The 56,049-nt window shown below is 54.8% G+C and carries 56 protein-coding genes and 2 tRNA genes (2 of these 58 cut by a window edge); 34 read left to right on the top strand and 24 right to left on the bottom strand.

All coding sequences use genetic code 11. The features are described 5' to 3' along the window. A protein-coding gene (locus RY075_RS20690; protein WP_096888951.1) for a TIGR01212 family radical SAM protein crosses the window boundary here: on the top strand, positions 1 to 59 show its final stretch. The gene continues 883 nt to the left of window position 1, outside the view; the window shows 59 of its 942 coding nt (coding positions 884-942); its start codon lies beyond the left edge, outside the window; its stop codon occupies positions 57 to 59. On the opposite strand, the gene RY075_RS20685 is transcribed toward RY075_RS20690, so the two are convergent. Then, complete coding sequence (locus RY075_RS20685; protein WP_022651918.1) at positions 39 to 1,541, bottom strand: helicase HerA-like C-terminal domain-containing protein; 1,503 nt, start codon at positions 1,539 to 1,541, stop codon at positions 39 to 41. The genes RY075_RS20690 and RY075_RS20685 overlap by 21 nt on opposite strands. A 137-nt stretch (positions 1,542 to 1,678) precedes the next feature. Between RY075_RS20685 and RY075_RS20680 the strand changes: the two genes are divergently transcribed. Then, positions 1,679 to 3,325: a dihydroxyacetone kinase subunit DhaK gene (locus tag RY075_RS20680; RefSeq protein ID WP_022651917.1), complete on the top strand. Its 1,647-nt coding sequence runs from the start codon at positions 1,679 to 1,681 to the stop codon at positions 3,323 to 3,325. A 147-nt stretch (positions 3,326 to 3,472) separates the two neighbouring features. Here the strand turns inward: RY075_RS20680 and RY075_RS20675 are convergent, their stop codons facing one another. The 5 genes from RY075_RS20675 to pepA form a co-directional block, all read right to left on the bottom strand. Then, entirely contained in the window at positions 3,473 to 4,492 is a 1,020-nt protein-coding gene (locus tag RY075_RS20675; RefSeq protein ID WP_003861889.1) for an NAD(P)-dependent alcohol dehydrogenase, read from the bottom strand. An 83-nt stretch (positions 4,493 to 4,575) separates the two neighbouring features. Continuing rightward, entirely contained in the window at positions 4,576 to 5,079 is a 504-nt protein-coding gene (locus tag RY075_RS20670) for a GNAT family N-acetyltransferase (RefSeq protein WP_058659852.1), read from the bottom strand. 123 nt (positions 5,080 to 5,202) lie between these two features. Continuing rightward, on the bottom strand, positions 5,203 to 8,058 hold the full coding sequence (locus RY075_RS20665) for a valine--tRNA ligase (RefSeq protein WP_017382726.1): 2,856 nt from the start codon (positions 8,056 to 8,058) through the stop codon (positions 5,203 to 5,205). Continuing rightward, the gene (gene holC / locus RY075_RS20660; protein WP_003861884.1) at positions 8,058 to 8,501 is read right to left on the bottom strand and encodes a DNA polymerase III subunit chi; all 444 of its coding nucleotides are present in this window, start codon (positions 8,499 to 8,501) and stop codon (positions 8,058 to 8,060) included. The genes RY075_RS20665 and holC overlap by 1 nt, the downstream gene beginning before the upstream one ends. Positions 8,502 to 8,569: 68 nt before the next feature. Next, entirely contained in the window at positions 8,570 to 10,081 is a 1,512-nt protein-coding gene (gene pepA, locus RY075_RS20655) for a leucyl aminopeptidase (RefSeq protein ID WP_003861882.1), read from the bottom strand. A 265-nt stretch (positions 10,082 to 10,346) separates the two neighbouring features. Here pepA and lptF point away from each other — a divergent pair, with 265 nt between their 5' ends. The 5 genes from lptF to mtgA all read left to right on the top strand — a co-directional run bounded on the left by lptF (position 10,347) and on the right by mtgA (position 16,608). Further along, positions 10,347 to 11,447 carry an LPS export ABC transporter permease LptF gene (lptF, locus tag RY075_RS20650; protein ID WP_003861881.1) on the top strand — a complete coding sequence of 367 codons (1,101 nt, stop codon included), beginning with the start codon at positions 10,347 to 10,349 and terminating at the stop codon, positions 11,445 to 11,447. Then, positions 11,447 to 12,529, top strand: a complete 1,083-nt coding sequence (gene lptG / locus RY075_RS20645; protein ID WP_001147540.1) for an LPS export ABC transporter permease LptG — start codon at positions 11,447 to 11,449, stop codon at positions 12,527 to 12,529. The genes lptF and lptG overlap by 1 nt, the downstream gene beginning before the upstream one ends. 137 nt (positions 12,530 to 12,666) lie before the next feature. Beyond that, positions 12,667 to 15,000: an aerobic respiration two-component sensor histidine kinase ArcB gene (gene arcB / locus RY075_RS20640; RefSeq protein WP_000809803.1), complete on the top strand. Its 2,334-nt coding sequence runs from the start codon at positions 12,667 to 12,669 to the stop codon at positions 14,998 to 15,000. Positions 15,001 to 15,232: 232 nt separating this feature from the next. Then, positions 15,233 to 15,886, top strand: coding sequence for an isoprenoid biosynthesis glyoxalase ElbB (gene elbB / locus RY075_RS20635; RefSeq protein WP_003861876.1), 654 nt, complete (start codon positions 15,233 to 15,235; stop codon positions 15,884 to 15,886). Continuing rightward, on the top strand, positions 15,883 to 16,608 hold the full coding sequence (gene mtgA / locus RY075_RS20630) for a monofunctional biosynthetic peptidoglycan transglycosylase (protein ID WP_003861874.1): 726 nt from the start codon (positions 15,883 to 15,885) through the stop codon (positions 16,606 to 16,608). The genes elbB and mtgA overlap by 4 nt, the downstream gene beginning before the upstream one ends. A 39-nt stretch (positions 16,609 to 16,647) precedes the next feature. Here the strand turns inward: mtgA and npr are convergent, their stop codons facing one another. From npr to RY075_RS20575, 11 genes are all read right to left on the bottom strand, one after another. Beyond that, positions 16,648 to 16,920 carry a PTS phosphocarrier protein NPr gene (gene npr / locus RY075_RS20625; RefSeq protein WP_003861872.1) on the bottom strand — a complete coding sequence of 91 codons (273 nt, stop codon included), beginning with the start codon at positions 16,918 to 16,920 and terminating at the stop codon, positions 16,648 to 16,650. Continuing rightward, positions 16,917 to 17,771 (bottom strand): RNase adapter RapZ, encoded by an 855-nt coding sequence (rapZ, locus tag RY075_RS20620; protein WP_003861870.1) that lies wholly within the window; start codon positions 17,769 to 17,771, stop codon positions 16,917 to 16,919. The genes npr and rapZ overlap by 4 nt, the downstream gene beginning before the upstream one ends. A 45-nt stretch (positions 17,772 to 17,816) precedes the next feature. Continuing rightward, positions 17,817 to 18,308, bottom strand: coding sequence for a PTS IIA-like nitrogen regulatory protein PtsN (gene ptsN / locus RY075_RS20615; protein WP_003861869.1), 492 nt, complete (start codon positions 18,306 to 18,308; stop codon positions 17,817 to 17,819). An 82-nt stretch (positions 18,309 to 18,390) separates the two neighbouring features. Further along, positions 18,391 to 18,678 carry a ribosome hibernation promoting factor gene (gene hpf / locus RY075_RS20610; RefSeq protein WP_003861866.1) on the bottom strand — a complete coding sequence of 96 codons (288 nt, stop codon included), beginning with the start codon at positions 18,676 to 18,678 and terminating at the stop codon, positions 18,391 to 18,393. A 22-nt stretch (positions 18,679 to 18,700) separates the two neighbouring features. Beyond that, complete coding sequence (rpoN, locus tag RY075_RS20605; protein WP_232967669.1) at positions 18,701 to 20,134, bottom strand: RNA polymerase factor sigma-54; 1,434 nt, start codon at positions 20,132 to 20,134, stop codon at positions 18,701 to 18,703. A 47-nt stretch (positions 20,135 to 20,181) separates the two neighbouring features. Beyond that, a complete protein-coding gene (gene lptB, locus RY075_RS20600; RefSeq protein WP_003861862.1) occupies positions 20,182 to 20,907 on the bottom strand; it encodes an LPS export ABC transporter ATP-binding protein in 726 nt (241 codons plus the stop codon). A gap of 6 nt (positions 20,908 to 20,913) precedes the next feature. After that, the gene (gene lptA / locus RY075_RS20595; RefSeq protein WP_003861860.1) at positions 20,914 to 21,468 is read right to left on the bottom strand and encodes a lipopolysaccharide ABC transporter substrate-binding protein LptA; all 555 of its coding nucleotides are present in this window, start codon (positions 21,466 to 21,468) and stop codon (positions 20,914 to 20,916) included. Continuing rightward, positions 21,437 to 22,012 carry an LPS export ABC transporter periplasmic protein LptC gene (lptC, locus tag RY075_RS20590; RefSeq protein ID WP_003861858.1) on the bottom strand — a complete coding sequence of 192 codons (576 nt, stop codon included), beginning with the start codon at positions 22,010 to 22,012 and terminating at the stop codon, positions 21,437 to 21,439. The genes lptA and lptC overlap by 32 nt, the downstream gene beginning before the upstream one ends. Continuing rightward, a complete protein-coding gene (gene kdsC, locus RY075_RS20585) occupies positions 22,009 to 22,575 on the bottom strand; it encodes a 3-deoxy-manno-octulosonate-8-phosphatase KdsC (RefSeq protein WP_003861856.1) in 567 nt (188 codons plus the stop codon). The genes lptC and kdsC overlap by 4 nt, the downstream gene beginning before the upstream one ends. Before the next feature lie 14 nt (positions 22,576 to 22,589). Next, positions 22,590 to 23,576, bottom strand: a complete 987-nt coding sequence (kdsD, locus tag RY075_RS20580) for an arabinose-5-phosphate isomerase KdsD (RefSeq protein WP_003861853.1) — start codon at positions 23,574 to 23,576, stop codon at positions 22,590 to 22,592. Positions 23,577 to 23,589: 13 nt separating this feature from the next. Further along, positions 23,590 to 24,567 (bottom strand): calcium/sodium antiporter, encoded by a 978-nt coding sequence (locus RY075_RS20575; protein ID WP_003861852.1) that lies wholly within the window; start codon positions 24,565 to 24,567, stop codon positions 23,590 to 23,592. Between the two features lie 227 nt (positions 24,568 to 24,794). On the opposite strand from RY075_RS20575, the gene mlaF reads away from it, so the two are divergent. The 7 genes from mlaF (at position 24,795) to murA (ending at position 29,588) form a co-directional block, all read left to right on the top strand. Beyond that, positions 24,795 to 25,607 carry a phospholipid ABC transporter ATP-binding protein MlaF gene (mlaF, locus tag RY075_RS20570; RefSeq protein ID WP_003861850.1) on the top strand — a complete coding sequence of 271 codons (813 nt, stop codon included), beginning with the start codon at positions 24,795 to 24,797 and terminating at the stop codon, positions 25,605 to 25,607. Between the two features lie 7 nt (positions 25,608 to 25,614). Further along, the gene (mlaE, locus tag RY075_RS20565; RefSeq protein ID WP_003861848.1) at positions 25,615 to 26,397 is read left to right on the top strand and encodes a lipid asymmetry maintenance ABC transporter permease subunit MlaE; all 783 of its coding nucleotides are present in this window, start codon (positions 25,615 to 25,617) and stop codon (positions 26,395 to 26,397) included. Positions 26,398 to 26,401: 4 nt separating this feature from the next. Continuing rightward, positions 26,402 to 26,950 (top strand): outer membrane lipid asymmetry maintenance protein MlaD, encoded by a 549-nt coding sequence (mlaD, locus tag RY075_RS20560; RefSeq protein ID WP_003861847.1) that lies wholly within the window; start codon positions 26,402 to 26,404, stop codon positions 26,948 to 26,950. 18 nt (positions 26,951 to 26,968) lie between these two features. Then, complete coding sequence (gene mlaC, locus RY075_RS20555) at positions 26,969 to 27,604, top strand: phospholipid-binding protein MlaC (RefSeq protein WP_003861845.1); 636 nt, start codon at positions 26,969 to 26,971, stop codon at positions 27,602 to 27,604. Next, on the top strand, positions 27,604 to 27,897 hold the full coding sequence (mlaB, locus tag RY075_RS20550) for a lipid asymmetry maintenance protein MlaB (RefSeq protein ID WP_003861843.1): 294 nt from the start codon (positions 27,604 to 27,606) through the stop codon (positions 27,895 to 27,897). Before mlaC ends, mlaB begins: the two co-directional genes overlap by 1 nt. A 126-nt stretch (positions 27,898 to 28,023) precedes the next feature. Further along, a complete protein-coding gene (gene ibaG, locus RY075_RS20545) occupies positions 28,024 to 28,278 on the top strand; it encodes a BolA family iron metabolism protein IbaG (protein WP_003861840.1) in 255 nt (84 codons plus the stop codon). 50 nt (positions 28,279 to 28,328) lie between these two features. Beyond that, positions 28,329 to 29,588 (top strand): UDP-N-acetylglucosamine 1-carboxyvinyltransferase, encoded by a 1,260-nt coding sequence (gene murA / locus RY075_RS20540; RefSeq protein ID WP_006812128.1) that lies wholly within the window; start codon positions 28,329 to 28,331, stop codon positions 29,586 to 29,588. 63 nt (positions 29,589 to 29,651) lie between these two features. Here the strand turns inward: murA and sfsB are convergent, their stop codons facing one another. Continuing rightward, positions 29,652 to 29,939 carry a DNA-binding transcriptional regulator SfsB gene (gene sfsB / locus RY075_RS20535; RefSeq protein ID WP_017382732.1) on the bottom strand — a complete coding sequence of 96 codons (288 nt, stop codon included), beginning with the start codon at positions 29,937 to 29,939 and terminating at the stop codon, positions 29,652 to 29,654. A 228-nt stretch (positions 29,940 to 30,167) separates the two neighbouring features. After that, complete coding sequence (ispB, locus tag RY075_RS20530) at positions 30,168 to 31,139, bottom strand: octaprenyl diphosphate synthase (protein WP_003861833.1); 972 nt, start codon at positions 31,137 to 31,139, stop codon at positions 30,168 to 30,170. Positions 31,140 to 31,396: 257 nt separating this feature from the next. On the opposite strand from ispB, the gene rplU reads away from it, so the two are divergent. From rplU to cgtA, 4 genes are all read left to right on the top strand, one after another. Further along, positions 31,397 to 31,708 (top strand): 50S ribosomal protein L21, encoded by a 312-nt coding sequence (rplU, locus tag RY075_RS20525; protein ID WP_003025032.1) that lies wholly within the window; start codon positions 31,397 to 31,399, stop codon positions 31,706 to 31,708. Positions 31,709 to 31,727: 19 nt separating this feature from the next. Next, the gene (gene rpmA, locus RY075_RS20520) at positions 31,728 to 31,985 is read left to right on the top strand and encodes a 50S ribosomal protein L27 (protein ID WP_003861831.1); all 258 of its coding nucleotides are present in this window, start codon (positions 31,728 to 31,730) and stop codon (positions 31,983 to 31,985) included. A gap of 95 nt (positions 31,986 to 32,080) precedes the next feature. Further along, complete coding sequence (locus RY075_RS20515) at positions 32,081 to 33,046, top strand: DMT family transporter (RefSeq protein WP_003861826.1); 966 nt, start codon at positions 32,081 to 32,083, stop codon at positions 33,044 to 33,046. Positions 33,047 to 33,061: 15 nt separating this feature from the next. Next, positions 33,062 to 34,237, top strand: coding sequence for an Obg family GTPase CgtA (gene cgtA / locus RY075_RS20510; RefSeq protein WP_003861823.1), 1,176 nt, complete (start codon positions 33,062 to 33,064; stop codon positions 34,235 to 34,237). Between the two features lie 33 nt (positions 34,238 to 34,270). Here the strand turns inward: cgtA and pmrB are convergent, their stop codons facing one another. The 3 genes from pmrB to dacB are packed head-to-tail and all read right to left on the bottom strand — an operon-like array spanning position 34,271 to position 37,409. Continuing rightward, entirely contained in the window at positions 34,271 to 35,314 is a 1,044-nt protein-coding gene (pmrB, locus tag RY075_RS20505) for a two-component system sensor histidine kinase PmrB (RefSeq protein ID WP_003861821.1), read from the bottom strand. Next, positions 35,311 to 35,973: a two-component system response regulator PmrA gene (gene pmrA, locus RY075_RS20500; protein ID WP_003861819.1), complete on the bottom strand. Its 663-nt coding sequence runs from the start codon at positions 35,971 to 35,973 to the stop codon at positions 35,311 to 35,313. Before pmrA ends, pmrB begins: the two co-directional genes overlap by 4 nt. A 2-nt stretch (positions 35,974 to 35,975) precedes the next feature. Then, entirely contained in the window at positions 35,976 to 37,409 is a 1,434-nt protein-coding gene (gene dacB / locus RY075_RS20495) for a serine-type D-Ala-D-Ala carboxypeptidase (protein WP_003861817.1), read from the bottom strand. A gap of 228 nt (positions 37,410 to 37,637) precedes the next feature. Between dacB and greA the strand changes: the two genes are divergently transcribed. Then, positions 37,638 to 38,114, top strand: coding sequence for a transcription elongation factor GreA (greA, locus tag RY075_RS20490; protein ID WP_003861815.1), 477 nt, complete (start codon positions 37,638 to 37,640; stop codon positions 38,112 to 38,114). 151 nt (positions 38,115 to 38,265) lie between these two features. Here greA and yhbY read toward each other — a convergent pair whose 3' ends face one another. Then, positions 38,266 to 38,559, bottom strand: coding sequence for a ribosome assembly RNA-binding protein YhbY (yhbY, locus tag RY075_RS20485; protein WP_003861814.1), 294 nt, complete (start codon positions 38,557 to 38,559; stop codon positions 38,266 to 38,268). Between the two features lie 127 nt (positions 38,560 to 38,686). Between yhbY and rlmE the strand changes: the two genes are divergently transcribed. The 6 genes from rlmE to RY075_RS20455 all read left to right on the top strand — a co-directional run bounded on the left by rlmE (position 38,687) and on the right by RY075_RS20455 (position 44,278). Next, positions 38,687 to 39,313, top strand: coding sequence for a 23S rRNA (uridine(2552)-2'-O)-methyltransferase RlmE (rlmE, locus tag RY075_RS20480; RefSeq protein WP_003861812.1), 627 nt, complete (start codon positions 38,687 to 38,689; stop codon positions 39,311 to 39,313). A gap of 102 nt (positions 39,314 to 39,415) precedes the next feature. After that, positions 39,416 to 41,350 (top strand): ATP-dependent zinc metalloprotease FtsH, encoded by a 1,935-nt coding sequence (gene ftsH, locus RY075_RS20475; RefSeq protein WP_003861810.1) that lies wholly within the window; start codon positions 39,416 to 39,418, stop codon positions 41,348 to 41,350. Positions 41,351 to 41,448: 98 nt separating this feature from the next. Continuing rightward, a complete protein-coding gene (gene folP / locus RY075_RS20470; protein ID WP_003861807.1) occupies positions 41,449 to 42,297 on the top strand; it encodes a dihydropteroate synthase in 849 nt (282 codons plus the stop codon). Then, on the top strand, positions 42,290 to 43,627 hold the full coding sequence (gene glmM, locus RY075_RS20465; protein ID WP_003861804.1) for a phosphoglucosamine mutase: 1,338 nt from the start codon (positions 42,290 to 42,292) through the stop codon (positions 43,625 to 43,627). The genes folP and glmM overlap by 8 nt, the downstream gene beginning before the upstream one ends. A gap of 222 nt (positions 43,628 to 43,849) precedes the next feature. Next, positions 43,850 to 44,182, top strand: a complete 333-nt coding sequence (gene secG / locus RY075_RS20460; protein ID WP_003861803.1) for a preprotein translocase subunit SecG — start codon at positions 43,850 to 43,852, stop codon at positions 44,180 to 44,182. A 9-nt stretch (positions 44,183 to 44,191) separates the two neighbouring features. Beyond that, positions 44,192 to 44,278: transfer RNA gene (locus tag RY075_RS20455), tRNA-Leu, on the top strand. 187 nt (positions 44,279 to 44,465) lie between these two features. Here the strand turns inward: RY075_RS20455 and argG are convergent. Further along, entirely contained in the window at positions 44,466 to 45,812 is a 1,347-nt protein-coding gene (argG, locus tag RY075_RS20450) for an argininosuccinate synthase (RefSeq protein ID WP_022649518.1), read from the bottom strand. 286 nt (positions 45,813 to 46,098) lie between these two features. Between argG and RY075_RS20445 the strand changes: the two genes are divergently transcribed. From RY075_RS20445 to nlpI, 9 genes are all read left to right on the top strand, one after another. After that, a tRNA-Met gene (locus RY075_RS20445) sits at positions 46,099 to 46,175 on the top strand. Between the two features lie 207 nt (positions 46,176 to 46,382). Continuing rightward, complete coding sequence (gene rimP, locus RY075_RS20440; RefSeq protein ID WP_014833432.1) at positions 46,383 to 46,835, top strand: ribosome maturation factor RimP; 453 nt, start codon at positions 46,383 to 46,385, stop codon at positions 46,833 to 46,835. Positions 46,836 to 46,863: 28 nt separating this feature from the next. Next, positions 46,864 to 48,366, top strand: a complete 1,503-nt coding sequence (nusA, locus tag RY075_RS20435) for a transcription termination factor NusA (protein WP_109948897.1) — start codon at positions 46,864 to 46,866, stop codon at positions 48,364 to 48,366. A gap of 24 nt (positions 48,367 to 48,390) precedes the next feature. After that, a complete protein-coding gene (infB, locus tag RY075_RS20430; protein WP_003861796.1) occupies positions 48,391 to 51,078 on the top strand; it encodes a translation initiation factor IF-2 in 2,688 nt (895 codons plus the stop codon). Between the two features lie 106 nt (positions 51,079 to 51,184). Then, complete coding sequence (gene rbfA, locus RY075_RS20425; protein WP_003861793.1) at positions 51,185 to 51,589, top strand: 30S ribosome-binding factor RbfA; 405 nt, start codon at positions 51,185 to 51,187, stop codon at positions 51,587 to 51,589. Next, the gene (gene truB, locus RY075_RS20420; protein WP_003861791.1) at positions 51,589 to 52,539 is read left to right on the top strand and encodes a tRNA pseudouridine(55) synthase TruB; all 951 of its coding nucleotides are present in this window, start codon (positions 51,589 to 51,591) and stop codon (positions 52,537 to 52,539) included. Before rbfA ends, truB begins: the two co-directional genes overlap by 1 nt. 154 nt (positions 52,540 to 52,693) lie before the next feature. Beyond that, positions 52,694 to 52,963: a 30S ribosomal protein S15 gene (rpsO, locus tag RY075_RS20415; protein ID WP_003861789.1), complete on the top strand. Its 270-nt coding sequence runs from the start codon at positions 52,694 to 52,696 to the stop codon at positions 52,961 to 52,963. Between the two features lie 242 nt (positions 52,964 to 53,205). Further along, positions 53,206 to 55,344: a polyribonucleotide nucleotidyltransferase gene (pnp, locus tag RY075_RS20410; protein WP_232967666.1), complete on the top strand. Its 2,139-nt coding sequence runs from the start codon at positions 53,206 to 53,208 to the stop codon at positions 55,342 to 55,344. A gap of 110 nt (positions 55,345 to 55,454) precedes the next feature. Next, on the top strand, positions 55,455 to 56,049 hold the 5' portion of the coding sequence (nlpI, locus tag RY075_RS20405) for a lipoprotein NlpI (protein WP_003861782.1). Its footprint extends 290 nt past the window's final position; the window shows 595 of its 885 coding nt (coding positions 1-595); the start codon lies at positions 55,455 to 55,457; the stop codon falls past the right edge of the window.

Below are 56,049 nucleotides of genomic sequence, written 5' to 3'. Positions count from 1 at the left end.
TACAGGGGTCGGCGCTTGGCCGCCCGTGGGTTCCCCCGCTACCGGCGACGGCCGCCTAGCAGACTTCCCAGCATGCCGCGTACTATCTGGTTGGTAATCTGACGCGTCGCGCTTTTTGCCATGGTCTGAACCACGCCATCGCGTTTGCCACCGCGTGGCCCGGTGCTGCCGAACAGAATATCTTTCAGCCCGCCGAGAATGCCGTCGTCCACGGCAACAGATTGCCCTTTTGCGGCAGGCGCATCCTGCGATTCGGCAGTCGCCTGCACCCCTTTTTGCAGCATCTCGAACGCCGATTCGCGATCCACCTCGTCTTCATACTTTCCGTACACCGGGGAGTGGTTAATCAGGCCGTTGCGTTCATCGTCCGTTACCGGACCCATGCGCGAGCAGGGCGCAATCACCATCGCGCGCTCGACAACTGTCGGGCTGCCTTTTGCATCGAGGAACGAAATCAGCGCTTCACCGGTGCCCAGCGCCTGAATGGCGGTTTCGGTATCAAAGGCCGGATTGACACGCATGGTTTGCGCCGCGGCTTTCACCGCTTTCTGATCTTTCGGCGTAAAGGCGCGCAGGGCGTGCTGCACGCGGTTACCCAACTGCCCCAGTACGTTGTCCGGAATATCCGACGGGTTTTGCGACACAAACCAGACCCCGACGCCTTTGGAGCGGATCAGGCGGATAACCTGTTCAATTTTATCCAGCAGCACCTGCGGCGCGTCGTTAAACAACAGGTGCGCTTCGTCAAAGAAGAACACCAGTTTGGGTTTTTCCAGATCGCCTGCTTCCGGCAGTTGTTCGTACAGTTCAGAGAGCATCCACAGCAGGCTGGCGGCGTAAAGCTTCGGCATCTGGTAGAGCTTCTCTGCGCTCAGAATGTTGATGATGCCTTTGCCGCTGCTGTCGGTACGCATCCAGTCTTTGATATCCAGCATTGGCTCGCCGAAGAAGTGTTCGGCGCCCTGTTGCTCCAGCGTCAGGAGCCCGCGCTGAATGGCGCCCACTGAGGCGCTGCTAATATTGCCGTACTGGTTCTGGAAGGATTTGGCGTTATCGCCAATGTACTGGGTGATGGCGCGCAGATCTTTGAAGTCGAGCAGCAGTAGCCCCTGATCGTCGGCGATACGGAAGATAATGTTCAGTACCCCGGACTGCACGTCGTTGAGGTTAAGCAGACGAGCCAGCAGCAGCGGGCCGAGGTCGGAGACGGTGGCACGCACCGGATGCCCTTTTTCGCCGAAGATATCCCAGACCACCACCGGATTACCGTGCGGCGTCCAGTCCGTGATACCGATATTTTTCAGGCGCTCAAGCAGTTTTTCTGACGCTGCACCTTCCTGAGCCACCCCAGTTAAATCGCCCTTCACGTCAGCCATAAAAACCGGCACGCCAGTCTCTGACAACGACTCAGCCAGCTTTTGCAGGGTAACGGTTTTTCCCGTCCCGGTCGCGCCGGTGATCAGGCCATGACGGTTCGCCATCGCGGGCAGTAAAAACAGCTCTTTTTCCAGCGTCCTGGCGATTAGCAATGGTGTACTCATGATGCACGTCCTCTCGTAGTCCTGGGTGGAGTATAGGCAACCTGACGGCAAAATGTCTGCGTAAATTCCTCACTTTGCGGCGCATTATCCAGTGCGGACTATGCTTTTGCATACGGTAAACAAAATTTTGGGAAACTATGTCCAGATTCTTTTTTAACGACCGCAAACAGCTTGTCAACGATGCCATTGAAGGCATACTTCTCTCCGCGCCGCACGGTAATCTCGTCAAACTGGATATCGATCCGGCCATCCGCGTGGTGGCTCGCGGCGACTGGGATAAAAGTCGCGTGGCGGTGATCTCCGGTGGCGGCTCCGGCCATGAACCGGCACATGCCGGGTTCGTCGGCAAAGGCATGCTTACCGCAGCGGTGTGTGGCGATCTGTTCGCCTCCCCAAGCGTGGATGCGGTCCTCAATGCCATTGTGGCGGTGACGGGCGACCGTGGCTGCCTGCTGATTGTGAAAAACTACACCGGCGACCGGCTTAACTTTGGCCTGGCGGCGGAAAAAGCCAAACGCTACGGCCTTAAGGTCGAGATGGTTATCGTGGCGGATGATATCGCCCTGCCGGATAACAAGCAGCCGCGTGGTATCGCGGGAACGGCGCTGGTGCATAAAATTGCGGGATATGCGGCAGAGCAGGGGAAATCGCTAAACGACGTGCGGGATATTGCGCAACAGGCCTGCGATAACCTCTGGAGCCTGGGCGTGGCGATGCAAACGTGCAACCTGCCGGGCAGCGATGATGAAGGGGGGCGCATTAAACAAGGCCATGTCGAGCTGGGTTTGGGCATTCACGGCGAGCCGGGAGCTTCCGTCGTGGATACGCAAAACAGCAAAGCCATTATCGACACGCTGGTGACGCCGTTACGCGCGCAGGCGGGGGAAGGGCGTTTTGCGGTGCTGATTAACAATCTTGGTGGCGTATCGGCGTTGGAGATGGCGCTGCTGACCAAAGAGCTGGCGCACTCGGCGCTGAAAGAGAACATTGCGTATCTGATTGGCCCGGCGCCGCTGGTGAGTGCGCTGGATATGAAAGGCTTTTCGTTAACGCTGCTAAAGCTCAACGATTTCTTCGAGAAGGCGATTCACGCCGAGGTCGAGACGCTGGGCTGGCAGAAGCCCGTGGCGTTCGCGCCCCTGCGTACCGTCCCACATAGCGCCCTTCATGATCGCGTGGAATATGCCCCGTCGGACAATACGGAGGTGAGCGAGGCCGTCGCCTCGGTAACGAAAACATTGATTCAGCTGGAAAACCGCCTTAACGCGCTGGATGCCAAAGTAGGCGATGGCGACACGGGCTCCACTTTTGCGCAAGGGGCGCGGGATATTGCGCAGCGACTTGAGGAGAACAACCTGCCCCTTAACGACGTGCCGACATTACTCCTGCTGGTAGGCGAGCGGCTGGCAACGGTGATGGGCGGATCGAGTGGGGTGTTGATGTCGATCTTCTTCACGGCGGCAGGACAAAAGCTTCACGATGGACAGCCGCTACCTGAAGCCTTGCTGAGCGGACTTGCGCAGATGAAGCAGTATGGCGGCGCGGATCTCGGCGATCGTACGCTGATCGATGCGCTGCAACCGGCGCTGGAGGCGTTACAGAAAGGCAATATTCAGGCGGCAGCGCAGGCCGCGCAGCAGGGCGCCGAAGCAACGGCAAAAATGGCGAAAGCCGGCGCGGGACGCTCGTCGTATGTGAATAAAGAGAATCTGGACGGGGTGATGGATCCGGGGGCAGTCGCGGTGGCGGAAGTTTTTAAGACCATGGTAGATGCAAAACGGTAACAACCGTTACCGTTTTTAGTGTTTGCGCCCTCTCCCTGTGAGCTGAGGGATCCCCACAAAATAATGCCTGCACAGACGGCCCCCTCTCCCTTGAGGGAGAGGGTTGGGGTGAGGGCATCAGGCCGCACATTCCCCGGCAATGTCACATCAAAAATCCGCTTTCAACACCACGCGGTAGCGGGCTTTGCCGTCGCGCACGTGCTGGATCGCTTCGTTGATTTTTGACATCGGGTACAGCTCGGTGGTGGGTGCCACTTTTGTGCGTCCGGCAAACTTCATCAGCTTGCGCAGCTCGTACGGTGTACCGGTCGCGGAGCCTGACACGCTGCGATCCCCGCCGATCAGGGTAAACGCCGGAACCGGCAGCGGCTTCATCACCGCACCCACGGTGTGGAAGTTACCGCCGTAGGCCAGCGCTTCAAAGTACGGCTGCCAGTCGAGATCGACGTTTACCGTGTTGATGATCAGGTCAAACTGGCCTGCCAGGGCGGTGAGCGCCTGCGGGTCGCGACTGTTCACCACTTTATCCGCACCCATGGCCAGCACTTCCTGCTCTTTCGCCGGGTTAGAGCTGAACGCCGTGACTTCACAGCCCATCGCGTGCAGCAGCTTGATGGCAATATGCCCCAGCCCGCCAATACCGATCACGCCCACGCGGCTGGTGGCGGTGATGTGATGCATCAGCAGGGGCTTAAAGACGGTGATGCCGCCACACAGCAGCGGACCGGCGGATTCGATATCAATGCTGTCCGGCAGCGGGATAACCCATTGCCAGTCGGCGCGCAGCTTATCGGCGAAACCGCCCTTGTTAAGGATGGTCGGCGTTGCGCCCTCAAGGCAGTTGATCTGGTTGCCGCTGATACAGGCATCGCAGTGACCGCAGCTGCGTGCCGTCCAGCCGATACCCACGCGCTGGCCCACTTTCAGCCCTTTGTCCTGCGCGGCGCTGCCGAGCGCCACGACGCGGCCAATGACTTCGTGCCCGGCAACCAGCGGATAGCTGGAAAAGCCCCATTCATTGTCGATCATCGAGAGATCCGAGTGGCAGATCCCGCAGTAATCAACCTGTACTTCGACGTCTTCCGCTTTTAGTTCGCCCGCATCGTACTCGTACAGCTCAAGTTCTGCACCCGCCTGCGGTGCGGCGTAGCTTTTTATCTTCGACATCGCGTTTCCCCTGTTTTGGTGTGAACTGTGAGTGTAGAGCATTCAGTTTACAGACGCTTAACAGAAGACGGCAGGAAAGAAACTTACAGACTTTTCAGCATCCTGACTTCGCAGTCCACGTGGCCCGTGCAGCCCAGTGGCGCATCGATATGCTCAAAGCCCAGATGCTCATACAGGCCAATGGCCTCTTTAAGGAAAGCGGTGGTTTCGAGGTAGCAACGTTTAAAGCCCTGTGAGTGTGCATGTTCCAGGGCGACCAGCGCCAGCTTTTTCGCCAGGCCTTGTCCGCGTATCGTTGGCAGGAAATACATTTTCTGAAGTTCACAGATATCCGGCTCGCTGCAAAGCAGTGGGGCAATGCCGCCGCCGCCCACGACCTGGCCGTCCTGTTCAATGACCCAGTAGGCATGACCCGGCTGGCTGTACAGCTGAAAAAGTTCGTCCAGATTGGGGTCGGCCACGGTGTAGCCTTTGTCGGCGGTCAGGCCATATTCGGCAGAAACCGTGCGGATAACTGCGGCGATAGCCGGGTTGTCCTGCTTAGTGATCCGACGCATTGTCGTCGCGACGGGGGTAATCACGCTCATAGCTTTACTCATGACAAAAATTGACACACAACTGCTGTTAATAGCACCGCAGAAAGGGGAGTGCAAGCGAGGAGTTTTCAGGAAGGATACCCCTTACGCCCTGAAGCGTAAGGGGTAAAAGCATTACAGGGCTGCGATAACCGCCTGCTGCTCGATCAGTTTGGTCTTCGCATCGGCGAAGGCAACCAGACGCTCACGCTCTTTGGCGATGACCGCTTCCGGCGCGCGGGCCACAAAGCCCTCGTTCGCCAGTTTGCTTTCGATTTTGCCAATTTCCACGTCGACTTTCGCCACTTCTTTCGCCAGACGCGCCAGCTCCGCGTCTTTGTCGATCAGGCCCGCCATCGGGATCAGCAGCTCCGCGCCGTCGATGATTTTGGTCACGGAAACCGGACCTTTGTCATCGGCAGGCAGCACGGTGATGCTTTCCAGACGCGCCATGGTTTTCAGGAATGTGTTGTTCTCGGTGACGCGACGAACGGCAGCTTCGCTGCAACCGCGCAGCAGCAGTTCCAGTGGTTTACCCGGAGCGATGTTCATTTCCGCGCGGATGTTACGTACCGCAACGATCGCCTGTTTCAGCCACTCGGTATCCGCAGACGCGGCTTCATCCACTTTCGCGGCGTCGAATGCCGGGAACGGCTGGAGCATGATGGTATCGGCATTAATACCGGCAATCACCTTCACGCGCTGCCAGATGGTTTCGGTAATGAATGGAATGATCGGGTGCGCAAGGCGCAGCAGACCTTCCAGAACGGTAATCAACGTATTACGCGTGCCGCGCAGTTCCGCTTCAGAACCACCGTTCATGACCGGCTTCGCCAGCTCCAGGTACCAGTCGCAGAACTGGTTCCAGGTGAATTCGTACAGGATGCCTGCCGCGATGTCGAAGCGGTAGCTGTCCAGCGCGTCGCGGAACGCTTTCACCGTCTGGTTAAATTCCGCCAGGATCCAGCGGTCTGCCAGGGAGAGGGTCATCTCGCCGCCATTGAAGCCGCAATCCTGATCTTCGGTGTTCATCAGCACGAAGCGGCTGGCGTTCCACAGCTTGTTACAGAAGTTACGGTAACCTTCCAGACGCTTCATATCCCAGTTGATGTCACGGCCGGTGGAGGCCAGCGCCGCCAGGGTGAAGCGCAGGGCGTCGGTACCGTGAGATTCGATCCCGTTCGGGAACTGCTTCTCGGTACGCTTGCGGATTTTCTCCGCCAGCTGCGGCTGCATCATATTGCCGGTACGTTTTTCCAGCAGCTCTTCCAGAGAGATACCGTCCACCATATCCAGCGGGTCGATAACGTTACCCTTGGATTTGGACATCTTCTGGCCTTCGTCGTCGCGGATCAGGCCGGTCATGTAAACGGTATGGAACGGAACCTGCGGCTTGCCGTCTTCGTCTTTGATGAAGTGCATGGTCATCATGATCATGCGGGCGATCCAGAAGAAGATGATGTCGAAGCCGGAGACCATCACGCTGGTTGGGTGGAACTGACGCAGCGCGTCGGTGTTTTCCGGCCAGCCGAGGGTAGAGAAGGTCCACAGCGCGGAGGAGAACCAGGTATCCAGCACGTCTTCATCCTGGCGCAGGGCAACGTCAGCGCCCAGGTTGTTTTCCTGACGCACTTCCTCTTCGGTGCGGCCAACGTAGACATTGCCTTCGTTGTCGTACCACGCCGGGATACGGTGACCCCACCACAGCTGACGGGAAATACACCAGTCCTGAATATCGCGCATCCAGGAGAAGTACATGTTTTCGTACTGCTTCGGCACGAACTGAATGCTGCCGTTCTCAACCGCTTCCACAGCCGGTTTCGCCAGCACGTCGGCACGCACGTACCACTGGTCGGTCAGCATTGGCTCGATAACTACGCCGCCACGGTCGCCGTACGGCACGGTCAGATCGTGAGGCTTAATCTCTTCCAGCAGGCCGAGCGCGTCAACGGCGGCTACGATGGCTTTACGCGCGGCAAAGCGCTCTAGCTTCTGGAACTCAGCCGGGATGTCGCTGGAATAAACGTCGGACTCGTTGCCTTTGGTGTCATACACTTCTGCGCTTTCGCGGATATCGCCGTCGAAGGTCAGAATGTTGATCATCGGAAGTTGATGACGACGACCGACTTCATAGTCGTTGAAGTCATGCGCTGGGGTGATTTTCACGCAGCCGGTGCCTTTTTCCATGTCGGCGTGTTCGTCGCCCACAATCGGAATACGGCGGTTCACCAGCGGCAGCACCACGAATTTGCCGATCAAATCTTTATAACGCGGATCTTCCGGGTTAACGGCCACGCCGGTATCGCCCAGCAGGGTTTCCGGACGGGTGGTCGCCACCACCAGATAATCTTTGCCGTCTGCGGTTTTTGCACCGTCTGCCAGCGGATAGCGGATGTGCCACATGGAGCCTTTAGACTCGCGGTTTTCCACTTCCAGGTCAGAGATGGCGGTACGCAATTTCGGGTCCCAGTTGACCAGGCGTTTGCCGCGGTAAATCAGGTCTTCTTTGTACAGACGGACGAAGACTTCTTTCACGGCGTTGGACAGGCCTTCGTCCATGGTGAAGCGCTCGCGCTCCCAGTCCACGGAGTTGCCGAGGCGGCGCATCTGACGGGTAATGGTGCCGCCGGATTCTGCCTTCCACTGCCAGATTTTGTCGATGAACGCGTCGCGACCGTAGTCGTGGCGGGTTTTACCCTCTTCAGCGGCAATTTTACGCTCAACCACCATCTGGGTCGCGATACCCGCGTGGTCAGTCCCCGCCTGCCACAGGGTGTTTTTACCCTGCATGCGCTGGTAGCGGATCATGGTGTCCATGATGGTCTGCTGGAAAGCATGCCCCATATGCAAACTGCCGGTGACGTTCGGCGGCGGGATCATGATGCAGAAGGACTCTTTGCTTTCGTCGCCGTTAGGCTTGAAATAGCCCTGCTGTTCCCAGTGCTCGTAAAGCGGCTGTTCGATATCGCGTGGGTTATATGTCTTTTCCATTATTTCCAGGTTGCCGTATTCAGGTTAAAACCGGCCAGGCGGTACGCTTTGTAGCGTTCGCGCGCCAGTTGTTTCAAAGATTCTTCGTAAGGGACAAAGTCTACCACTTCTGTGAAAGCGGTGGCAAAATCTGCAAAGTCTGTCCGCAGGCTAATGAGAATATCGCGCGCGCTACTGTTGCGTTTTTGCGGCCAGGCAATCTCCACCGGTGCCCCGCCGCGTGGACCTTCGCCCGACAGGTTATGCGGAACAAAACTCTCCGGCGGGCGCGCCCATAGCGCTTCATCCAGGCGAATTGCTTGCTGCTCATCTTCACAGGCAATCAGGACGCGTTTACCTGCGCGCCAACGTTCTGCGGCAATTTCACACACCAGTTGTTCAACGGCGCTGAGGCCATCCTGATGGGTGTCATTGTCCAGAAGGTAGAACGTTGCATTCTTCATATATGGGGTTTCTTGTCGTGGATTTAAATGCAAAGCCGGGTAAGCGTAGCGCCACCCGGCGTTTATCATTACTCGTCGCCGTTAAAACCCGCACGATTGAGCAGGAACTGCGACAGCAGCGCCACCGGACGTCCGGTCGCGCCTTTGGCTTTTCCGGAGCGCCATGCGGTCCCCGCGATGTCCAGGTGCGCCCAGTTGTACTTGCGGGTAAAGCGCGCCAGGAAGCAGCCCGCGGTAATCGCCCCGCCAGGACGACCGCCGATGTTTGCCATGTCTGCGAAGTTAGACTCCAGTTGTTCCTGGAACTCGTCCCCCAGCGGCAGACGCCACGCGCGGTCGCCGGCCTGTTCGGACGCGCCGATCAGTTCATGCGCCAGCGGGTTGTGGTTCGACATCAGGCCGGTGATGTGATGCCCCAGCGCAATCACGCAGGCGCCGGTCAGTGTAGCCACGTCAATCACCGCTTCAGGTTCGAAACGCTCAACGTAGGTCAGCACGTCGCACAGTACCAGACGACCTTCGGCGTCGGTGTTCAGCACCTCAACGGTCTGGCCGGACATGGTGGTCAGCACATCACCAGGACGATAAGCGCGGCCGCCAGGCATGTTTTCGCAGCCCGCCAGCACGCCGATCACGTTGATGGGCAACTGAAGTTCCGCGACCATGCGCATAACGCCGTAAACCGCCGCCGCGCCGCACATGTCGTACTTCATCTCATCCATGCCTTCTGAAGGCTTGATGGAGATACCGCCTGAGTCGAAGGTCAGCCCTTTACCGACGAGCACGATCGGACGCGCATCTTCAGACGGATTGCCCTTGTACTCAATGACTGACATCAGGGATTCGTTCTGGGAGCCGTTACCGACCGCCAGATAAGAGTGCATCCCCAGCTCTTTCATCTGCTGTTCGCCGATAACGCGGGTGATAACGTTCTTGCTGTAGGCGTCAGCCAGCTGGCGCGCCTGAGACGCCAGGTACGCGGCGTTACAGATGTTTGGCGGCATATTGCCAAGATCTTTTGCCGCTTTGATACCGGCGGCAATGGCCAGACCGTGCTGAATGGCGCGCTCGCCGCTGGTCAGCTCGCGACGGGTTGGCACGTTAAAGACCATTTTACGCAGCGGGCGACGCGGCTCGCTTTTGGTGGTCTTCAGCTGATCAAAGCTGTAGAGGCTCTCTTTTGCGGTTTCGACGGCCTGGCGCACCTTCCAGTACGTGTTGCGGCCCTTAACGTGCAGCTCCGTCAGGAAGCAGACGGCTTCCATCGAACCAGTATCATTCAGTGTATTAATGGTTTTCTGAATAACCTGCTTGTACTGGCGCTCATCAAGCTCACGTTCTTTACCACAGCCAATCAGCAGAATACGCTCGGACAGGACGTTCGGAACATGGTGCAGCAACAAGGTCTGCCCTGGTTTGCCTTCCAGTTCGCCACGGCGCAGCAGGGCGCTGATATAGCCGTCGCTGATTTTATCGAGTTGCTCGGCGATCGGGGAGAGTCGGCGTGGTTCAAAGACGCCCACAACGATGCAGGCACTCCGCTGTTTCTCCGGGCTACCGCTTTTTACACTGAACTCCATGCACTACGCTCCTGAATCTTAAAGACAACGGCGGCGGCTACGGATAGAATTGAAACCTTTCGTAACTCATGTCCGCCGTTGTGGTGACTTCGTGTTAATCTTACGTTACTACGGTTTCGACACGTCAATAAATGTCATGAAGCGCGAATCCGCCGGGTTTTTTAATCTTAGCGATGATTTCGACGACTCAAGAGAATAAATGACGTTTAAGCCATGAAACAAGCTAAATTCCTGCATAAGACGAGTTTTAACGGGCGTATTTAAAGTGATAATCATAAGATATCTGGTTCGGGAAACGCTGAAGAGCCAACTGGCGATCCTCTTTATCCTCCTTCTGATCTTTTTCTGTCAGAAGCTGGTCAGGATCCTCGGCGCGGCGGTTGATGGCGAAATCCCAACGAATCTGGTGCTTTCCCTGCTCGGGCTTGGCGTGCCGGAAATGGCGCAGCTTATCCTGCCGTTAAGCCTGTTCCTTGGTCTGCTGATGACCCTGGGTAAGCTCTATACCGAAAGTGAAATCACCGTGATGCATGCCTGCGGCCTCAGTAAAGCCGTACTGGTAAAAGCAGCCATGGTGCTGGCGCTGTTTACGGGCATTGTTGCCGCGGTTAACGTCATGTGGGCGGGGCCGACCTCCTCTCGTCATCAGGATGAGGTGCTGGCGGAAGCAAAAGCTAACCCGGGGCTGGCGGCGCTGGCGCAGGGGCAGTTCCAGCAGGCGACCGACGGTAACTCCGTGCTGTTTATCGAAAGCGTCGATGGCAACCGCTTCAATGACGTGTTTCTTGCTCAACTGCGCCCGAAAGGTAACGCTCGGCCTTCTGTGGTGGTGGCGGACTCCGGTCAGCTGTCTCAGCGTAAAGACGGCTCTCAGGTTGTCACGCTGAACAAAGGAACGCGTTTCGAAGGCACGGCTATGCTGCGCGACTTCCGTATTACCGATTTCCAGAACTACCAGGCCATCATTGGTCATCAGGCCGTCGCGCTCGATCCAACGGATACTGAGCAGATGGATATGCGCACCTTAATGAATACCGATACCGATCGTGCGCGTGCTGAACTGCACTGGCGTATCACGCTGGTATTCACCGTATTTATGATGGCGCTGATGGTGGTTCCGCTGAGCGTGGTGAACCCGCGCCAGGGCCGCGTGCTGTCGATGCTGCCAGCGATGCTGCTGTATCTGGTGTTCTTCCTGCTGCAAACCTCAATCAAGTCTAACGGCGGGAAAGGAAAAATTGACCCGATGATCTGGACCTGGGTCGTGAATGGTTTGTATCTGCTGCTGGCAGTCGGACTCAACTTGTGGGACACGGTGCCTGTGCGTCGTCTTCGTGCCCGGTTTACGCGTAAAGGAGCCATCTAATGCAGGCGTTTGGCGTACTTGACCGCTATATCGGTAAAACGATTTTCACCACCATCATGATGACCCTGTTCATGCTGGTGTCGCTCTCGGGCATTATCAAATTTGTCGACCAGCTGAAAAAAGCCGGGCAAGGGAGTTACGATGCGTTGGGTGCCGGGATGTACACCCTGCTCAGCGTACCAAAAGATGTGCAGATCTTCTTCCCGATGGCGGCCCTGCTGGGGGCGTTGCTGGGCCTGGGGATGCTGGCTCAGCGTAGCGAGCTGGTGGTGATGCAGGCATCTGGCTTTACCCGTATGCAGGTTGCGCTGTCGGTAATGAAAACCGCGATCCCGCTGGTGCTGTTGACCATGGCGATTGGCGAATGGGTCGCGCCGCAGGGCGAACAGATGGCGCGTAACTACCGTGCTCAGGCTATGTACGGTGGTTCGCTGCTCTCCACGCAGCAGGGGTTATGGGCGAAAGATGGTCAGAACTTCGTCTATATCGAACGCGTGAAAGGGGACGATGAACTGGGCGGCGTGAGCATCTACGCCTTCAACAACGATCGTCGTTTGCAGTCGGTGCGTTATGCCGCCTCCGCTAAATTTGATGCGAACAACAAGCTGTGGCGGTTATCCCAGGTTGATGAATCTGACCTGACGAACCCGAAACAGATCACCGGTTCGCAGACCGTAAGCGGTACCTGGAAAACCAACCTGACGCCGGACAAGCTTGGCGTGGTAGCGCTCGATCCCGATGCGCTCTCCATCAGCGGTCTGCATAACTACGTGAAGTATCTGAAATCGAGCGGACAGGATGCGGGGCGTTACCAGCTCAACATGTGGAGCAAAATCTTCCAGCCACTGTCCGTGGCGGTGATGATGCTAATGGCGCTGTCGTTCATCTTTGGACCGCTACGTAGCGTGCCGATGGGGGTCCGCGTGGTAACTGGTATCAGCTTTGGTTTCGTGTTCTACGTCCTCGATCAGATTTTCGGTCCGCTGACACTGGTGTATGGCATTCCGCCAATTATCGGCGCGCTGTTGCCGAGCGCCAGTTTCTTCCTGATCAGCCTCTGGATGCTGCTAAAACGCTCCTGATAAAACGTCTTCCTCGCTCCCGCTAGCCCGGGGGCGAGGCTAATCTCCTGTTTCACCCCGCACTTTTTCTCACAACCTTCAACGCCTCGCCGTGAATTTGAGTATTATTGAGCGATAAAGTCGTGAAGGGATCCTCTATGAAGCAAATTCGAATGCTGGCCCAGTACTACGTCGACCTGATGATGAAGCTCGGGCTGGTGCGTTTTTCCATGCTGCTGGCGCTGGCGCTGGTCGTTCTGGCCATTGTCGTGCAAATGGCCGTGACCATGGTTCTGCATGGTCAGGTCGAGAGCATCGACGTGATCCGCTCTATTTTCTTTGGCCTGCTGATCACCCCATGGGCGGTCTATTTCCTCTCCGTGGTGGTTGAGCAGCTGGAAGAGTCCCGACAGCGTTTATCGAAACTGGTGGATAAGCTGGAAGAGATGCGCGAGCGCGATCTTAAACTCAACGTTCAGCTCAAGGACAACATTGCCCAGCTGAATCAGGAAATTTCAGACCGTGAGAAGGCGGAAGCCGAGCGTCAGACCACGCTTGAGCAGCTGAAAATTGAGATGAAAGAGCGCGAAGTCACGCAGATCCAGCTTGAACAGCAATCCTCTTTCCTGCGCTCGTTCCTCGATGCGTCGCCGGATCTGGTGTTCTACCGTAATGAAGATAAAGAGTTCTCCGGCTGTAACCGGGCCATGGAACTGTTGACCGGGAAAAGCGAAAAACAGCTGATACACCTGAAACCTCAGGATGTCTATTCCGAAGAGGCGGCAGCAAAAGTGATGGAGACGGATGAAAAGGTCTTCCGCCATAACGTTTCGCTGACCTATGAGCAGTGGCTGGACTACCCCGACGGGCGCAAAGCCTGCTTTGAGATCCGCAAAGTACCTTATTACGACCGGGTGGGTAAACGTCATGGTCTGATGGGCTTTGGCCGTGATATCACTGAGCGTAAGCGCTATCAGGATGCGCTGGAGCGCGCCAGCCGGGATAAAACAACCTTCATCTCCACCATCAGCCATGAACTGCGCACCCCGCTGAATGGCATTGTGGGGCTGAGCCGCATTCTGCTGGATACCGAGCTGACCAGCGAGCAGGAAAAATACCTCAAAACGATCCACGTCTCGGCGGTCACGCTGGGCAATATCTTCAATGATATTATCGACATGGATAAGATGGAGCGCCGTAAAGTTCAGCTCGACAACCAGCCGGTTGATTTTACCGGCTTCCTCGCAGACCTGGAGAACCTGTCAGGTTTGCAGGCCCAGCAAAAAGGGTTGAGCTTTGTGATGGAGCCGACGCTGCCGCTGCCGCATAAAGTGGTGACGGACGGCACGCGGCTGCGGCAGATCCTGTGGAACCTCATCAGCAATGCCGTGAAGTTTACCCAGAAGGGGCAGGTTGCGGTGCGCATTCGCTATGACGAAGGCGACATGCTGCACTTTGAAGTTGAGGACTCGGGTATCGGCATTCCTCAGGAAGAGCAGGATAAGATCTTCGCCATGTATTATCAGGTTAAAGACAGCCACGGCGGTAAACCGGCGACCGGTACGGGCATTGGCCTGGCGGTGTCGAAACGTCTGGCGAAAAGTATGGGCGGGGATATCACCGTTGCCAGCCAGCCGGGTAAAGGCTCCACCTTTACGCTTACCGTCCATGCGCCTGCCGTAGCGGAAGAGGTGGAAGATACGTTTGAGAACGATGATATGCCGCTGCCAGCCCTGCACGTCCTGCTGGTGGAAGATATTGAGCTGAACGTCATTGTCGCCCGGTCGGTACTGGAAAAACTCGGTAACAGCGTGGATGTGGCGATGACCGGCAAAGCCGCGCTGGAGATGTTCACGCCGGGCGAGTACGACCTGGTGCTGCTCGATATTCAGCTACCGGACATGACCGGACTGGATATCTCCCGCGAGCTGACGCGCAAATATGCTCCTGACGAGCTGCCGCCGCTGGTGGCGTTGACCGCAAACGTGCTGAAAGATAAAAAAGAGTACCTCGAGGCCGGAATGGACGATGTGCTCAGCAAGCCGCTGGCGGTACCTGCCCTGACGGCGATGATCAAGAAGTTCTGGGATACCTGTGATGAAGAGGAGAGCACCATGACGTCTGTTGATAGCGCCAAAGCCCAAACGATACTGGATACCGCCATGCTGGAGCAGTATATCGATCTGGTAGGACCAAAACTGATCACCGATGGCCTGGCCGTGTTCGAAAAAATGATGCCGGGCTATCTGAACGTGCTCGAATCCAACCTGACGGCGCGTGACCAGAAGGGCATCGTCGAAGAGGGACATAAAATCAAAGGCGCGGCAGGATCGGTCGGGTTACGTCATCTCCAGCAACTGGGCCAACAGATTCAGTCGCCTGATTTACCTGCCTGGGAAGATAATGTAGGTGATTGGGTCGAAGAGATGAAACAGGAGTGGCAAAACGATGTGGCAGTGCTGAAAGCCTGGGTAGATGCCAGAAAAAAATGACCCCGGCTATACCGGGGTGCGCGAATACTGCGCCAACACCAGGGAAATCGTGGCTGCGCCTGATTTTTGTGGGTTGTTTTCGCATGGACGCCGCCTGAAAATTGAGGCCGCACGCAGATAAGATAGCAAATCTTAAACAGTTTGTTACATGAATCAGTGAAATGTGTGAAGCATAGCGTTTTAATCAGAATTTTTAATGTGCTTCAGCGAGTTGCTTAGAAGGATCGTCAGAATGAAGAAAGTGGGTGTCGTGCTGAGCGGATGTGGCGTTTACGATGGTTCAGAGATACACGAAACCGTATTAACGCTGCTGGCATTATCGCGGCAGGGGGCAGACGTTCTCTGCTTCGCGCCGGATAAAACTCAAGCAGACGTAATGAATCATCTTACCGGCGAGCCAATGGCGGAAAGCCGTAACGTGCTGATTGAAGCAGCACGTATTGTGCGTGGAGATATTCATCCGCTGGCACAGGCCGATGCCGCTGAACTTGATGCGCTCATCGTGCCGGGCGGCTTTGGCGCGGCAAAAAACCTGAGCACGTTTGCAACAGAAGGCGCGGCGTGCCATGTCGATCCCGATTTGAAAGCGCTATCGCTGGCGATGCATGCAGCAGGTAAGCCGCAGGGCTTTATCTGCATTGCGCCAGCCATGCTGCCGAAAATTTTTGATTTCCCGCTGCGGCTCACGATCGGAACCGACATTGATACCGCTGAAATTATTGAGGATATGGGCGGCGAGCACGTGCCATGCCCGGTCGACGACATTGTGGTGGATGAGGACAACAAAATCATCACCACGCCGGCGTATATGCTGGCGCAGAATATCGCTGAGGCTGCCGCAGGCATTGAAAAGCTGGTGGACAGAGTGCTGGTTCTTACCGAATGAGTCGTAAATTATCCCCTGGCGGGTGGTTAAAACGGATCCTGCTGCGTATTGTGCTGGTCCTGGCCGTTTTTTGGGGCGGAGGCATTGCGCTGTTCAGCATCCTGCCCGTCCCGTTCTCCGCCGTGATGGCAGAGCGGCAGATTAGCGCCTGGCTCTCGGGTGATTTTGGCTATGTTGCCCACTCAGACTGGGTCGGCATGGATGAAATCTCCCCGTGGATGGGGCTGGCGGTCATTGCGGCAGAAGATCAGAAATTCCCGGAGCACTGGGGTTTTGACGTGGCGGCTATTGAGAAGGCGCTGGATCATAATGAACGTCATGAAAACCGCGTCCGCGGCGCGTCAACGCTTTCTCAGCAGACGGTAAAAAATCTGTTCTTATGGGACGGTCGCAGCTGGGTAAGAAAAGGGCTGGAGGCCGGGCTGACGCTGGGGGTCGAGACGGTGTGGAGCAAAAAACGCATTTTGACCGTCTACCTGAATATCGCGGAGTTTGGTGACGGCGTGTTTGGCGTCGAAGCGGCATCGCAGCGCTATTTTGGCAAGCCCGCCAGCAGGTTGACTATGTCCGAAGCGGCACTCCTTGCCGCCGTGCTGCCGAACCCGCTGCGTTTTAAGGCCAGCACCCCGTCAGGCTACGTGCGAAGCCGCCAGGCGTGGATTATGCGCCAGATGCGTCAGTTGGGTGGGGAAGGGTTTATGGAGCGAAATAATCTTATGTAGGGCGGGTAAGCGCAGCGCTACCCGCCGACATGGCGAACGTTAGTCTTCGTCAAACCCGGCGTTAAACAGGGCAATCACTGCCGCCAGCGCTTCTTCTTCCTGCGGGCCGGTGGCTTCAACTTCAATCTGGCGGCCTTTGGCAGAATCCAGCATCAGCAGGGCGATCACGCTATTGGCTTCTGCCTCGGTTCCCTCGTCGTTGCGCAGCAGCACCTCAGCATCAAAACCCTGCATCAGCTCAAACAGCTTCATCGCCGGGCGCGCATGCATGCCCAGCTTATTGGTGATTTCGACGGTCTGTTTTACGGTCATGTTTTGCGTTTTTCCAGCGTGCGATGACGGGACTGAACGTTCTTCCCGCGTGAGCGGAAGTAATCGGCCAGCTGTTCGGCAATGTAGACCGAACGATGTTTACCGCCGGTACAGCCAATCGCCACCGTCAGGTAGCTGCGATTGTTTGTTTCCAGCATAGGTAACCATAGCTCAAGGTAGCTTCGCGTCTGGTAGATAAAATTGTGTACTTCTGTGTGTCGGTCGAGGAACGCCGCCACCGGCTTATCCAGACCGGTCATCGGACGCAGTTTCGGATCCCAGTGCGGGTTCGGCAGGAAACGCACATCAAAAACGTAATCCGCATCGATAGGTATGCCGTGCTTAAAGCCGAAGGATTCAAACACCATCGTCAGTTCACGCTCGCGCTTGCCGAGTAAGCGCGTACGCAGCATTTCCGCCAGCTCGTGGACGGACATTTCAGAGGTGTCGACAATCAGGTCGGCCCGCGAACGCAGCGGCTCAAGCAGATCGCTCTCTTTATCGATGGCGCTTTCCAGCGAAAGATTTTTACTGGAGAGCGGATGCAAACGACGTGTATCGCTGTAACGGCGGATCAGCGTGTTGCGGTCAGCGTCCAGGAACAAGAGCTGAGGCGAGAAGCATTCCGGCAGGCTGTTCATTGCCTGCTCGAAGATTTCCGGCGATTCCGGCATGTTACGCACGTCAATACTGACGGCGGCAGAGATTTGCCTGTCCGCCAGCGTCCGCGCCAGATCGGGTAACAACACTACCGGCAGGTTATCTACACAGTAAAATCCCATGTCTTCCAGCGCGCGCAGGGCCACGGACTTCCCGGACCCCGAACGACCGCTGACGATCATCAGCACCATGTTCCGTTTCTCCTCAGGGCAGCCGTTCTGAAGGCCCTTTCCCGATTATGCCTCATCCTGATTGCCTTCTGCTTCAGTGATAATTTGATAAAGCTCTTCATCACTTTGGGCTGAGCGCAGTCGACGACAAATGGTTTTATCCGCCAGACGTTTGGCAACCAGCGACAGCGTGTGCAGGTGGGTCTTGGTCTGATCGGCAGGAACCAGCAGCGCGAAGAGCAGATCCACAGGCTGGTTATCAATGGCGTCAAAAGCGATAGGCGTTTCCAGTTGCACAAACACCCCCACGGCACGCAGCGTATCTTCTTCCAGCTTGCCATGCGGGATCGCAATGCCATTGCCGATGCCGGTACTGCCCATTTTTTCACGAGTCAGAATGGCTTCAAACACGATCTGCGGCGGCAGACCCAGCTGTTTTGCGGCCAGCTCACTGATGATTTCCAGCGCACGTTTTTTGCTCTGGCAGTGAACGCCACTGCGGGTACAATCCTGGTTAAGGACATTGCTCAGTTGAAGAGCGGAATCGTTGTTTATCATAATTTCACCTAAGCGCTAACTGTACAAATGGCCTGTTGTGTTTCACAACAGGCCGTCCTGCACCCGTTAACTGCCCGGACAATTAGTGTTGTTTCAGTTTATCTTTATGTTTATTGAGCTGTCTCGCAAGCTTATCAATCAAGCCGTCGATAGCCGCGTACATGTCTTGCCCTTCCGCACTGGCATGGAGTTCCCCTCCGTTGACGTGCAGGGTCGCATCCGAGATATGCGTCACTTTCTCCACTTTCAACACAACATAGACCTGGTTGATCCTCTCGAAATACTGCTCGAGTTTCGCAAACTTAGTGTTTACAAAATCGCGTAAAGCCTCAGTAATCTCGACGTTATGTCCGGTGATATTGAGCTGCATAGTGTCTTCCTTATCGGTTGTGTCAAACCAGTTGTTTACGCTGGTTAGACGGCGGAATGGATAAAGACTCTCGATACTTCGCGACAGTACGACGTGCCACCATAATACCCTGATCGGACAGCATGGTGGTTAACTTACTGTCACTGAGTGGCTTCGCGGGGTTCTCCGCGGCGATCAACTTCTTCACCAGTGCGCGAATGGCCGTCGACGAGGCTTCGCCGCCGCCTTCGGTGTTCACGTGGCTGGAGAAGAAATACTTAAGCTCAAAAATACCGCGTGGGCTGTGCAGATACTTCTGCGTGGTCACACGGGAAATGGTTGATTCATGCATCTCGACGGCCTGGGCTATGTCCGCCAGCACCATCGGTTTCATAAACTCTTCGCCCTGCTCAAAGAATGCCTGCTGCTGTTCGACAATACAGCGGCTGACGCGCAGCAGCGTGTCATTACGGCTCTCCAGACTCTTAATCAACCAGCGTGCTTCCTGAAGGTTGCTGCGAATGTATTGATTATCAGCGTCGTTACGGGCGCTGGTGCACATGGAGGCGTATTGCTGGTTGATTTGCAGGCGAGGAATGCTGTCGGCATTCAGTTCAACGACCCAGCGGCCATTGTGTTTTCTCACCAGCACATCGGGAATGACATATTCCGGTTCGCTGGTCTGAATCGACTGCCCCGGACGCGGATCGAGCGACTGGATCAGATTCACCGCTTCCTTCAGCACCTCTTCTTTCAGGCGCGTGACGCGCATCAGGGTGCGGAAGTCGTGGTTCGCCAGCAGATCCAGATGATCGCTGATGATGAGCCGGGCTTCGTCAATCCACGGTGTCTCTTTAGCAAACTGCGAAAGCTGGATCAGAAGGCAGTCACGCAGATCTTTCGCGGCGACGCCAATCGGGTCGAAACGCTGAACGCGTTTCAGGACGGCTTCGATCTCTTCCAGTTCAATCTCGTCATCGCCGATGCTTTCAAGAATCTCGTCCAGCGTCACGGTCAAATAGCCCGTGTCGTCAACGGCATCGACAATCGAGGTGGCAATGGCGCGATCGGTATCGGAGAAAGGCGTCAGCTCCACCTGCCACATCAGGTAGTCCTGAAGCGATTGGGTAGTTTCGCCCTGGTAGACCGGGAGTTCATCGTCCTGGTAGTCTGCACGCGTCCCGGAAGGGGTACCCGCGGTGTAGATTTCATCCCAGCTGGCATCCAGCGGCAGTTCGTCCGGCATCTCTTTCTGTTCGAGTGCATCTACGGAGTCGAGCGTTTCTGTGTCCTGCGTCTGCTGGGCGTCTACCTCGTCATGAAGATCGGTCTGCTCCAGCAGCGGATTGCTGTCCAGCGCCTGCTGGAGCTCCTGCAGGAGTTCTAACGTGGACAGCTGCAACAGACGGATTGCCTGCTGGAGCTGCGGCGTCATGGCCAGTTGCTGGCTGAGCCGTAATTGCAAACCTTGCTTCATGTTCAGAGCGTTTTTCTCCGGTTCGGCGTGACTTAACCTCTACCCTATCAGAGTCTGAAGTCTTCCCCAAGGTACACGCGCTTAACATGCTCATCCTCGAGGATTTGCTGCGGCGTACCGTGGGCAATCAGATGGCCCTGGCTCACTATGTAGGCGCGCTCACACACCGCCAGCGTTTCACGAACGTTGTGGTCCGTGATCAGTACGCCAAGCCCGCTGTCGCGCAGGTGTTCAATGATACGTTTGATATCGATAACGGAGATGGGGTCAACGCCCGCAAACGGTTCATCCAGCAGGATAAATTTCGGGTTTGCTGCCAGCGCGCGCGCAATCTCAACGCGGCGGCGTTCACCACCGGACAGCGCCTGACCGAGGCTGTCGCGAAGGTGTTCAATATGAAACTCTTCCATCAGCTCGTTCGCACGGTCAGTGCGCTGCTCGCTGGTCAGATCGTCACGGATCTGGAGCACGGCCATCAGGTTGTCGAACACGCTTAAGCGGCGGAAGATAGACGCTTCCTGCGGCAGATAGCCGATGCCACGACGCGCGCGGGCATGCAGCGGCAGCAGGCTGATATCTTCATCATCGATAATGATGTTGCCGGCGTCACGTGGGACGATGCCCACCACCATGTAGAAGGTCGTGGTTTTACCCGCCCCGTTAGGGCCAAGCAAACCCACGATTTCGCCGGAGTTGACGGTCAGACTGACATCTTCGACGACGCGGCGGCCCTTATACGCTTTCGCGAGGTTTTTTGCAGTTAAAGTTGCCATAACGAATTAGTTACTCTTTTTCTTTGCCGGAGCCTGACCGTTGTTCTTGTCCTGCAACTGCGAAGGCACAAGCACGGTCGTGACGCGTTTGCCTTTTTCGCTGGAGGCCTGCATTTTCTGCTCTTTCACCAGATAAGTGATCTTGTCGCCTTTGATATTGCTGTCCAGCTGTTCCAGGTAAGCATTACCGGTCAGGATGACCAGATCCTTCGCCAGTTCATAGTGCATATGCGAGGCATGGCCTTTCACCGGCTTGCCGTTGTCCTGCATCTGGTAGAAGGTGGCCGGGTTGCCATAACCATCGATAATCTCTTTCCCCTGCTCGCCGCCCGGACGGGTAACGACCACTTTGTCGGCGTTGATTTTGATAGTGCCCTGGGTCACAACGACGTTGCCGGTAAAGGTGACGACGTTACCCTGCATATCCAGAGACTGGGTATCGGATTCAATATGAATCGGCTGTTCGGTGTCGCCAGTCACAGCAAGCGCGGGAAGACTGGCCGCCAGCAGCGCGCTGGCGATAACAACTTTAAGGCTGAGTTTGTTTGTTTTGAATTTCATAGGAGGTTCTAACCTTTTCAATCAGCTCGGCGTTTTTGCTGCGTAAGTTCCCGCGCATTCTTAAACCGCTGGAATTAAATGTTGTGCCATACAGGGTGACTAAATCCTGCGACGTGACATCCTGGGTGACCAGGTTGATCTGGGCGTTATCCGTCGTAATTTTTCGCAGTTGCGCGTCAGCGGTCAGGGCGTTGACTTCAACGTGACCATAAAGGTAAAGCATACGGTCATTTGTCAGTTTTGCCCGGTCAGACTTGATTGACCACGTCGGCACTTTGTCCGTATCAAAGGTGGTCAGGACCGGCTGGGTAAACCACGAGGTGCCGTCATCTGAAAAATATTCTACATGCTGAGCAACGAGGCGATAGTTCAGCGCACCTTCCGGGCTATAGACCACGGTGTCGCTGTGATCGCTTTTATAGGTCGGGTCGCTCGTGTTAACCACTTCCGCTTGCGTATCATCGCGGTCAGCGAGATTTACGCCAATCAGTATCAGGGCGACAAGCGCAAGCAGAATGATAACCCAACGTCTGGTTTTACTCATATCGATTGCCCTTTCGCCTCATCAAGCTTGCCCTGCGCCAGCAGAAGCAGATCGCAGACTTCACGGACGGCGCCACGGCCACCGTGAATATGGGTAACGTAATCAGCACGCGGGATCAGCAGCGGGTGCGCGTCAGCCACGGCGATGCTCAGACCCACCTCCGCCATGACTGGCCAGTCGATCAAATCATCCCCGACGTATGCCACATTCTCTGGCGCAATGGCCAGTTTTCCCAGCAAATCCCGGAAGGCTACCATCTTATCAGACTGTCCCTGATAGAGATGCGTAATGCCCAGCGTTTCACACCGATCTTCTACCAGTTTAGCTTTCCGCCCGGTGATGATTGCAACTTCAATACCGGACGTGAGCGCACAGCGGATACCGTAACCGTCGCGAACGTTAAAGGCTTTCAGCTCTTCGCCGTTATTGCCCATATAAATCAGACCGTCGGAGAGCACACCATCCACATCGAGGATCAGCAGGCGGATATTTTCCGCCTTTGACATCATGTGGGCGCTCACCGGGCCATAACAGGTTGCAAGGGATGCACCCGCATTACTCATTGTCTTATCCTTCATTACACTACGCCAGCGCGCAGCAGATCATGCATATGTACCACACCCAGCAGTTGGTCGCCATCGGCAACCATCACTGAGGTAATATGACGGGACTGCATCAGGTTCAGTACATCTACCGCCAGCGTACCCGGACGGACGCGGATCCCTCCTGGTGTCATTACATCAGCGATGCCCAGCGTTCGGACATCCACACCCATATCGAATACCCGGCGCAGGTCGCCGTCGGTGAAAATGCCCTGAATCTTCATCAGATCGTCGCAGATAACCGTCATGCCCAGGTTTTTACGGGTGATCTCCAGTAACGCGTCGCGCAAAGAGGCCTCTTTGCTGACGTGCGGGATCTCATCCCCGGTGTGCATAATATCGTTAACCCGCAGCAGCAGTTTGCGCCCGAGCGCGCCGCCGGGGTGAGACAGGGCGAAATCTTCTGGCGTAAAACCGCGGGCTTCCAGCAGCGCAACGGCAAGGGCATCGCCCATCACCAGCGCGGCGGTTGTGCTGGAGGTCGGCGCCAGCCCCAGCGGGCAGGCTTCTTTAGGCACCTTCACGCACAGGTGAATATCCGCCGCGCGCGCCATGCTGCTTTCCGGGCGGCTGGTCATGCAAATCAGCGGTACGTGCAGACGCTTCAGCACCGGGATCAACGCCAGGATTTCATTCGATTCCCCGGAGTTGGACAGCGCAATAACCACGTCCTGCGGCGTAACCATGCCGAGGTCACCGTGCGCGGCTTCACCGGGATGAACGAAGAATGACGACGTGCCGGTACTGGCAAAGGTCGCCGCCATTTTGCGCCCGATATGGCCGGATTTGCCCATCCCCATCACCACGACTTTACCGGCGCAGTAGAACATCTTCTCACAGGCCAGACTAAAATCCTGATTAATGTACTGATCTAACTGCGCCAGACCTTCACGTTCAATCTCCAGAACGTCTTTGCCTGCTTTCTGAAAGTCAAAACCCGGCTGCAATTCTATTTGCGACATAATGCGTTTCCGTTTACCCAGAGAGAAGTGGCGAGAGCCAGTACAGCATCGCCAGCCATACGATAAATCCACCCGTCAGCAGCGCGCCCGCGCCTTTGCCGATCTGCTCTTTTCGCCGCCAGCAGAGCAGGGCGAAAATCACGCTGACCAGCAGCATCACACCGTAATCGCGCGTGAAAACCATAGGGTTAAACGGCCCCGGTGAGATTAATGCCGGCAGCCCCGTCACGATCGCGATATTGAAAATATTCGAGCCAATGATATTGCCGATGGCGATATCATCTTCCCCTTTACGCGCCCCGGCGATGGCGGTAGCCAGCTCTGGCAGGCTGGTGCCGATAGCGATGACCGTCAGACCAATTGTCAGTTCGCTCATCGCAAACGCGTTCGCCAGCACCGTCGCGTTATCGACCACCATCCGCGTGGCCATTGGCATGATAATCAGCGCGACGCCCAGCCACAGCAGGGCGACGGGTAAGGTCCCTTCCCGGGGCAGCTCGGCGAGGTGCTCACGCGTGAGGCTATCGTTACCCTGTTTTTCCGCCAGACGTGCGATCTTCACGCTGTAAAGCAACCAGATCACGGCCAGGGCGAGCAGGAATATACCGTCACCGACGCTCAGCACCCCGTCATAAAGCACATAGCCCGCCAGCAGACTGACGACTAACATTAGCGGCAATTCACGACGCAAAACATCGGAATGTACGCGAAATGGATGCAGTAATGCGGCTAAGCCTAAAATCAGCAAGATATTGACGATGTTAGAGCCAATCGCGGTGCCGATAGCGAGGTCAACCTGGCCATGCAACGAGGCTGAAACAGAAACGATGATTTCAGGAAGCGATGTGCCTACACTGACCACCGTCATGCCGATAATGATGGGCGGCATGCCAATGAGTCGACAGAGAATGGATGCGGCAAAGACCAAACGGTCAGCACTGTAGACCACCAACAGTAAACCAATTATTAACAGTGCTGTTGCTAAAAGCATCAAAAGTCCTTTCTTCAGGTATACTCGCTGGTCCACTGCGCACGAATTTTAGCGCCAGATGAAGTCTGAGACGTGACGAATTCCTAATTTTGACTTTATGCGCCGGAAAAGTAAAACAAATGCCAGCTTTCGCTAACCCCAATAGTGAATATTCTGTAAAAATGCGGGGTTTAGGGCTGATTTACGCTTCATGCCAGCCGTGAAGCAAGGTAAGTAAGGAACCATAAATGAGCCAAACGATGGCGAATATAGTCGATGTCCGGGGCGTCAGTTTTTCTCGCGGCAACCGGTTAATATTTGATGATATTTCGCTGACCGTGCCGCGCGGTAAAATCACCGCCATCATGGGGCCGTCAGGGATCGGTAAAACCACGTTGCTGCGTCTTATCGGCGGGCAAATCCCCCCTGACAGCGGCGAAATTCTCTTCGACGGCGAAAACGTCCCGGCGATGTCTCGCTCGCGCCTCTACACGGTTCGCAAACGGATGAGCATGCTCTTTCAGTCGGGTGCGCTGTTCACCGATATGAACGTTTTTGACAACGTGGCCTATCCGCTGCGTGAGCACACCCATCTTCCTCCTGCGCTGTTGCACAGCACGGTGATGATGAAGCTTGAAGCCGTGGGGCTGCGGGGGGCTGCGAAACTCATGCCGTCCGAACTCTCGGGTGGGATGGCGCGCCGCGCCGCGCTGGCGCGTGCTATTGCCCTGGAACCCGATTTAATCATGTTCGATGAACCGTTCGTCGGGCAGGACCCCATCACCATGGGCGTGCTGGTGAAGTTAATTTCGGAGCTGAACAGCGCCCTTGGCGTCACCTGCGTGGTGGTTTCCCACGACGTGCCGGAAGTGCTGAGTATCGCTGATTACGCCTATATTGTGGCTGACAAAAAGATCGTCGCCCACGGCAGCGCGCAGGCGTTGCAGGAGAATGGCGATCCGCGCGTGCGGCAGTTCCTGGACGGTATCGCAGATGGGCCGGTGCCTTTCCGCTATCCGGCGGGCGACTATCATGACGATTTACTGGGAATAGGGAGTTAAGCCACTCATGCTGTTAAATGCGTTGGCGGGTCTTGGACACCGTGGCCTAAAAACCATCAGTACGTTCGGGCGTGCCGGATTAATGTTGTTCAACGCGCTGGTCGGCAAACCGGAGTTCCGCAAGCATGCGCCGTTACTGGTGCGGCAGCTTTATAACGTCGGCGTGCTGTCGATGCTTATCATCATCGTGTCGGGTCTGTTTATTGGCATGGTGCTGGGGTTGCAGGGGTATCTGGTACTGACAACCTACAGCGCGGAAACCAGCCTTGGCATGCTGGTGGCGCTCTCGCTGCTGCGTGAACTCGGGCCGGTGGTTGCCGCGCTGCTGTTCGCCGGGCGTGCCGGGTCAGCGTTGACTGCGGAAATTGGCCTGATGCGCGCCACCGAGCAGCTCTCCAGTATGGAGATGATGGCAGTCGATCCGCTGCGCCGGGTGATCTCGCCGCGCTTCTGGGCCGGGGTTATCTCCTTGCCGTTACTGACTATCCTCTTTGTGGCGGTAGGTATCTGGGGAGGCGCGCTGGTTGGCGTTAACTGGAAAGGCATTGATGCCGGATTCTTCTGGTCTGCCATGCAGGACGCCATCGATCTGCGGATGGATCTGGTGAACTGTCTGATCAAGAGCGTGGTTTTCGCTGTGACGGTTACCTGGATTGCGTTGTTTAATGGTTACGATGCCATTCCGACGTCGGCGGGCATTAGCCGTGCAACGACGCGTACTGTCGTACATTCGTCGCTGGCCGTTTTAGGTCTGGATTTTGTGCTCACCGCACTGATGTTTGGGAATTGAGTTCATGCAAACGAGAAAAAATGAAATTTGGGTTGGCGTGTTTCTGCTTCTGGCGCTGCTGGCCGCGCTGTTCATCTGCCTGCGAGCGGCGGACATCACCTCTGTTCGCGCCGAGCCGACGTACCGTATCTACGCGACTTTCGATAACATCGGCGGCCTGAAAGCGCGCTCACCGGTGCGTATTGGTGGCGTCGTTATCGGACGTGTCGCCGACATTACGCTTGATGAGAAAACCTATCTGCCACGCGTGGCGATGGATATCGAAGAGCGCTATAACCACATTCCGGACACCAGCTCGCTTTCTATCCGCACCTCTGGCCTGCTGGGGGAGCAATATCTGGCCCTTAACGTTGGTTTTGAAGATCCTGAGCTGGGAACGACTATCCTTAAAGACGGTAGCGTAATCCAGGATACCAAGTCAGCGATGGTGCTGGAAGATATGATTGGTCAGTTCCTTTACAACAGTAAAGGGGATGATAAAAAGTCTGACGATGCCCCTGCGCAGAGTGAAGACCACACCAACGTCGAACCGACGCCAGGCGCGACGAATTAATTTCAGGAGAAGTTATTCATGTTTAAACGACTGTTAATGGTTGCCATGCTGGTCATTGCCCCTCTTACCGCGGCGCACGCTGCGGATCAGAGTAACCCGTACAAACTGATGAATGAGGCCGCGAAGAAAACCTTCGACCGTCTTAAAAACGAACAGCCAAAAATCCGTTCTAACCCTGATTATCTACGTGATGTGGTGGATCAGGAGCTGCTGCCGTATGTGCAGATCAAGTACGCGGGTGCACTGGTGCTGGGCCGTTACTACAAAGACGCGACCCCGGCGCAGCGCGAGGCTTACTTTGCGGCGTTCCGTGAATACCTGAAACAGGCTTACGGCCAGGCGCTGGCGATGTATCACGGGCAGACCTATCAGATTGCCCCTGAACAACCGCTGGGCGATGCCACTATCATTCCTATTCGCGTGACGATTATCGATCCAAACGGTCGTCCACCGGTTCGTCTGGACTTCCAGTGGCGTAAAAACAGTCAGACCGGAAACTGGCAGGCGTACGACATGATCGCTGAAGGCGTCAGCATGATCACCACTAAACAGAACGAGTGGAGCGATCTGCTGCGCACTAAAGGCATTGATGGCCTGACGGCTCAGCTTCAGTCCATCTCTCGTCAGAAAATTACCCTGGACGAGAAGAAGTAATGTCACAGCAGCTTAGCTGGGCGCGTGACGGCGAGACGTTGACGCTGACGGGAGAGCTGGATCAGGATCTGCTTAACCCGCTGTGGGACGCTCGCCATAACGCGATGCAGGGCGTGACGCTGATTGATCTCCATGGCGTCACGCGGGTAGATACCGCCGGTATCGCCCTGCTGGCGCACCTGGTGGCCACGGGCAAAAAGCAGGGGAGTAGCGTCACCCTGACGGGGGTAAGCGATAACGTGATTACCCTTGCACAGCTTTACAATTTGCCCGAAGACGTATTACCTCGCTAATTTTTTCAGTACGTTACTTCTGAAAGCCCCGACAGTTTACGCGTCGGGGCTTTTTGCTTGTTTAAGACCGCGCCACTTTGCTCTAAGATGTTGAGCTTGTTTTCACTATCAGATGATGTAGACCCCATGGAAAATAATGAAATCCAGACTGTGCTGATGAATGCACTCTCCCTTCAGGAAGCCCACGTCTCTGGCGATGGCAGTCACTTCCAGGTTATTGCTGTGGGTGAGATGTTCGACGGAATGAGTCGCGTGAAGAAACAGCAGGCTGTGTACGCGCCGCTGATGGAATACATTGCGGATAACCGCATCCACGCCCTGTCGATTAAAGCGTTCACCCCACAGGAGTGGGCACGCGATCGCAAACTAAACGGTTTTTGAGCTGAGGGCGAAACGCCCGCAGCACGGTTGAATTTATAAGAGAGCAAACGATGGATAAATTTCGTGTACAGGGACCTACGCGTCTCCAGGGCGAAGTCACAATTTCTGGCGCTAAAAACGCCGCGCTGCCCATTCTTTTCGCTGCGCTGCTCGCAGAAGAGCCGGTAGAGATCCAGAACGTACCGAAGCTGAAAGATATCGACACGACCATGAAGTTGCTCGGCCAGTTGGGCACCAAAGTGGAGCGTAACGGTTCCGTCTGGATCGATGCCAGCAACGTGAACAACTTCTCAGCGCCGTATGAGCTGGTGAAAACCATGCGTGCGTCCATCTGGGCGCTTGGTCCGCTGGTGGCGCGCTTCGGTCAGGGACAGGTTTCACTGCCGGGCGGATGCGCTATCGGCGCGCGTCCCGTTGACCTGCATATCTTCGGGCTGGAAAAACTCGGCGCGGAGATCAAGCTGGAAGAGGGTTACGTTAAAGCATCCGTCAATGGTCGTCTGAAAGGCGCGCACATTGTCATGGACAAAGTGAGCGTGGGCGCAACGGTCACCATCATGTCGGCTGCTACGCTGGCAGAAGGCACTACCATCATCGAAAACGCCGCCCGTGAGCCGGAGATCGTGGATACCGCGAACTTCCTGGTCGCGCTGGGAGCGAAGATCAGCGGGCAGGGCACAGACCGTATCACCATCGAAGGCGTTGAACGTCTGGGTGGCGGTGTGTATCGCGTACTGCCAGACCGTATCGAAACCGGCACTTTCCTGGTGGCCGCGGCCATTTCTGGCGGTAAGATTGTCTGCCGTAACGCCCAGCCGGATACCCTGGATGCGGTGCTGGCGAAGCTGCGCGATGCGGGTGCGGACATTGAAATCGGTGAAGACTGGATCAGCCTGGATATGCACGGGCAGCGTCCTAAAGCCGTTAACGTGCGTACTGCGCCACATCCGGCATTCCCGACGGATATGCAGGCACAGTTCACGCTGTTGAACCTGGTGGCCGAAGGCACGGGCTTCATCACGGAAACCATCTTCGAAAACCGTTTCATGCACGTACCGGAACTGATCCGTATGGGTGCGCATGCTGAGATTGAAAGCAACACGGTAATTTGCCACGGCGTTGAAAAACTGTCCGGTGCGCAGGTGATGGCGACCGATCTGCGCGCATCTGCGAGCCTCGTACTGGCAGGTTGTATTGCGGAAGGGACTACCGTTGTCGATCGTATCTACCACATCGATCGTGGTTACGAGCGTATTGAGGATAAACTGCGCGCGCTGGGTGCAAATATCGAGCGTGTGAAGGGCGAGTAATCATTCCGGCACCCCCCTGCCAGAACAGGCCGGGGGATTGCTGTTCTTGTCAATTCTGGTGCATCAGTCCTGATGCGCTTTCTTCGTTTTGCTCTGGCGCATCATGCGCGTTCTGTCGATAAATTCATGGGTGATGGGATCGTGGTAGCGTGACGGCCATATCACCCACGGATGCGTATCCAGCGCCGTCGCGATAATCAGTTCCCCCTTCGGCCATGGGCGGGTCAGGGCGTTTGCCAGCGTCGACGAGCTCAGCCCATGACGACGTGATTCGGCAGCCAGCGAAGTTCCTTTTTTACGCAGTGCCGCAATAATGTCAGCAGAATGCCAGTCGATGAATTTTGTATCCATAATGCTGTCCTTGTGTTCGTTATCGTCCACGTCGTTTCGTGTGAAAAGACAGCATTACTATACTCACTTCGAACATCTGTTCTAAAAAGTTCATGTTACGAGAAGCAATATTCAGAATAAGGCACGGCTTTATACATACGGCCTGTAACCCGATGGGCTTACGCGTAAATGTAATTTACTGGAGCGTACTGGAGTCTCCCTGCGTAGGGGCAGGGAGATGATGAGGGATTAACGGTCGCGCTGGACGGCGATGTGCGCGAGGCCGATTAGCGCATCACGCCATGGGCTGTCGGGAATGACCTGAATAGCGGCGATGGCTTTGTCCGCTTCTTCTTCAGCGCGCTGACGCGTCCATTCCAGGGAGCCGCAGATTGCCATTGTTTCCAGTACCGGTTCCAGAAGATGGCGTCCATTTCCCTGCTCGATAGCCTCCCGGATCATTTTCGCCTGCTCTGGTGTACCATTGCGCATCGCGTGGAGCAGCGGCAGCGTTGGCTTGCCTTCGTTCAGGTCATCGCCGACGTTTTTACCGAGCGTTTCGCCATCCGCGCTGTAGTCCAGCAAATCATCAATCAACTGGAACGCGGTGCCGAGGTAACGGCCATAGTCCTGAAGGCCTTTTTCCTCCGCTTCGCTACAGCCAGCCAGAATGCCAGAGCACTGCGCGGCGGCTTCGAACAGACGTGCGGTCTTGCTGTAAATCACCCGCATATAGTTTTCTTCGGTGATGTCCGGGTCGTTGACGTTCATCAGCTGTAGGACTTCACCTTCAGCGATAACGTTCACGGCTTCTGACATCACTTCCAGCACCTTCAGCGAGCCAAGGCTGGTCATCATCTGGAAGGCTCGGGTATAGATAAAATCGCCTACCAGAACGCTTGCCGCATTACCAAACGCGGCGTTGGCGGTGGCTTTGCCACGACGCATGTCTGATTCATCCACAACATCGTCGTGAAGAAGGGTGGCGGTGTGGATAAATTCGATCAGCGCCGCGATCGTGACATGGGCATTTCCCTGATAGCCAACCGCGCGTGCGGCCAGAATGGCAATCATCGGACGAATACGTTTACCGCCGCCGCTGACGATGTAATAGCCCAACTGATTGATCAGCTGAACGTCAGAGTTGAGTTGCTCCAGGATTGCTGCATTCACACCCGCCATATCTTGCGCGGTTAACTCATTGATTTTTTCTAAATTCATCGCAAAAGCCGGGCTTTTTATCCTGTTTATCCCACACGAGATGGGTACACAAAGGGTTTCGGTTTATAAATAGTATTGCTGATTGTACTGAAAAAACGGCTCAGATAAACGTTACCGTACGTGTTGTGTTTTTTTTCTTCATGTATTGATGGTAGCACTTGTCAAAGGCTCGCGTTTTGCGTAATATTCGCGCCCTATTGTGAATATTTATAGCGCACTCTGAATCATACGAGGATGTGCGCGGAAGCGGAGTTTATATGTACGCGGTTTTCCAAAGTGGTGGTAAACAACACCGAGTAAGCGAAGGTCAGACCGTTCGCCTGGAAAAGCTGGACATCGCAACTGGCGAATCTGTTGAGTTCGCTGAAGTTCTGATGATCGCAAACGGTGAAGAAGTCAAAATCGGCGTTCCTTTCGTTGATGGCGGCGTTATCAAAGCTGAAGTTGTTGCTCACGGTCGTGGCGAGAAAGTTAAAATCGTTAAGTTTCGTCGTCGTAAACACTATCGTAAGCAGCAGGGCCACCGTCAGTGGTTCACTGATGTGAAAATTACTGGCATCAGCGCCTAAGACCTGAGGAGAGATTTAAATGGCACATAAAAAGGCTGGCGGCTCCACACGTAACGGTCGCGATTCAGAAGCTAAACGCCTGGGCGTTAAGCGTTTCGGTGGCGAATCCGTTCTGGCGGGTAGCATCATCGTTCGTCAGCGTGGCACCAAGTTCCACGCGGGTACCAACGTAGGTTGCGGTCGTGACCACACTCTGTTTGCTAAAGCAGACGGTAAAGTGAAATTTGAAGTTAAAGGCCCGAACAACCGTAAATACATCAGCATCGTTGCTGAGTAAGGTTTTCTCGGTCCGGTAACGGATTAAAGCCCCGCAACGTGTTGCGGGGCTTTTTACATTGGAAACCCGGAAAATTTTCTGTAGGGAAAACGGGCATGAAGCAGCAGGCCGGCATTGGTATTCTTTTGGCGCTCACTACCGCAATGTGCTGGGGTGCGCTGCCAATTGCAATGAAGCAGGTACTGGAAGTCATGGAGCCACCGACGGTGGTGTTTTATCGCTTCCTGATGGCAAGCATAGGCCTGGGCGCCATTCTGGCCGTCAAAGGTAAGCTGCCACCGCTGCGCATCTTTCGAAAACCGCGTTGGCTGGTGTTACTGGCTATCGCGACGGGCGGTCTGTTCGGTAACTTCATTCTGTTCAGCTCTTCCCTGCAATATCTTAGCCCTACAGCGTCGCAGGTGATTGGTCAGCTTTCACCGGTCGGCATGATGGTCGCCAGCGTATTCATCCTCAAGGAGAAGATGCGCGGCACGCAGATCATCGGGGCAAGTATGCTGCTTTGCGGGCTGGTGATGTTCTTTAACACCAGCCTGATTGAGATTTTTACCCGCCTGACGGATTACACCTGGGGTGTCATTTTTGGGGTGGGCGCAGCAACGGTCTGGGTGAGTTATGGCGTCGCGCAAAAGGTGTTATTGCGCCGTCTTGCCTCACAGCAGATCCTCTTTTTGCTGTACACTTTGTGTACACTGGCATTATTGCCTTTAGCGAAGCCGGGTGTAATTACCCAGCTCAGCGACTGGCAACTGGCGTGCCTCATTTTTTGTGGGCTGAATACGCTGGTCGGTTATGGCGCGCTGGCTGAAGCCATGGCGCGCTGGCAGGCAGCACAGGTGAGCGCCTTAATCACGCTTACCCCGCTGTTTACGCTGTTATTTTCAGATTTATTATCAATGGCCTGGCCCGATGTCTTCGTCAAGCCGATGCTCAACCTGTTGGGTTATCTCGGTGCGTTTGTCGTGGTTGCGGGCGCGATGTATTCCGCCATTGGTCATCGTCTCTGGGGGCGTTGGCGCAAAAATGAAGCGGTTGTAATAGTCCCCCGCTCAGGCGAATGAGTTACGGAGAGTAAAATGAAGTTTGTTGATGAAGCGACGATTCTGGTCGTGGCAGGTGATGGCGGTAACGGTTGTGTAAGCTTCCGCCGTGAAAAATATATTCCTCGTGGCGGTCCTGATGGCGGTGACGGTGGGGACGGTGGCGACGTGTGGCTGGAGGCGGATGAAAACCTCAACACGCTGATCGACTACCGTTTCGAAAAATCTTTCCGCGCCGAGCGTGGCCAGAACGGCCAGAGCCGCGACTGTACCGGTAAACGCGGTAAAGACGTGACGATCAAAGTGCCGGTGGGTACGCGTGTCATCGATCAGGGTACGGGCGAAACCATGGGTGATATGACCAAACACGGTCAGCGCCTGATGGTGGCGAAAGGCGGCTGGCACGGTCTGGGTAACAGCCGTTTCAAATCTTCCGTTAACCGTACCCCGCGTCAGAAAACCATGGGTACCCCGGGTGATAAGCGCGACCTGCAACTGGAACTGATGCTGCTGGCGGATGTGGGGATGCTGGGCATGCCAAACGCCGGTAAATCGACGTTTATCCGTGCGGTCTCTGCGGCGAAACCAAAAGTGGCAGATTATCCGTTTACGACGCTGGTACCGAGCCTGGGCGTTGTCCGTATGGATAACGAGAAGAGCTTCGTGGTCGCTGACATCCCGGGTCTGATTGAAGGGGCTGCAGAAGGCGCCGGTCTGGGTATTCGCTTCCTGAAGCACCTTGAGCGTTGCCGCGTACTGTTGCACCTCATCGACATCGATCCAATCGACGGTTCCGATCCGGTTGAAAACGCTCGTATCATTATCGGCGAGCTGGAGAAATACAGTGAAAAACTGGCGCAAAAACCGCGCTGGCTGGTATTCAACAAGATCGACCTGATGGACAAAGCGGAAGCTGAAGCGAAAGCTAAAGCGATTGCCGAAGCGATGGGTTGGGAAGATAAGTACTATCTGATCTCTGCCGCCAGCCAGGTTGGCGTGAAAGATCTCTGCTGGGATGTGATGACCTTTATCATCGAGAATCCGGTTGTTCAGGCAGAAGAGGCGAAACAGCCTGAAAAAGTCGAATTCATGTGGGATGACTACCACCGCCAGCAGCTCGAAGAGCTGGAAGCGGAAGAAGATGATGAAGACTGGGACGATGACTGGGATGAAGACGACGAAGAAGGCGTCGAGTTCATCTACAAGCACTAACCCCTGTATAAAGCCCCTTAACGGGGCTTTTTTTTATCCTATTTTCGTCGGTAACCAACAGCTGGCGATGAGGCCGCCCTCAGCGCCGTTCTCCAGCGTTAAATGACCATGATGGAGCTGTACGATACGCTGTACGATGCTCAGCCCAAGGCCGCTGCCGCCGTAGCGCTGGTCGAGACGTCGGAAAGGTTCGGTGATCGACTGGCGGTGCGCCTCATCAATACCCGGCCCCTGATCGGTAACGCTCACCCGGGTACCCCCCTCCGTCGCTGTTAATGCCACTTCAATGGTTGTGCCTGCCGGGCTGTAACGGGCGGCATTCTCCAGAAGGTTCCTTAGCATCAGACGTAACAGGACGGCGTCCCCCTGTACCGTCAGCGTGCTGTGGGCCGGCCATAATACCGTATGCTCTTTGGCTTCATGCTCCAGGCTAAGCGGAGCAATGATCGACTCAGTCCAGTTCACGGTATCGTAATGGCCGCTGGCCATCGCCTGTCCGGCACGCGCCAGCATCAGCAGCTGTTCCACCGTGTGCATCAGCTGATCGATCCGGTTTATCAGTGGCGTGGCCTGCGGGGAACCGGACTGAGCCATCAGTTCCAGATGGAGCCTAATCCCCGCCAGCGGCGTACGTAACTCGTGTGCCGCATCGGCGGTAAACAGGCGTTCCTGTTGAATAGTGTGGTCCAGCCGGGCGAGGAGTTGGTTGAGGGACGTGGTTACTGCGCCTATCTCTTCCATATCAGAATACATCGGCAGGGGAGTCAGATTATCCGCCGAACGGTTCGCAAGGCTGGCGCGAAGTTTGTTGAGTGGTCGGGTGATCCATGTGACTGCCCAGAATGAGAAGAGCAGGGTAAAACCGACCATCACCAGTGAAGGGACCAGCAGGGAGGCAATGGCTTCGCGGATCTCTTTTTCGACATGGTTGTTGCGTGCTTTAGCGGACAACGTTTCGTTCACCAGAAAACCGATCTGCTCGCGGCTCTCATGCCACAGCCAGACTACGCTAATGAGTTGAAAAAATAGCAGAATAACCGCCAGCAACACCATTAATCGCCGGCGCATACTGTTCATTTCTGGCTCTCCAGACGGTAACCCACGCCGCGTACGGTTTTGATGCGATCTTTACCGAGCTTGCGGCGCAGATTATGAATATGAACTTCAAGCGTGTTTGATCCTGGATCGTCCTGCCAGGAGTAGATGTCCTGTTGCAGCGTTTCACGGTGCACGGTCTGCCCGCTGCGCATGATCAGGCGCGTCAGCAGAGCGAACTCTTTTGGGGTCACTTCCACAGGCTGAGACTGGCGCAGCACCTGCTGAGTTTGCAGATTGAGGGTAATATCCCCGTCCGTCAGCAGGTTGTCGCTGTGGCCCTGATAGCGGCGGATCAACGCCCGTACGCGAGCCTGTAGCTCGGCAAGGGCGAAGGGTTTTACCAGATAATCGTCAGCGCCAGAATCAAGCCCGTTAATTCTGTCTTCAATGGCATCGCGGGCGGTGAGAATCAATACGGGATTCTCCACTCCGCGACGACGCCACTGGCAGAGCAGCGTCGCGCCGTCTTTATCCGGCAGTCCCAAATCCAGGATCACCAGGCTGTATTCACCGCTCTGGATCAGGGCATCTGCTTCAGCGGCCGTGGCGGCACAATCCAGGGCGTAGCCCTCATTGCCCAGCGCCAGCGCTAACCCTTCCTGCAATAACAGATCGTCTTCAACTATCAGTAGTTTCATCGCTAGTTATTCTGGTAGATGTCCTTATAGAGCCTGCTTTCGAAACGTACCAGTGGAATACGGCGATTGCGCTGGTCAGCCGGTTCGACGGCATAGCCGGAAAGATACTGCACAAATGCCATGCGTTGTCCGCTGGCGGTCGTGATGAAACCGGCAAGGTTGTAAACGCCTTGCAGGGAACCCGTTTTGGCTGAAACTTTGCCATCCACGCCCGCAGCGTGAAGGCCCGCGCGGTACTGAAGAGAGCCGTCGTGTCCGGCAAGCGGCAGCATCGTAATAAAGTTTAGCTCAGCGTCATGCTGAGCAATGTACTGCAACACCTGCATCATGGTGGCCGGCGAGATCAGGTTATGACGCGATAAACCGGAACCATCAACGGCGATCGTATTGCCCAGATCGATACCCGCCTGCTGGCGCAGGATCTGACGTACGGCATCAGAACCGGCCCGCCAGGTGCCCGGCACACCAAAGCGCGCGTGCCCGATCATGCGGAACACCGTGTCGGCAATCATGTTATCCGACTTTTTCAGCATAATCTTAAGCAAATCATGCAGTGGCGCGGACTGTTTGCTGGCAATCACCGTGCCTGGCTCATTCACCTGCGTCTGGCGCAGCAGCGTTCCGGTGTAGGTTATGCCCGCCTGCTTCAGTTCATCTTTAAAAATGGCACCGGCATAACCTGCGCCATCCTGAATGGCAAAGGCCAGCGGGAGTGGATCGGCCCGCTGGGTCAGGCAGCCGGTGAGCGTATAGCGGTTGAGATCGCCCGGTACCACGTCCAGCTCGCAATACTGTGCCTCCGGGGAGCCTTTCGCCAGCGTCCGCACCTGGCTGAACATCGTGACCGGGTAGTAAGACGCCACGCGGATAAACGCTAAGTCATTTGGTTTTGGCGCGCTGTAAAGCGATACGGAGAAGCAGTTACGGTCAACGATGGCGGCGGCTGGCGGGGCGCTAAAACACTGCGTCATGTCGTTCCATGGCCAGCCAGGCGCTTTATCGTGGCTGGCGAAAATGGAGGTGTCGATCAGCACGTTGCCATCAATTTTTGTTACGCCGGATTTTTTCAGTACCGCCACCATGTTGCGGACATCCTGGCGCTTAAAGGTGGGATCGCCACCAAAACGGGCGATAAGATCGCCTTTCAGTTCGCCACCCTCAACGTTACCTCTGGTTTCAAGGGTGGTAGTAAAACGGAAGTCAGGCCCGAGCTGGAGCAGAGCGGCGAGGGCGGTGATCACCTTCTGGGTACTGGCAGGCAGCGCCATCTGTTGACTGTGATAGTCAATCTCGGGAGCCTGCGCGCCAACCTTCTGCACCATCAGGGCAAGGTTCGCGCCGGCGGGCAGTTGATTAATGTACTCATCAACATTCGCGGCCTGAACGGTGAACGTTATACTGGTAGTCAATCCGATGATAAAACTGGAAAATCGCATAATCTCGCGCTAACAACCCGAAAACAAACCGTCATACTACGGTGCATGGCACTGTAAAGTAAACGATGACCCATAGTGAACTTCGCGGTAAAATGCGTATCAAATTGAAAAATTGCTGCTGACCTGGGGCGTTGCTCCCGGGTCGGTTTTCTTTTTGCTTCTGGCCTGTTCAGGTGGGCTGGAGCAGGGAACACTGCTCCCAACAGGAATGTTTAAGAGGTATAACAAATGCAAGCTATTCCGATGACCTTACGTGGTGCCGAAAAACTGCGCGAAGAGCTGGATTTTCTGAAATCCGTGCGTCGCCCTGAAATCATCGCCGCTATCGCGGAAGCGCGTGAGCATGGCGACCTGAAAGAGAATGCTGAATACCACGCGGCGCGTGAGCAGCAGGGTTTCTGTGAAGGGCGTATTAAAGATATCGAAGCAAAATTGTCCAATGCACAGGTTATCGATATCACCAAAATGCCGAATAATGGCCGTGTGATTTTTGGTTCAACCGTTACCGTGCTGAACCTGGACAACGACGAAGAGCAGACCTATCGCATCGTGGGTGATGATGAAGCTGACTTCAAACAGAACCTGATTTCGGTAAACTCGCCAATTGCTCGTGGCCTGATTGGCAAAGAGCAGGACGATGTGGTCACCATCCGCACCCCTGGTGGTGAAGTGGAATACGAAATTATTAAGGTTGAATATCTGTAATTCGCTTCTCTACTAAGATGTTGATACATTGTAAAGAAAAGAAAAAGGCCGCTTAGCGGCCTTTTATCAACTCAAGGAGCATGGCATTTTGCTCGCCTGCTGAAAGAAATCCCTCGTTTCACACAGAAAATGTGTTCGATTCAGGATATCCTTAACGTGGCAGCGAGATTTTGCGCTCTTTAGATGGGCGATAGAGCACCAGCGTTTTACCGATGACCTGTACATTACAGGCGCCGGTTTCGCGCACGATGGCTTCCACGATCAGGTTTTTTGTGTCTCTGTCTTCAGAGGCGATTTTCACCTTGATCAGCTCGTGGTGTTCCAGCGCTTGTTCAATCTCGGCAAGCACCCCTTCGGTCAAACCATTGTTGCCAAGCATCACTACAGGCTTGAGCGGATGTGCCAGACCTTTAAGGTGCTGTTTTTGTTTAGTACTCAGATTCATCGTATATTTTTGCTTACGTTGGGATTGAAAACGGTTCATTCTACCGCCATCTCCCTAATATCGCCAAATAGCTGCGTAGAAATTTACGTCACAGGCAAGCAACGATGAACCAGGACGGAAATGTTAAATGACAGGTAAAAAGCGTTCTGCCAGCTCCAGCCGCTGGCTTCAGGAACACTTTAGCGATAAATATGTTCAACAGGCGCAGAAAAAGGGGTTGCGTTCCCGCGCCTGGTTTAAACTTGATGAAATACAGCAAAGTGACAAACTTTTTAAACCGGGAATGACGGTGGTCGACCTCGGTGCGGCACCTGGCGGGTGGTCCCAGTATGCGGTTACGCAGATCGGCGGAACGGGCCGAATCATCGCATGCGATCTTTTACCAATGGATCCCATCGTCGGTGTCGACTTCCTTCAGGGCGACTTTCGTGATGAATTAGTGCTTAAAGCATTACTTGATCGTGTAGGTGACAGTAAGGTCCAGGTTGTCATGTCGGATATGGCGCCAAATATGTGTGGAACACCGGCGGTGGATATCCCCCGCGCCATGTATCTGGTGGAACTAGCGTTAGAAATGTGTCGTGATGTACTAGCGCCTGGTGGTAGTTTTGTTGTGAAGGTGTTTCAGGGCGAAGGTTTCGAGGAGTATCTTAAGGAAATTCGCTCCCTGTTTGCGAAGGTTAAAGTTCGTAAGCCGGACTCTTCCCGGGCCCGTTCCCGTGAAGTGTATATTGTAGCGACCGGGCGAAAATGATAACCGGGAGATTTCAGACGAAAGTTTGAATGAAACTGGATATAGAGTATCCTGACGCTGTTTTTAACACAGTTGTAATATGAGGTTAATCCCTTGAGTGACATGGCGAAAAACCTAATACTCTGGCTGGTCATTGCCGTTGTGCTGATGTCAGTATTCCAGAGCTTTGGGCCCAGCGAGTCGAATGGCCGCAAGGTGGATTATTCTACCTTCCTGCAAGAGGTCAATCAGGACCAGGTTCGCGAAGCGCGTATCAACGGACGTGAGATCAACGTTACCAAGAAAGATAGTAACCGTTACACGACTTACATCCCGGTGAACGATCCTAAGCTGCTTGATAACCTTCTGACCAAAAACGTCAAAGTGGTAGGCGAGCCGCCGGAAGAACCAAGCCTGCTGGCTTCTATCTTCATTTCCTGGTTCCCGATGCTGCTTCTTATCGGCGTCTGGATCTTCTTTATGCGCCAGATGCAGGGCGGTGGTGGCAAAGGTGCCATGTCGTTCGGTAAGAGCAAGGCGCGTATGCTGACGGAAGACCAGATCAAGACCACGTTTGCTGACGTAGCAGGTTGTGACGAAGCAAAAGAAGAGGTGGGTGAACTGGTTGAATACCTACGCGAGCCGAGCCGTTTCCAGAAACTGGGCGGTAAGATCCCGAAAGGCGTCCTGATGGTCGGCCCTCCGGGTACCGGTAAAACCCTGCTGGCAAAAGCCATCGCGGGTGAAGCGAAGGTGCCGTTCTTTACTATTTCAGGTTCTGACTTCGTTGAAATGTTCGTGGGTGTCGGTGCATCTCGTGTGCGTGACATGTTCGAGCAGGCTAAGAAGGCAGCACCGTGCATCATCTTCATCGATGAAATCGACGCCGTAGGCCGCCAGCGTGGCGCAGGCCTGGGTGGTGGTCACGATGAACGTGAGCAGACGCTGAACCAGATGCTGGTTGAGATGGACGGCTTCGAAGGTAACGAAGGTATCATCGTTATCGCGGCAACTAACCGTCCGGACGTACTTGACCCTGCGCTGCTGCGTCCAGGCCGTTTCGACCGCCAGGTTGTGGTCGGTCTGCCGGATGTTCGCGGTCGTGAACAGATTCTGAAAGTGCATATGCGTCGCGTACCGCTGGCGCCAGATATCGACGCGGCAATCATCGCGCGTGGTACTCCAGGCTTCTCCGGTGCGGATCTGGCTAACCTGGTCAACGAGGCAGCCCTGTTTGCCGCTCGCGGTAACAAGCGCGTGGTGTCCATGGTGGAGTTCGAGAAAGCGAAAGACAAAATCATGATGGGTGCGGAACGTCGCTCCATGGTGATGACGGAAGCGCAGAAAGAGTCCACGGCATATCACGAAGCGGGCCACGCGATTATCGGTCGTCTGGTGCCGGAACACGATCCGGTACACAAGGTGACGATTATTCCGCGCGGTCGTGCGCTGGGTGTGACCTTCTTCCTGCCTGAAGGCGACGCGATCAGCGCCAGCCGTCAGAAGCTGGAAAGCCAGATTTCAACCCTGTACGGCGGTCGTCTGGCTGAAGAGATTATCTACGGTGCGGAACATGTTTCCACCGGTGCGTCGAACGATATTAAAGTGGCGACAAACCTGGCGCGTAACATGGTGACTCAGTGGGGCTTCTCCGACAAACTCGGTCCGCTGCTGTATGCAGAGGAAGAGGGCGAGGTGTTCCTGGGCCGCTCCGTGGCAAAAGCGAAACATATGTCCGATGAAACGGCACGTATCATCGACCAGGAAGTGAAAGCGCTGATTGAACGTAACTACGCTCGCGCCCGTCAGATCCTGAACGACAATATGGACATCCTGCATTCGATGAAAGATGCGCTCATGAAATATGAGACCATCGATGCACCACAGATTGACGACCTGATGGCGCGCCGCGAAGTGCGTCCGCCGGCAGGCTGGGAAGACCCAGGCGCGTCTAACAATTCTGACAACAATGGCACCCCGCGTGCGCCGCGTCCGGTCGATGAACCGCGTACGCCAAACCCGGGCAACACCATGTCAGAGCAGTTAGGCGACAAGTAAGTCACTGCTGTTGAAGCGTTTGTCTGTATCTCAAACCCTGGAGCTTGCTCCGGGGTTTTTCTTATCTGTTTAACCACATTAATCCCAGGGACTTCACCATGAAACTATTCGCCCAGGACTCGCATCTCGACCTTTCACATCCCCATGTGATGGGGATCCTGAATGTCACGCCTGATTCCTTCTCTGACGGCGGCACGCATAATTCGCTTATCGACGCGGTTAAACACGCGAATTTAATGATTAACGCGGGTGCCACCATCATTGACGTTGGAGGGGAGTCAACGCGGCCTGGCGCGGCGGAGGTTTCGGTGGAAGAAGAGCTGGCGCGCGTGGTGCCGGTGGTGGAGGCTATCGCCCGGCGCTTTGAAGTGTGGATCTCTGTTGATACCTCCAAACCCGAAGTGATCCGTGAAGTGGCGAGAGTGGGCGCTCACATTATCAATGATATCCGCTCGCTGACCGAGCCGGGCGCGATTGAAGCCGCCGCAGAAACCGGGCTACCGGTGTGTCTGATGCATATGCAGGGCCAGCCTAAGACAATGCAGGAGGCGCCAAAATATGAAGACGTGTTTGCCGACGTCACCCGCTTCTTTATTGAGCATATCGAACGCTGTGAACGTGCGGGTATCGCAAAAGAGAAATTGCTGCTCGACCCGGGCTTCGGTTTCGGTAAAAATCTCTCACACAATTACGCGTTGCTTGCGCGCTTATCAGAGTTTCATCAGTTCGGCCTGCCACTGCTGGTGGGAATGTCGAGAAAATCGATGATTGGTCAGTTGTTGAATGTCGGGCCGAGCGAACGTCTGAGCGGCAGTCTGGCCTGCGCGGTGATTGCCGCGATGCAAGGTGCACACATCATTCGCGTCCATGACGTAAAAGAAACAGTAGAAGCCATGCGTGTGGTGGAAGCCACACTGGCAGCGAAGGAAAACAAACGCTATGAGTAATCGTAAATATTTTGGTACCGATGGCATCCGTGGGCGCGTAGGCGATGCGCCAATTACCCCTGACTTTGTCCTGAAGCTGGGCTGGGCAGCGGGGAAAGTGCTGGCGCGTCATGGCTCCCGTAAGATCATTATTGGGAAAGATACCCGTATTTCGGGTTATATGCTGGAATCCGCGCTGGAAGCCGGGCTGGCGGCGGCGGGGCTTTCAGCTTCCTTTACGGGGCCAATGCCGACTCCTGCTGTTGCCTATCTGACCCGCACCTTCCGTGCGGAAGCGGGCATCGTCATTTCCGCTTCCCATAACCCGTTCTATGACAACGGTATCAAATTCTTCTCCATCGACGGCACTAAACTGCCGGATGACGTGGAAGAGGCGATTGAAGCGGAAATGGAAAAAGAGATCACCTGTGTTGACTCCGCTGAGCTGGGTAAAGCCAACCGTATTGTCGATGCCGCAGGCCGCTACATTGAATTCTGCAAAGGCACTTTCCCTAATGAACTGAGCCTGGCACACCTCAAAATTGTGGTGGACTGTGCAAACGGTGCGACTTACCACATTGCGCCGAATGTGTTCCGCGAGCTGGGTGCGAAAGTGATCACTATCGGCTGCGAGCCGGACGGTCTGAACATCAACGAAGAAGTTGGCGCGACAGACGTGCGTGCCTTGCAAGCGCGTGTCCTGGCTGAAAAGGCCGATCTGGGTATTGCCCTGGATGGCGATGGTGACCGTGTGATCATGGTTGATCACGAAGGTAACAAGGTCGATGGCGATCAGATCCTCTACATCATTGCGCGTGAAGGCCTGCGTCAGGGGCAACTGCGCGGTGGCGCGGTGGGCACTTTGATGAGCAATATGGGTCTGGAACTGGCGCTGAAACAGCTGGGCATCCCGTTTGTTCGTGCGAAGGTGGGTGACCGCTACGTGCTGGAAAAACTCCAGGAGAAAGGCTGGCGTATTGGCGCGGAAAACTCCGGCCACGTGATCCTGCTCGATAAAACCACCACCGGTGACGGCATTGTGGCGGCGCTTCAGGTTGTTGCCGCGATGGCGCGTAACCATATGAGCCTGCACGATCTGTGCAGCGGCATGAAAATGTTCCCGCAGATCCTGGTCAACGTGCGTTTCACCGCGGGTAAAGGTGACCCGCTGGAAAATGATAACGTGAAAGCGGTGATGGCAGAGGTGGAAGCGACGCTTGGCAGCCGTGGGCGCGTCCTGCTGCGTAAGTCGGGTACCGAGCCGCTGATCCGCGTGATGGTGGAAGGCGAAGACGAAGCGCAGGTGACTGAATTTGCGCACCGCATTGCGGATGCAGTCAAAGCTGCATAATCTTTCAGAATAAGTGTTTAAAAAGGCGGCGTTTGCCGCCTTTGTTTTAAACAATTAATGGCTTTTTGCTGTTTTTTTCCGCAGTTGATACAATGCCTCGAAAATGCCCTTGCGAAGGTGATTCGCTTTGGTTAGTATTCACACCCGCTTCAGTGGGAAACAAAATCCTGCTAATTGGTCGAAGCATTGGTATGCGGCAAATCCGCAAGGAACAGGTTGATTATGTACGAAGCTCTTTTAGTTATTTTCCTTATTGTAGCCATCGCTCTCGTAGCGCTGATTATGCTACAGCAAGGTAAAGGCGCTGATATGGGAGCCTCCTTCGGAGCAGGCGCTTCCGGTACGCTGTTCGGTTCAAGTGGTTCTGCGAACTTCATGACCCGCACGACGGCGATTCTGGCTACGCTGTTCTTCATTATCAGCCTGGTGCTGGGCAATATCAACAGCAACAAGACCAGTAAAGGAAGCGAGTGGGAAAATCTGAGCGCGCCAGCAAAAACTGAGCAAACTCAGCCAGCTGCACCGGCTAAGCCAACCAGCGATATCCCGCAGTAAGTATTCCGTACCGAGGTGGTGGAATTGGTAGACACGCTACCTTGAGGTGGTAGTGCCCTAACGGGCTTGTGGGTTCGAGTCCCATCCTCGGTACCAATATTCCAGAAGAAAGACGTCGCAAGACGTCTTTTTTTTCGTCTTTATATTCTGTGTTTCCGATCTATTGTAGGGCGGGTAAGCGCAGCGCCACCCGCCGTTTTGCCCGGTGGCGCTGCGCTTACCGGGCCTACGAAGACCACAAAAAAGGCGCCCATTGGGCGCCTTTTGCATGTCTTGCTGTCGATTACTTCTTATCGCTGTGTTCCAGGTTCTCAACCTGCGGCAGACCATTACCGGAATTCGCGGAGAGCAGGCCATTCTCAACATAGTTGAACAGCTTCTCACGGGTATCGGTGATGTCCAGGTTACGCATGGTCAGCTGGCCAATACGATCGTCCGGAGAGAATACTGACTCACCTTTCTCCATGGTCAGACGCTCTGCTTTATAGGTCAGGTTGTCAGACACGGTGTTCAGGATGGAGTAGTCGTTACCGCGACGCAGTTCCAGGGTCACTTCGCCGGTGATGGCGCTTGCCACCCAACGTTGCAGGGCGTCACGCAGCATCAGCGCCTGTGGATCAAACCAGCGACCCTGATACAGCAGTTTGCCCAGCTGACGGCCATGAGCGTGATACTGCTCAATGGTGTCTTCGTTGTGAATACCGGTCAGCAGACGCTCATAAGCGATGTGCAGCAGCGCCATCCCTGGAGCTTCGTAAATGCCGCGGCTTTTTGCTTCGATGATACGGTTTTCGATCTGATCGCTCATACCCAGCCCGTGACGACCGCCGATGCGGTTTGCTTCCAGCATCAGTTCAACATCGTCGGAGAACGTTTTACCGTTCAGGGCAACCGGATGACCACGTTCGAAACGCACGGTCACTTCTTCCGCCGGGATCTTCACGTTCTCATCCCAGAACTTCACGCCCATGATCGGGTTAACAATTTTTACGCTGGAGTTCAGGAATTCCAGGTCTTTCGCTTCGTGCGTCGCACCCAGCATGTTGGAGTCGGTTGAGTAGGCTTTCTCAACCGACATCTTGTAGTCAAAGCCGCAGGCAATCATAAACTCAGACATTTCATGACGGCCACCCAGCTCGTCGATGAAGTCGGTATCCAGCCACGGTTTGTAGATCTGCAACTCGGCGTTGGTCAGCAGGCCATAACGATAGAAACGTTCAATATCGTTGCCTTTATAGGTGCTACCGTCCCCCCAGATGTTCACGCCATCTTCTTTCATGGCGGCGACCAGCATAGTGCCGGTGACGGCACGACCCAGCGGGGTGGTATTGAAATAGGTCAGGCCGCCGGTAGTGTTATGGAAAGCACCGCACTGGATCGCGGCAATCCCTTCGGCGACCAGCTGCTTACGGCAGTCGATCAGACGTGCGTTCTCTGCGCCATATTCCATGGCACGACGAGGGATCGCGTCATAATCTTCCTCGTCCGGCTGACCCAGGTTCGCAGTATATGCATAAGGAACCGCTCCCTTCTGGCGCATCCACAGCAGTGCAGCGCTGGTATCCAGGCCGCCAGAAAAAGCGATGCCAATACGTTGTCCTACCGGGAGATGCTTGAGAATCGTCGTCATATAATAAAACCCTGCTTGATTGACTGATTAGAGACCGCTTTCGCTCTCGATGCATGTTTATGCAAAATAAGTGAGTATTCATTTAATCATTTTTTATCGACGACCGAAAGAGACGTGTGCGTTTTTTGTAAAAATTTCCCTTTTATTGCCCTGGCCGAAGTTGGGTTGACAGGTGGGGTCAACTATCAATATACTGAATGCCGATTTTACGTCCCGTCTTCGGTACCAAATCCCAGCATTATTTGCAAATTCTGTCCAAAACGCGTAGAATTTGCCACGTTTCAGGCGCGGGGTGGAGCAGCCTGGTAGCTCGTCGGGCTCATAACCCGAAGGTCGTCGGTTCAAATCCGGCCCCCGCAACCACTTTCCCATAAAGTTCTTTTTCAAATATACTGTGAAGACTTAGAGCCTTCGTAGCTGGATTTGAAAAAATGCTTTCGGAGAGTGCTCCAGGCCACAGTTGTGGCTATAGGGTTCAGTTATCTAAAGCCCCGATTTATCGGGGTTTTTTGTTATCTGACTACAGAATAACTGGGCTTTACGCCCTTTTTTTATGTCTTGGGGGTGGGCTTGTCCACATTAGAGCAAAAATTAACAGAGATGATTACTGCGCCGGTCGAAGCACTGGGCTACGAACTGGTCGGCATCGAATTCGTTCGCGGCCGTACATCCACACTGCGCATCTATATTGATAGTGAAGATGGCATCAATGTTGATGATTGTGCTGATGTCAGCCACCAGGTGAGTGCGGTTCTTGATGTTGAAGATCCGATTACCGTTGCGTACAACCTGGAAGTTTCCTCACCTGGCCTCGATCGTCCGATGTTCACGGCCGAGCACTACGTGCGCTTTACCGGTGAAGAAGTGGCTCTCGTTCTGCGTATGGCCGTACAGAATCGCCGTAAATGGCAGGGAATTATCAAAGCCGTTGATGGTGAAATGATCACGGTGACAGTCGAAGGCAAAGATGAAGTGTTCGCGCTGAGTAATATCCAGAAGGCGAACCTGGTTCCCCACTTTTAACAGTCTGGATTGAGGTGAAAAGCCCGCGATGAACAAAGAAATTTTGGCTGTTGTTGAAGCCGTCTCCAACGAGAAATCACTGCCGCGTGAGAAGATTTTCGAAGCGCTGGAAAGTGCACTGGCTACAGCAACCAAGAAAAAATACGAACAAGAGATCGATGTTCGCGTAGAAATCGATCGTAAAAGCGGTGACTTCGATACATTCCGTCGTTGGGTAATCGTTGAAGAAGTGACCCAACCGACCAAAGAGATCACCCTGGAAGCGGCACGTTTTGAAGACGAAAGTCTGAACGTGGGTGACTACGTTGAAGATCAGATTGAATCTGTTACCTTCGACCGTATCACCACCCAGACCGCGAAGCAGGTTATCGTGCAGAAAGTTCGCGAAGCCGAGCGCGCGCTGGTTGTCGATCAGTTCCGCGATCAGGAAGGCGAAATCATCACTGGCGTGGTGAAGAAAGTGAACCGCGACAACATCTCTCTGGAGATCAAATCCGAAGGACTGCCGGGTAACGCTGAAGCCGTCATCCTGCGCGAAGACATGCTGCCGCGTGAAAACTTCCGCCCAGGCGATCGTATTCGTGGTGTGCTGTATGCCGTACGTCCTGAAGCGCGTGGTGCACAGCTGTTCGTGACGCGTTCTAAACCAGAAATGCTGGTTGAACTGTTCCGTATCGAAGTGCCGGAAATCGGCGAAGAAGTTATCGAAATCAAAGCGGCGGCCCGCGATCCGGGCTCCCGTGCGAAAATTGCGGTGAAAACCAACGACAAGCGTATCGACCCGGTCGGTGCTTGCGTCGGTATGCGTGGCGCACGTGTTCAGGCGGTTTCTACCGAACTGGGCGGCGAGCGCATTGATATCGTTCTGTGGGACGACAACCCGGCGCAGTTCGTGATCAACGCAATGGCACCGGCTGATGTGGCGTCTATCGTTGTTGACGAAGACAAACACACCATGGATATCGCTGTAGAAGCGGGCAACCTGGCGCAGGCGATTGGCCGTAACGGTCAGAACGTACGTCTGGCGTCACAGCTGAGCGGCTGGGAACTCAACGTGATGACCGTTGATGACCTTCAGGCCAAGCATCAGGCTGAAGCCCACGCGGCGATCGATACCTTCACCAAATACCTGGACATTGACGAACACTTCGCCACTGTGCTGGTTGAAGAAGGTTTCTCTACGCTGGAAGAACTGGCCTACGTGCCAATGAAAGAGCTGCTGGAAATTGACGGTCTGGATGAACCAACCGTTGAAGCCCTGCGTGAACGCGCTAAAAACGCACTGACCACCCTGGCGCTGGCTCAGGAAGAAAGCCTTGGCGATAAGAAGCCGGCTGATGACCTGCTGAATCTGGAAGGTCTTGATCGTGCGATTGCGTTCAAGCTGGCTGCCCGTGGTGTTTGTACGCTGGAAGATCTCGCTGAGCAAGGCGTTGATGACCTGGCCGATATCGAAGGTTTAACCGACGAGAAAGCCGGCGAACTCATCATGGCCGCACGTAATATTTGCTGGTTCGGCGACGAAGCGTAATAAACTGTAGCAGGAAGGAACAGCATGACTGATGTAACTGTAAAATCGCTGGCTGCTGAGATTCAGACCTCCGTGGACCGCCTGGTACAGCAATTTGCTGATGCAGGGATCCCGAAGTCCGCTGATGACTCGGTGACCGCGCAAGAAAAACAAACCTTGTTAGCGCACCTGAACCGTGAACACGGCTCTACGCCTGACAAGTTAACGCTACAGCGTAAAACGCGTAGCACGTTGAACATCCCTGGTACCGGTGGCAAAAGCAAGTCGGTACAAATTGAAGTCCGCAAGACGCGCACCTTTGTAAAACGTGATCCGCAAGAGGCAGAACGCCTTGCCGCGGAAGAGCAGGCACAGCGTGAAGCGGAAGAACAAGCTCAGCGTGAGGCAGAAGCCACTGCCAAACGTGAAGCAGAATTAAAAGCTGAACGTGAGGCCGCAGAAAAAGCGAAACGCGACGCCGGTGAAAAAGCGAAGCGTGACGCTGCGGAAAAAGACAAAGTGAGCAATCAACAGACCGACGAAATGACCAAAACTGCCCAGGCTGAAAAAGCCCGCCGTGAAAATGAAGCTGCCGAGCTGAAGCGTAAAGCGGAAGAAGAAGCCCGCCGCAAGCTTGAAGAAGAAGCTCGCCGCGTCGCCGAAGAAGCGCGTCGCATGGCAGAAGAAAACGAGAAGAATGGTGTGAATACCGCTGAACCAACTGAAGATACCAGCGATTATCACGTCACCACGTCTCAGCATGCGCGTCAGGCAGAAGACGACAACGACCGCGAAGTAGAAGGTGGTCGTGGTCGTACTCGCAGTGCAAAAGCTGCGCGTCCTGCGAAAAAAGGTAACAAACACGCTGAATCAAAAGCTGACCGTGAAGAAGCGCGTGCAGCGGTTCGCGGCGGTAAAGGTGGTAAGCGTAAAGGTTCCGCTCTCCAGCAGGGCTTCCAGAAGCCTGCTCAGGCCGTTAACCGTGACGTTGTGATCGGCGAAACTATCACCGTTGGCGAACTGGCTAACAAAATGGCGGTGAAAGGCTCTCAGGTCATCAAAGCGATGATGAAACTGGGCGCAATGGCCACCATTAACCAGGTCATCGACCAGGAAACCGCACAGCTGGTTGCCGAAGAGATGGGCCACAAAGTTATCCTGCGTCGTGAAAACGAGCTGGAAGAAGCAGTAATGAGCGACCGTGATACGGGCGCAGCGGCTGAACCGCGCGCACCGGTTGTGACCATCATGGGTCACGTTGACCACGGTAAAACCTCTCTGCTTGACTACATTCGTTCTACTAAGGTTGCCTCCGGCGAAGCGGGTGGTATTACCCAGCACATCGGTGCTTACCACGTAGAAACCGAGAACGGCATGATCACCTTCCTGGATACCCCAGGCCACGCAGCGTTTACCTCAATGCGTGCTCGTGGTGCTCAGGCAACGGATATCGTTGTTCTGGTTGTTGCTGCCGACGATGGCGTGATGCCGCAGACCATTGAAGCTATCCAGCACGCGAAAGCGGCGCAGGTGCCTCTGGTTGTTGCAGTCAACAAAATCGATAAGCCAGAAGCCGATATGGATCGCGTGAAGAACGAACTGTCCCAGTACGGCGTTATGCCGGAAGAGTGGGGCGGTGAAGCACAGTTCATCCCTGTATCTGCAAAAGCGGGTACCGGTATCGACGACCTGCTGAACGCCATCCTGCTTCAGGCTGAAGTTCTGGAGCTGAAAGCGGTTCGTAAAGGTATGGCGAGCGGCGCGGTAATCGAATCCTTCCTGGATAAAGGTCGTGGTCCGGTTGCAACCGTTCTGGTTCGCGAAGGTACTCTGCACAAGGGCGACATCGTTCTGTGTGGTTTCGAATACGGTCGCGTTCGCGCGATGCGTAACGAACTGGGTCAGGAAGTGCTGGAAGCGGGTCCGTCCATTCCAGTGGAAATCCTGGGGCTGTCCGGTGTTCCGGCTGCCGGTGACGAAGTAACCGTCGTACGTGACGAGAAGAAAGCGCGTGAAGTCGCTCTGTATCGTCAGGGTAAATTCCGTGAAGTGAAGCTGGCTCGTCAGCAGAAATCTAAACTCGAGAATATGTTCGCCAACATGACCGAAGGCGAAGTTCACGAAGTGAACGTTGTTCTGAAAGCGGACGTTCAGGGTTCTGTGGAAGCGATCTCCGACTCCTTGCTGAAACTGTCTACCGACGAAGTGAAAGTGAAGATCATCGGTTCTGGCGTAGGTGGTATCACCGAAACCGACGCAACTCTGGCAGCAGCGTCCAACGCGATCCTGGTTGGCTTCAACGTTCGTGCTGACGCATCTGCGCGTAAAGTGATTGATGCTGAAAGCCTGGATCTGCGTTACTACTCCGTCATCTATAACCTGATTGACGAAGTGAAAGCAGCGATGAGCGGCATGCTGTCTCCTGAGCTGAAACAGCAGATCATCGGTCTGGCTGAAGTACGTGACGTGTTCAAATCACCGAAATTCGGTGCGATCGCGGGCTGTATGGTTACCGAAGGGACCATCAAGCGTCACAACCCAATCCGCGTACTGCGTGACAACGTGGTTATCTACGAAGGCGAGCTGGAATCCCTGCGCCGCTTTAAAGATGACGTTAACGAAGTCCGTAACGGCATGGAATGTGGTATCGGCGTGAAGAACTACAACGACGTTCGCGTTGGCGATATGATCGAAGTGTTCGAGATCATCGAAATTCAGCGTACCATCGCGTAATCTTCTTCAACAGAAGATTAATGAGCGTAGGCCGGGTAAGCGAAGCGCCACCCGGCAGTAATTTTAAAAAGGGGCTTAAGCCCCTTTTTTGTCTGGAGAATTTATTATGGCGAAAGAATTTGGTCGCCCACAGCGCGTCGCGCAGGAGATGCAGAAAGAGATCGCTCTCATTCTGCAACGTGAAATCAAAGATCCACGCGTGGGTATGATGACCACCGTGTCTGGCGTGGAAATGTCCCGCGACCTGGCGTACGCCAAAGTGTTTGTAACTTTCCTGAATGACCAGGATGAAGACGCTGTGAAGAACGGCATTAAAGCGTTGCAGGAAGCCTCTGGTTTCATTCGCTCTCTGCTTGGCAAAGCGATGCGCCTGCGTATCGTGCCAGAGCTGACCTTCTTCTACGACAACTCGCTGGTTGAAGGTATGCGTATGTCCAACCTGGTGACCAGCGTGGTGAAACATGACGATGAGCGTCGTGTTAACCCGGCGGACGACAGCAAGGAGGACTGATGAGTCGTCCTCGTCGTCGCGGTCGTGACGTGCATGGCGTGCTCTTGCTGGATAAACCACAGGGCGCATCCAGCAACGACGTGCTGCAAAAAGTGAAGCGTATTTATAACGCCAACCGAGCAGGGCACACTGGCGCGCTGGATCCGCTGGCAACCGGCATGCTGCCGATCTGCCTGGGGGAAGCGACAAAGTTTTCCCAGTACCTGCTGGATTCCGATAAGCGCTACCGCGTGATTGCCAAACTGGGCCAGCGCACGGATACCTCCGATGCAGATGGCCAGGTGGTGGAAGAGCGCCCGGTGACCTTCAGCGCAGAGCAACTTGATGCGGCGCTGGACAGCTTCCGTGGTGATACGCTACAGGTGCCGTCGATGTATTCGGCGCTGAAATATCAGGGCAAAAAGCTCTACGAATATGCACGTCAGGGCATTGAGGTTCCGCGCGAAGCTCGTCCGATTACCGTGTATGAGCTGCTGTTCATTCGTCACGAAGGTGATGAACTCGAGCTGGAAGTACACTGTTCGAAAGGGACCTATATCCGCACCATCATTGATGACCTCGGTGAAAAGCTGGGCTGCGGCGCGCATGTGATTTATCTGCGTCGTCTGGCGGTCAGCAAATATCCGGTCGAACGCATGGTGACGCTTGAGCATCTGCACGCCCTGATTGAGCAGGCGCAAGCGCAGGGCGTTGCGCCGGCCGATCTGCTGGACCCCCTGCTGATGCCAATGGACAGTCCGGCAGTGGACTTCCCGGTTGTTAATCTTCCTTTAACATCGTCCGTTTACTTTAAGAACGGAAACCCGGTTCGCACAACGGGGGCACCGCTTGAGGGCCTGGTACGCGTGACGGAAGGTGACGAAGGGAAATTCATCGGTATGGGCGAAATGGACGGCGAAGGGCGTGTGGCGCCGCGTCGTCTGGTCGTCGAATATCCGGTCGAAGCGTGACGGTGATAACGCCTTACCTTGCGATAAGCAGGGGAGACGAGTAGAATATCGCCGCTTAACGCCTGGTAAATTGTTTAACAATCTGCGGGGCGTACATGGGATAGCTGAATTAGAGATCGGCATCCTTACATTCTTTATACTTTGGAGTTTGAAAATGTCTCTAAGCGTTGAAGCTAAAGCTAAAATCGTTTCTGAGTTTGGTCGTGGTACTAACGACAGCGGTTCTACCGAAGTTCAGGTTGCACTGCTGACTGCACAGATTAACCACCTGCAAGGTCACTTTGCAGAGCACAAAAAAGATCACCACAGCCGTCGTGGTCTGCTGCGTATGGTTTCTCAGCGTCGTAAACTGCTCGACTACCTGAAGCGTAAAGATGTTGCACGCTACACCGCGCTGATCGAGCGTCTGGGTCTGCGTCGCTAATTCTTGCGAGTTTCAGAAAAGGGGGCCTGATGGCCCCTTTTTTCAACCAGACGGCAGCAATTCAATGGAAACTATTGTATTGTTGCTATAAATGATCTTCATTGCAGAGGTTCGCGCGGCTAATGAGAGGCTTCACCCATGGGGGTGTCGGTTGTCATTAGTCGCGAGGATGCGAAGAAGGTCGGGTTAAATCGTCAGCACACCTGAGGTGTGCTTTCAAACATTTAAGAAAGGACAGAACTTTGCTGAATCCGATCGTTCGTAAATTCCAGTATGGTCAGCATACCGTCACGCTGGAAACCGGCATGATGGCGCGTCAGGCTACTGCTGCCGTTATGGTAAGCATGGATGACACTGCTGTATTCGTTACCGTAGTTGGCCAGAAAAAAGCTAAACCAGGTCAGGACTTCTTCCCGCTGACCGTTAACTACCAGGAGCGTACCTACGCTGCCGGTAAAATCCCAGGTGGCTTCTTCCGTCGTGAAGGCCGTCCAAGCGAAGGCGAAACCCTGATCGCGCGTCTGATTGACCGCCCGGTTCGTCCGCTGTTCCCGGAAGGCTTCGTGAACGAAGTGCAGGTTATCGCAACCGTTGTTTCCGTTAACCCGCAGGTTAACCCGGACATCGTTGCGATGATCGGTGCGTCTGCTGCCCTGTCACTGTCTGGTATTCCATTCAATGGTCCAATCGGTGCTGCGCGCGTGGGTTACATCAATGATCAGTACGTGCTGAACCCAACTCAGGAAGAGCTGAAAGAGAGTAAGCTGGACCTGGTTGTCGCTGGTACTGAAGCCGCGGTGCTGATGGTTGAATCCGAAGCTGAACTGCTGAGCGAAAACCAGATGCTGGGCGCTGTGGTCTTCGGCCACGACCAGCAGCAGGTTGTTATCCAGAACATCAACGACCTGGTGAAAGAAGCCGGTAAACCACGTTGGGACTGGCAGCCAGAAGCGGCCAACGACGCGCTGAACGCACGCGTTGCTGCACTGGCAGAATCTCGTCTGAGCGACGCATACCGCATCACCGACAAACAGGAGCGCTATGCTCAGGTTGATGTGATCAAATCTGAAGTGACCGCGACCCTGGTTGCCGAAGACGAAACGCTGGACGCTAACGAAATTGGCGAAATCCTGCACGCTATCGAGAAAAACGTTGTTCGTAGCCGCGTCCTGGCAGGCGAGCCGCGTATCGATGGCCGTGAAAAAGACATGATCCGTGGTCTGGACGTGCGTACTGGCGTACTGCCACGTACTCACGGTTCTGCGCTGTTCACCCGTGGTGAAACGCAGGCGCTGGTAACCGCGACCCTGGGTACTGCACGTGACGCACAGATCATCGACGAACTGATGGGCGAGCGCACTGACAGCTTCCTGTTCCACTACAACTTCCCTCCGTACTCTGTGGGCGAAACCGGTATGGTTGGCTCACCGAAGCGTCGTGAAATTGGTCACGGTCGTCTGGCGAAGCGCGGCGTGCTGGCAGTGATGCCAGAAGCAGACAAATTCCCGTACACCGTACGTGTGGTGTCTGAAATCACTGAATCCAACGGTTCTTCTTCCATGGCTTCCGTGTGTGGTGCTTCTCTGGCGCTGATGGATGCAGGCGTGCCAATTAAAGCCGCCGTTGCGGGTATCGCAATGGGTCTGGTAAAAGAAGGCGACAACTACGTTGTTCTGTCTGACATTCTGGGTGATGAAGACCACCTGGGTGATATGGACTTCAAAGTAGCGGGTTCCCGCGACGGTATCTCTGCTTTGCAGATGGATATCAAAATTGAAGGTATCACCAAAGAGATCATGCAGGTTGCTCTGAACCAGGCTAAAGGTGCGCGTCTGCACATCCTGGGCGTGATGGAACAGGCTATCAACGCGCCACGCGGTGATATCTCTGAATTCGCTCCGCGTATTCACACCATCAAGATCAATCCAGACAAGATCAAAGATGTTATCGGTAAGGGCGGTTCCGTTATCCGTGCACTGACCGAAGAAACGGGCACCACCATCGAAATCGAAGATGACGGTACTGTGAAGATCGCAGCAACCGACGGCGAGAAAGCGAAATACGCTATCCGTCGTATCGAAGAGATCACGGCAGAAATCGAAGTGGGCCGTATCTACAATGGTAAAGTGACCCGTATCGTTGACTTTGGCGCATTCGTTGCCATCGGTGGCGGTAAAGAAGGTCTGGTACACATCTCTCAGATCGCTGACAAGCGCGTTGAGAAAGTGACCGATTACCTGCAAATGGGTCAGGAAGTACCGGTGAAAGTTCTGGAAGTTGACCGCCAGGGCCGTATCCGTCTGAGCATTAAAGAAGCAACCGAGCAGTCTCAGCCTGCTGCGGCGCCGGAAGCTCCGGCTGCTGAACAGCACGGCGAGTAAGGTTGCCATTTGCCCTCCGCGCAGGCGGAGGGCTTATTATCAGGCAGGACGCCTTGTTAAGCCGCCGGGGGACAGGACGTTCATCCAATAGTTGTCTTCGGGAGTGGGAAATGAAGCCTTTTTTGCGCTGGTGTTTCGTTGCGACAGCTTTAACGCTGGCAGGATGCAGCAACTCTGCCTGGCGTAAGAGCGAAGTCCTCGCAGTGCCATTGCAACCGACTTTGCAGCAGGAAGTCATTCTGGCACGCATGGAACAAATACTTGCCAGTCGGGCTTTAACCGATGACGAACGCGCACAGCTTTTATATGAGCGCGGAGTGTTGTATGATAGTCTCGGTCTGAGGGCACTGGCGCGAAATGATTTTTCACAAGCGCTGGCGATTCGACCTGATATGCCTGAAGTATTCAATTACTTAGGCATTTATTTAACGCAGGCAGGCAATTTTGATGCTGCCTATGAAGCGTTTGATTCTGTACTTGAGCTTGATCCAACTTACAACTACGCGCACTTGAATCGCGGTATCGCATTGTATTACGGCGGACGTGATAAGTTAGCGCAAGATGATCTGCTGGCGTTTTATCAAGACGATCCTAATGATCCTTTCCGCAGCCTGTGGCTTTACATCGTTGAGCAGAAGCTTGATGAGAAGCAGGCCAAAGAAGCACTGAAACAGCGCTTCGAGAAATCGGACAAGGAACAGTGGG

Source organism: Enterobacter sp. JJBC (genome assembly GCF_036936505.1).
GTDB lineage: Bacteria > Pseudomonadota > Gammaproteobacteria > Enterobacterales > Enterobacteriaceae > Enterobacter > Enterobacter hormaechei_C.
The sequence above is the reverse complement of the archived record's forward strand: the minus strand, read 5'-3'. Positions and strand labels throughout refer to the sequence as shown.

Excerpts from the sequence above, each read along its gene's own strand:
- RY075_RS20665 (WP_017382726.1), bottom strand. The coding sequence starts at position 8,058 with ATGGAAAAGACATATAACCCACGCGATATCGAACAGCCGCTTTACGAG.
- mlaE (WP_003861848.1), top strand. The coding sequence starts at position 25,615 with ATGCTGTTAAATGCGTTGGCGGGTCTTGGACACCGTGGCCTAAAAACC.
- lptA (WP_003861860.1), bottom strand. The coding sequence starts at position 21,468 with ATGAAATTCAAAACAAACAAACTCAGCCTTAAAGTTGTTATCGCCAGC.
- glmM (WP_003861804.1), top strand. The coding sequence starts at position 42,290 with ATGAGTAATCGTAAATATTTTGGTACCGATGGCATCCGTGGGCGCGTA.
- holC (WP_003861884.1), bottom strand. The coding sequence starts at position 8,501 with ATGAAGAATGCAACGTTCTACCTTCTGGACAATGACACCCATCAGGAT.
- lptB (WP_003861862.1), bottom strand. The coding sequence starts at position 20,907 with ATGGCAACTTTAACTGCAAAAAACCTCGCGAAAGCGTATAAGGGCCGC.
- hpf (WP_003861866.1), bottom strand. The coding sequence starts at position 18,678 with ATGCAGCTCAATATCACCGGACATAACGTCGAGATTACTGAGGCTTTA.
- rpmA (WP_003861831.1), top strand. The coding sequence starts at position 31,728 with ATGGCACATAAAAAGGCTGGCGGCTCCACACGTAACGGTCGCGATTCA.
- rpoN (WP_232967669.1), bottom strand. The coding sequence starts at position 20,134 with ATGAAGCAAGGTTTGCAATTACGGCTCAGCCAGCAACTGGCCATGACG.
- pmrA (WP_003861819.1), bottom strand. The coding sequence starts at position 35,973 with ATGAAACTACTGATAGTTGAAGACGATCTGTTATTGCAGGAAGGGTTA.
- ptsN (WP_003861869.1), bottom strand. The coding sequence starts at position 18,308 with ATGATAAACAACGATTCCGCTCTTCAACTGAGCAATGTCCTTAACCAG.
- ftsH (WP_003861810.1), top strand. The coding sequence starts at position 39,416 with ATGGCGAAAAACCTAATACTCTGGCTGGTCATTGCCGTTGTGCTGATG.
- rplU (WP_003025032.1), top strand. The coding sequence starts at position 31,397 with ATGTACGCGGTTTTCCAAAGTGGTGGTAAACAACACCGAGTAAGCGAA.
- yhbY (WP_003861814.1), bottom strand. The coding sequence starts at position 38,559 with ATGAATCTGAGTACTAAACAAAAACAGCACCTTAAAGGTCTGGCACAT.
- elbB (WP_003861876.1), top strand. The coding sequence starts at position 15,233 with ATGAAGAAAGTGGGTGTCGTGCTGAGCGGATGTGGCGTTTACGATGGT.
- secG (WP_003861803.1), top strand. The coding sequence starts at position 43,850 with ATGTACGAAGCTCTTTTAGTTATTTTCCTTATTGTAGCCATCGCTCTC.
- ibaG (WP_003861840.1), top strand. The coding sequence starts at position 28,024 with ATGGAAAATAATGAAATCCAGACTGTGCTGATGAATGCACTCTCCCTT.
- RY075_RS20515 (WP_003861826.1), top strand. The coding sequence starts at position 32,081 with ATGAAGCAGCAGGCCGGCATTGGTATTCTTTTGGCGCTCACTACCGCA.
- RY075_RS20575 (WP_003861852.1), bottom strand. The coding sequence starts at position 24,567 with ATGCTTTTAGCAACAGCACTGTTAATAATTGGTTTACTGTTGGTGGTC.
- truB (WP_003861791.1), top strand. The coding sequence starts at position 51,589 with ATGAGTCGTCCTCGTCGTCGCGGTCGTGACGTGCATGGCGTGCTCTTG.
- mlaD (WP_003861847.1), top strand. The coding sequence starts at position 26,402 with ATGCAAACGAGAAAAAATGAAATTTGGGTTGGCGTGTTTCTGCTTCTG.
- mlaB (WP_003861843.1), top strand. The coding sequence starts at position 27,604 with ATGTCACAGCAGCTTAGCTGGGCGCGTGACGGCGAGACGTTGACGCTG.
- RY075_RS20675 (WP_003861889.1), bottom strand. The coding sequence starts at position 4,492 with ATGTCGAAGATAAAAAGCTACGCCGCACCGCAGGCGGGTGCAGAACTT.
- RY075_RS20685 (WP_022651918.1), bottom strand. The coding sequence starts at position 1,541 with ATGAGTACACCATTGCTAATCGCCAGGACGCTGGAAAAAGAGCTGTTT.
- greA (WP_003861815.1), top strand. The coding sequence starts at position 37,638 with ATGCAAGCTATTCCGATGACCTTACGTGGTGCCGAAAAACTGCGCGAA.
- rpsO (WP_003861789.1), top strand. The coding sequence starts at position 52,694 with ATGTCTCTAAGCGTTGAAGCTAAAGCTAAAATCGTTTCTGAGTTTGGT.
- lptG (WP_001147540.1), top strand. The coding sequence starts at position 11,447 with ATGCAGGCGTTTGGCGTACTTGACCGCTATATCGGTAAAACGATTTTC.
- lptC (WP_003861858.1), bottom strand. The coding sequence starts at position 22,012 with ATGAGTAAAACCAGACGTTGGGTTATCATTCTGCTTGCGCTTGTCGCC.
- argG (WP_022649518.1), bottom strand. The coding sequence starts at position 45,812 with ATGACGACGATTCTCAAGCATCTCCCGGTAGGACAACGTATTGGCATC.
- rbfA (WP_003861793.1), top strand. The coding sequence starts at position 51,185 with ATGGCGAAAGAATTTGGTCGCCCACAGCGCGTCGCGCAGGAGATGCAG.
- kdsC (WP_003861856.1), bottom strand. The coding sequence starts at position 22,575 with ATGAGTAATGCGGGTGCATCCCTTGCAACCTGTTATGGCCCGGTGAGC.
- arcB (WP_000809803.1), top strand. The coding sequence starts at position 12,667 with ATGAAGCAAATTCGAATGCTGGCCCAGTACTACGTCGACCTGATGATG.
- npr (WP_003861872.1), bottom strand. The coding sequence starts at position 16,920 with ATGACCGTAAAACAGACCGTCGAAATCACCAATAAGCTGGGCATGCAT.
- RY075_RS20680 (WP_022651917.1), top strand. The coding sequence starts at position 1,679 with ATGTCCAGATTCTTTTTTAACGACCGCAAACAGCTTGTCAACGATGCC.
- sfsB (WP_017382732.1), bottom strand. The coding sequence starts at position 29,939 with ATGGATACAAAATTCATCGACTGGCATTCTGCTGACATTATTGCGGCA.
- RY075_RS20670 (WP_058659852.1), bottom strand. The coding sequence starts at position 5,079 with ATGAGCGTGATTACCCCCGTCGCGACGACAATGCGTCGGATCACTAAG.
- nusA (WP_109948897.1), top strand. The coding sequence starts at position 46,864 with ATGAACAAAGAAATTTTGGCTGTTGTTGAAGCCGTCTCCAACGAGAAA.
- folP (WP_003861807.1), top strand. The coding sequence starts at position 41,449 with ATGAAACTATTCGCCCAGGACTCGCATCTCGACCTTTCACATCCCCAT.
- dacB (WP_003861817.1), bottom strand. The coding sequence starts at position 37,409 with ATGCGATTTTCCAGTTTTATCATCGGATTGACTACCAGTATAACGTTC.
- pmrB (WP_003861821.1), bottom strand. The coding sequence starts at position 35,314 with ATGAACAGTATGCGCCGGCGATTAATGGTGTTGCTGGCGGTTATTCTG.
- mlaF (WP_003861850.1), top strand. The coding sequence starts at position 24,795 with ATGAGCCAAACGATGGCGAATATAGTCGATGTCCGGGGCGTCAGTTTT.
- rapZ (WP_003861870.1), bottom strand. The coding sequence starts at position 17,771 with ATGGTGCTGATGATCGTCAGCGGTCGTTCGGGGTCCGGGAAGTCCGTG.
- mlaC (WP_003861845.1), top strand. The coding sequence starts at position 26,969 with ATGTTTAAACGACTGTTAATGGTTGCCATGCTGGTCATTGCCCCTCTT.
- kdsD (WP_003861853.1), bottom strand. The coding sequence starts at position 23,576 with ATGTCGCAAATAGAATTGCAGCCGGGTTTTGACTTTCAGAAAGCAGGC.
- mtgA (WP_003861874.1), top strand. The coding sequence starts at position 15,883 with ATGAGTCGTAAATTATCCCCTGGCGGGTGGTTAAAACGGATCCTGCTG.
- murA (WP_006812128.1), top strand. The coding sequence starts at position 28,329 with ATGGATAAATTTCGTGTACAGGGACCTACGCGTCTCCAGGGCGAAGTC.
- ispB (WP_003861833.1), bottom strand. The coding sequence starts at position 31,139 with ATGAATTTAGAAAAAATCAATGAGTTAACCGCGCAAGATATGGCGGGT.
- pepA (WP_003861882.1), bottom strand. The coding sequence starts at position 10,081 with ATGGAGTTCAGTGTAAAAAGCGGTAGCCCGGAGAAACAGCGGAGTGCC.
- rlmE (WP_003861812.1), top strand. The coding sequence starts at position 38,687 with ATGACAGGTAAAAAGCGTTCTGCCAGCTCCAGCCGCTGGCTTCAGGAA.
- infB (WP_003861796.1), top strand. The coding sequence starts at position 48,391 with ATGACTGATGTAACTGTAAAATCGCTGGCTGCTGAGATTCAGACCTCC.
- cgtA (WP_003861823.1), top strand. The coding sequence starts at position 33,062 with ATGAAGTTTGTTGATGAAGCGACGATTCTGGTCGTGGCAGGTGATGGC.